Raw genomic sequence first — 57,524 nt, forward strand, 5'->3', positions numbered from 1 at the left:
GGGTTGAGCGGCATGGATGCCGCGAGAGCCGCGATGGGCCAGGGATGGCCCTTCGCGGCGTGCCCCTGGAGCAATGATGGAACGAGGGAAGTCGAGCGCAGCGAGACCCGGATGCAAGGGGCAAGACTTTTTGCTTACTTTTGGGGCGTTTGCCAAAAGTGAGCCGCCGTAAGGGCGGAACCGTTAGAGCGGGTAACACAAAAGCGGCGTGAACACAGGTACCACTGCAGGAGGCACAACGAATGATGATCTCGAATGGCCATTATTGAAGGGTATCGCTACGCTCAATCCATCCTACGGGCGCACAGAAAAATACCGCATCAATAGCAAGGAGCTAAACATGGAGTTCTTCGATAAGTTAAACAGCCTTTCAGCAAAAATCCGTCAGCAGGCAAGTGCAATTAAAACGGAAGAAGCAACCAAAAACGCATTTGTCATGCCATTTATAAACACCGTTCTCGGCTATGACGTATTTGACCCAAGGGAAGTAACCCCAGAGTTCGTCTGTGACATTGGCACGAAGAAGGGTGAAAAAATTGACTATGCAATATTAAAAGATGGCGAAGTTCAGATACTGATCGAATGTAAGAAAATCGGCGAACCGCTTAACATCAACCATGCATCACAACTCTTCCGCTACTTTCATGTAACAAGCGCCAGAATCTCAATTCTAACTAATGGTCAAGTCTATAAATTCTTTACCGACCTTGACGCTCCAAACAAAATGGATGAAAAGCCATTCCTTGAACTGGACTTGCTGGACATAGACGAGCACGCCGTACCCGAACTTTTAAAGCTCACAAAATCAGCCTTCGATGTTGAGTCCATAGTCAACGCAGCGGGCGAACTAAAATATGTCAGTCAGATAAAAAAACAAATCGCACTTCAATTCACCAAGCCAGACGACGACTTCGTAAAATTCTTTGCATCCCGCGTTTACGAAGGGATGATCACTCAAAAAGTCCGCGAGCAATTTGCAGAGCTGACCCGCAAGGCAGTCGCACAGTTCTTGAACGACCAAATAAATGACCGCCTGAAGTCAGCCATGAGCGGAGCAATTCAACCCAGTTACGCCGCCACGATTTCATCGCCAACAGACCCAGCGAACGAACAAATTGACGACAATGCAGAAGACAAGGTTCTGACAACGCTGGAAGAACTTGAGGGCTATCATATCGTCAAAGCAATTGTGCGCTCGGTTGTTGACTCAAAACGAATTATTCAACGTGACACGCAAAGTTACTTTGGAATATTGCTAGACGACAATAATCGAAAACCGATATGCCGCTTACACTTCAACCGCACGCAGAAATATATCGGTATTTTTGACCAAGAAAAGAACGAAACACGCCATCCAATCAGTTCACTCGACGAAATCTATGATTTTGCTGACCGGCTGAAAACAACCATAAGTTTCTACTAGCAGCACGCAGAATGGGTTGAGCACAGCGATACCCATCAACTCCCAAAACAAAAAGGCCCGTCACTCGACGGGCCTTTTGTTTTCAATCACCAGCGCAGTGTTTAAGCCACCGCCGCCTCGCCACGACGCTCAAGCTTCTTCACCTGATATTCCCGCGCAGCCTGATGAAACGCCCCCAACAGCGCGTTGTAATCCGCCTTCTCCCAATAGCGATACTCGGGATGCCACTGCACCCCAACGGCAAACGCCTTGGCGCCAATCACGCTGACCGCCTCGATCTGCCCATCCCCGGCCACGGCTTCAACCTGCAAGCCCTCGCCGAGACGATCAACCCCCTGACCATGCAACGAGTTGACCTTGATCTGCCGCTCGCCGAACAGCGAATGCAACACGCCGCCCTCAGTCAGGGCCACGTTGTGAATCGGGCCGTAGGCCACGTCGTCCGGTACATCCTTCACCTCGCGGTGATCAAGACGACCTTCAACTTCATGCACTTCACGGTGCAGGGTGCCGCCAAACAGCACGTTCATTTCCTGCATGCCCCGGCAGATGCCGAGGAAGGGAATGCCACGGTCGATACAGGCGCGCAGCAGGCGCAGTACGGTTTCATCACGCGGTTTGTCGGCCAGGCCGAGGCCGGGATGGTCGTCGCCGTAGAAGCTGGGGTGCACGTTGGAGAGTGAGCCGCCGAACATGATGCCGCTGACGTTATCCAGCACGGTGTCCATGTCCAGATCGTCGCCGAAAGCCGGGATCATCAGCGGGAAGGCACCGAAGCCGGTGACCGCGTGGATGTACTTCTCACCGACCAGGTGAAACCAGCCGATATCACGGCTGGTCAGCTGCCAACGGCACAGGGGAAGGCCAATCATGGGTTTGCTCATTGCAAGGAGTCCTCTTCATTAATAATTGAAGTGGGCTGCCCTTGGGAGAGCGGGCTTGCGGATCAGGAAACCCTGAACCCGCTCACCCAAGGGGTGCCGTAACCTGCGGTCACTGCACCAACGCCGCGCCCGCGCGGCTGGTTTTTGCTTTTGTAGGAGCGGGCTTGCCCGCGATTCGGTGGTGGCCTTGATCGCGGCCAAGGCCGCTCCTACAGAATAATTGCGCCTGTGGGTGACTTGGCAATGGTCGCAAAAGCTCGCGGCTAAAGCCCCTCCTACAGGTCGCAGTTGCATCAAAAAAGGGGCTGATCCTGCGATCAGCCCCCTTGGGTGTTACTTAGCCATTACTCGGGAAAGCGAACTGCGCAGCCTCGTGGCTGGCGCGCTGCGGCCAACGCTGGGTGATGGCTTTTTTGCGGGTGTAGAAGCGCACACCGTCCGGGCCGTAGGCGTGCAGGTCGCCGAACAGCGAGCGCTTCCAGCCGCCGAAGCTGTGGTAGCTGACCGGTACGGGCAGCGGTACGTTGACGCCGACCATGCCGACTTCGATTTCGTCGCAGAACAGGCGGGCGGCTTCACCGTCGCGGGTGAAGATGCAGGTGCCGTTGCCGTACTCGTGGTCGTTGATCAGCTGCATGGCGGCTTCGAGGCTGCCGACGCGGACGATGCACAGCACTGGGCCGAAGATTTCGTCGGTGTAGATGGTCATTTCAGGCGTAACTCTGTCAAAAAGCGTGCCGCCGACGAAATAACCATTCTCATGGCCCGCCACCACCAAATCACGACCGTCGACCACCAGGCTTGCGCCCTGGGCCACGCCAGCGTCGATGTAGCCTTTGACCTTGTCACGCGCCGCGCCGGTAACCAGCGGGCCCATGTCCAGGCCGCAGGAGGTGCCAGCACCGATTTTCAGCGCTTTGATCTGCGGCACGATCTTCTCGACCAGCGCATCGGCGATCTGGTCGCCTACGCACACGGCCACCGAGATGGCCATGCAGCGCTCGCCACAGGAACCGTAGGCCGCGCCCATCAGTGCGCTGACGGCGTTGTCCAGGTCGGCATCGGGCATCAGCACGGCGTGGTTCTTCGCGCCGCCCAAGGCCTGTACGCGCTTACCGCGCTTGGTGCCTTCGCTATAGATGTACTCAGCGATAGGAGTCGAGCCGACAAAGCTCAGGGCTTTGACTTCCGGCGCTTCGATCAGCGCATCCACCGCTTCCTTGTCGCCGTGCACCACGTTGAGTACGCCTTTCGGCAGACCGGCTTCTTGCAGCAGTTGGGCGATATACAGGGTGGAGCTTGGGTCACGCTCGGACGGCTTGAGGATGAAGCAGTTGCCGCAGACGATGGCCAGCGGGTACATCCACAGCGGCACCATGGCTGGGAAGTTGAACGGGGTGATGCCGGCGACAACGCCGATTGGCTGCATGTCGCTCCAGGCGTCGATATTCGGGCCGACGTTGCGGCTGTACTCGCCCTTGAGGATTTCCGGGGCGGCGCAGGCGAATTCGACGTTTTCGATGCCGCGCTTGAGCTCACCGGCGGCGTCTTCCAGGGTTTTGCCGTGCTCTTCACTGATCAGCTTGGAGATGGTCGCTTCGTGCTGCTCCAGCAGTTGCTTGAAACGGAACATCACCTGGGCGCGTTTGGCTGGCGGGGTGTTGCGCCAGGCCGGGAAGGCGCTCTTGGCCGAGTCGATGGCCAGTTGCATGGTGGCGCGGTCGGCCAGGGCAACTTTCTTGGTCGCTGCACCGGTGGCCGGGTTGAAAACGTCAGCGCTGCGGCCGGTGCCGGCGGTCATTTCGCCGTGGATCAGGTGGGTAACGATGGTCATGGCAATTCCTTGGTAACAGATTTGTTGTTGTAGGAGCGGGCCATGCCCGCGATTCGCTGGTGGCTTGATCGCGGCCAAGGCCGCTCCTACAGGGAATAGTGTTTGGCTTAATCCAGGCTGTTCAGCACATCGCCGACGGCGTTGAACACGGAGTCCAGCTGCTCGGGCGTGGTGTTGAAGGTTGGCCCGAACTGCAGGGTGTCGCCGCCGAAGCGCACGTAGAAACCGGCGTTCCACAGCTTGATGCCGGCCTCGAAGGGACGGATCACCGGGTCGCCATCACGTGGGCTGATCTGGATCGCGCCGGCCAGGCCGCAGTTGCGGATGTCGATGACGTTCTTGCTGCCCTTGAGGCTATGCAGCTTGTCTTCAAAGATCGGCGCCAGGGCGGCGGACTGCTCGATCAGGTTGTCGCGCTTGAGCAGCTCCAGGGTTGCCAGGCCGGCGGCGCAGGCTACCGGGTGACCCGAGTAGGTGTAGCCGTGGCCGAACTCGACCATGTGCTCGGGGATCGCCTGGTTCATAAAGGTGTTGTAGATCTCGCAGGAGGCGATCACTGCGCCCAGCGGAATCGCGCCGTTGGTGATCTGCTTGGCGGTGTTCATCAGGTCCGGAACCACGCCGAAGAATTCGGCACCGGTCCATTTACCCATGCGGCCGTAAGCGGTGATCACTTCGTCGAAGATCAGCAGAATATTGTGCTGGGTGCAGATTTCACGCAGGCGCTGCAGGTAGCCAACTGGCGGCACGATCACGCCAGCGGAACCGGACATCGGCTCGACGATCACCGCGGCGATGTTCGAGGCGTCGTGCAGTTCGATCAGCTTCAGCAGTTCGTTGGCCAGTTCCACGCCGCCGGTTGCCGCCATGCCCTTGGTGAAGGCCAGGTGCGACTGCAGGGTGTGCGGCAGGTGGTCGGCGTCCATCATCTGGCCGAACATCTTGCGGTTACCGCCGATGCCGCCCAGGGCGGTGCCGGCGATGTTCACGCCGTGATAACCACGGGCGCGACCGATAAACTTGGTTTTGCTCGGCTGGCCTTTCAAGCGCCAGTAGGCCTTGGCCATCTTCACCGAGGTGTCGGCGCACTCGGAGCCGGAGTCGGTGTAGAACACGTGGTCGAGGCCGGCTGGGGTCAGCTCGGTGATTTTCTCTGCCAGCTGATAGGACAGCGGGTGGCCGTACTGGAAGCCCGGCGCGTAATCGAGGGTGCCCAATTGCTTGGCCACCGCGTCCTGAATTTCCTTGCGGTTATGCCCTGCACCGCAGGTCCACAGCCCGGACAGGCTGTCGAAGATGCGCCGGCCCTTGTCGTCGATAAAGTAGTTGCCGTCGGCACCGACGATCAAACGCGGGTCGCGCTTGAAGTTGCGGTTGGCGGAAAACGGCATCCAGTGCGCATCCAGCTTGAGCTGGCTGGCCAGGGACGGGGTGGCGGTCTGCGGCATGTTCATGGTGCGGCCTCGCAAGGAAGGGCGGTGTTCTTATGTGGAGAAGCAGTTGCCAGTAAAGGTGCCACGGGCATAGAGTCGTGAAAACACGACTCTTCTTATCTTTAGTTAATCACTCGCTAAACAATGAGCCCAACACAATGAGCAGCACAGCATGAGCACTCGCCGCCCCGACCCGCTGGCCCAGGTCAGTGATTTTGATATTCGCCTGCTCAAGCTGTTTCGCAGCGTGGTGGAATGCGGCGGCTTTTCCGCTGCGGAAAGTGCCTTAGGGATAGGCCGCTCGGCGATCAGCCAGCAGATGAGCGACCTGGAGCAGCGCCTCGGCCTGCGTCTGTGTCAGCGCGGCCGTGCCGGCTTTGCCCTGACCGAAGAAGGCCGCGAGGTATTCCAGAGCACCCAGCAGTTGTTGGCGGCGCTGGAGAGCTTTCGCACCGAGGTCAACGGCCTGCACCAGCACCTGCGCGGCGAGCTGAATATCGGCCTAACCGACAACCTGGTCACGGTGCCGCACATGCGCATCACCAACGCCCTGGCGCGCCTCAAGGAGCGCGGCCCGGACGTGCGCATCCATATCCGCATGACCCCGCCGAGCGAGGTCGAGCAAGGCGTGCTCGACGGCCGCTTGCATATCGGCGTGGTGCCGCAGGCCGGCGCGCTGTCCGGGCTGGAATACCAGACGCTGTACGACGAGCGCTCACTGCTCTACTGCGCGGTCGGCCACCCGCTGTTCTATGTCGATGACCAGCAGCTGGAAGATGAACGCCTGAATAGCCAGGAAGCCATCGCCCCGACCTTCCGCCTGCCGCCCGAGGTGCAGAGCCACTACCAGGCGCTGAACTGCACGGCCAGCGCCTCGGACCGCGAAGGCATGGCCTTTCTGATCCTGACCGGGCGCTATATCGGCTACCTGCCCGACCACTACGCCAGCGCCTGGGTGCAACAGGGCCGCCTGCGCGTACTGAAACCGACCAGCCGCTTCTACGACATCAGCCTGGCCTCGGTCACCCGCAAAGGCCGCCGCCCGCATCTGGTGCTGGAGAGCTTTCTGGAGACGCTGGCGGAAGGCTAATCGGCCGTTGAGGCGCGTTGACGGGATCACTGCACAAGCAGCAGCCATGTGCGATTTTTTCGCACAAAGACGGTGCACAACGCCCGGTAAATGGCGCTTAGCCAGCTTTTTCTGCCCCTTGCGCTTGTCACCCAAGCGGCGCTGGGGTATCAGTGCAGTCGTCCGAAAACCTGACCACTGCGGAACCGCCCATGACTGTTGAAGTACTTGCGCACCGAGCCGATTCAAACAACAAACCCGCCGGGCGCATTCGTCAGAAAAACGAAGAAGCGATCATCAAGGCCGCCGAAGAAGAGTTCGCTCGCCACGGCTTCAAAGGCACCAGCATGAACACCATCGCGCAGACCGTCGGGCTGCCGAAAGCCAACCTGCACTACTACTTCAGCAACAAGCTGGGGCTGTATCAGGCGGTGCTGGTGAACATCCTTGAGCTGTGGGACAACACCTTCAACAACCTGACCGTCGACGACGACCCGGCCACCGCGCTGGCCGGTTATATCCGCGCCAAGATGGAGTTCTCCCGCCGCCATCCGAAAGCCTCGCGCATCTATGCGATGGAAGTGATCAGCGGTGGCGAGCACCTCTCGCAGATGCTCAACCAGGATTACCAGGCCTGGTTCCGTGGCCGCGCCGCGGTGTTTGCAGCCTGGAGCGCCGCCGGCAAGATGGACCCGGTCGATCCGGTGCATCTGATCTTCCTGCTGTGGGGCAGCACCCAGCACTACGCCGACTTTGCCTCGCAGATCTGTCGCGTCACTGGCCGCGCGCGGCTGACCAAGCAGGACTATGAAGAAGCCGGCGACAACCTGATCCGCATCATCCTCAAGGGCTGCGGCCTGACGCCGCCAACCAAAGACGCCTGATGCCCTTTACCCTGCTCGGCCCTTGCGACTACCGCGAGGAGATTCGCAAAAGCCGCTTTATCGCCCTCGCCGCGCCGGTCGCCAGCGCGGCCGAGGCGCAGGCGTTTATCACGACGCACAGCGACGCCAGCGCCAGCCATAACTGCTGGGCCTGGAAGGTTGGCCAGCAATACCGTTTCAGCGACGATGGCGAACCCGGTGGTACGGCTGGCCGGCCGATACTCGCGGCCATCGAGAGCCAGGAGATGGATCAGGTCGCGGTACTGGTAATCCGCTTCTACGGCGGCATCCAGCTCGGCACCGGCGGCCTGGCCCGCGCCTACGGCGGCAGCGCCAACAAATGCCTGCAAGCCGCCCCGCGCATCGAGTTGGTGGCCCGCGCGCAGTACCGTTGTCATTGCCTGTTCGCCGAACTGCCGCTGCTCAAGGCACGCCTGGCGGAACTCGACTGCCTGCTGGAAAGCGAAAACTACGACGCCACGGGGGCCGAGCTGCACCTGGCCATCCCCGCGCCACGGGTCGCCGAGCTGCAGCGGTTGCTGGCGGATATCAGCCGTGGCCGTGAGGCGTTGCAGCCACAGTAGACTCACTGCACTACGCTTTTGTAGGAGCGGGCTTGCCCGCGATCAATTTCGGAGACACCACAAGAGGCAATGGAATGCCTGCAAAACCCCACGGCCATAGCCTGCGGCATGGTCGCCATTCAGAACCCGAACGCATTTACCTGCTAACCAGCACCCTGCTGCAACGCCGTCCGCTATTCGGCGACTTCAGACTGGCCCGCTTACTGATCACTGAACTGCGCGCAGCCCATGAGCGACAACAGGTTGCGTCTCTGGCCTGGGTAGTGATGCCCGATCACCTGCATTGGCTTATGCGACTGCAGACAGGCTCTCTGGATGAATTGATGCGCCGTATCAAAAGCAACAGCGCACGGCAGATCAATCAGTACCTCGGCACACAGGGCCCAATTTGGCAGCCGGGTTACCACGACCGAGCACTGCGCCAGGATGAAGACCTGCAATCGGCGGCTCGTTATATCGTCGCCAATCCATTACGCGCCGGCCTGGTAAAGCGCATTGGCGATTACCCGTTATGGGATGCGGTGTGGCTGTAAGCCTGCGTCTACCTCAGGATTTATCGCGGGCAAGCCCGCTCCTACAGGGGCGGTAGCGTGACAGTGCTGGCAAGGCGCTGCCTTGCCCGCGATGCGCCAAAACGCACCAAGCCGCAAGACTGCGCACCAAGCTGGAGCCTTCGGCAGCCATGGTGTTGCATCTGCCCAGCGGCCAGCACGGCGTAACGTGCTTTTCTGACCCGCTGGCCAGTTTTTTGCTTTAGCCAGGGCAGTTGTCATTCCTGAGCCTCTGCCCATGTCCAGTTCCCCTTCTGTTCCACGCTTGCAGCTGAGCGGTATCAGCAAGCGCTACCCCGGCTGCCTGGCCAATGACCGTATCGACCTGAGCATCGCCCCTGGGGAAATCCATGCGTTGCTCGGCGAGAACGGTGCAGGCAAAAGCACCCTGATGAAGATCATCTACGGCGTTACCCAGCCCGACAGCGGTGAGATCCGCTGGCAGGGCGAACTCCTGAAGATGCGCGACCCGGCCATGGCGCGCAGCCTTGGCGTAGGCATGGTGTTTCAGCACTTCTCGCTGTTCGAGACCCTGACAGTGGCGGAGAACATCGCCCTGGCCATGGGCGCGGCGGCCGGTACACCGAAGCAGCTGGAACCGAAGATTCGCGAAGTCTCGCAGCGTTACGGTATGGCTCTGGAACCGGGCCGACTGGTGCATAGCCTGTCCATCGGTGAACGGCAGCGGGTGGAGATCGTCCGCTGCCTGATGCAGGAGATCAAACTGCTGATCCTCGATGAACCGACCTCAGTGCTGACCCCACAGGAGGCCGACGAGCTGTTCGTCACCCTGCGCCGCCTGGCGGCCGAGGGCTGCAGCATCTTGTTTATCAGCCACAAGCTCGGCGAAGTACGCGCCTTGTGCCAGAGCGCCACGGTGCTGCGCGGCGGCAAAGTCTCGGGCCATTGCGTGCCGGCGCAATGCAGCGACCTGCAGCTGGCGCGGCTGATGGTCGGCGATGCCGAAGGCCTGGAAAGCAGTTACCCGAAAGCCAGTGGCGGCCTGTCGCGCCTACGCGTGGATGACCTCAGCTGGGACAACGCCGACCCGTTCGGCTGCACCCTCAGCCAGATCCGTCTGGAGGTGCGCAGCGGTGAGATCGTCGGTATCGCCGGGGTCGCCGGCAATGGTCAGGACGAGCTGCTCGCTCTACTTAGCGGGGAAACGCGGCTATCACGCAGCGAGCGCGAACGCATCAGCCTGGATACCCAACCGATTGCCGATCTGTACCCGGATGCGCGGCGCAAGCTGGGCCTGGCCTTTGTTCCGGCCGAGCGCCTGGGCCATGGCGCGGTGCCGGATATGAGCCTGAGTGATAACGCCATGCTCACCGCCTTCCAGCAAGGCTTGCTGAGCCGTGGGCTGATCCAGCGCAGCAAGGTGCGCGCCCTGGCCGACGAAATCATCAAACGTTTTGCGGTGAAGACACCGGACGCCGATGCCGCAGCGCGCAGCCTGTCCGGCGGCAACCTGCAGAAATTTATCCTCGGCCGCGAAATCCTGCAGAACCCAAAACTACTGGTGGCGGCGCACCCGACCTGGGGCGTGGATGTGGGCGCGGCGGCGGCGATTCATCGCGCGCTGATTGCCCTGCGCGATGCCGGCGCGGCGATCCTGGTGATTTCCGAAGACCTCGACGAGCTGTTCCAGATCAGCGACCGCATTGGCGCGCTGTGCAGCGGCAAGCTCTCGCCCCTGGCCGCCACGGTTGAAACCGAAGCCGTTGATGTCGGCCGCTGGATGGCCGGCGAATTCGCCGCGCTTCCCCCTACCACGAGCACGCCGGCAGCCCCTACTGCCCGCCTGAGCTGACGGAGTTTCCCATGCTGTTATCCCTCGAACCGCGCGGCCAGCAATCGCGCGCCATGCTCTGGTTGTCGCCGCTGCTCGCCGCCGTGCTGACCCTGTGCAGCGGCGCGCTGCTGTTTAGCCTGCTCGGCCACGATCCGCTGGACACCCTGCACACCTTGCTGATCGCGCCACTGGCCGACTGGTATGGGGTTTCCGAACTGCTGGTCAAGGCGCTGCCGATTCTGCTCTGCGCCCTCGGCCTAGCCGTGGCCTACCAGGCGCGCATCTGGAATATCGGCGCGGAAGGTCAGCTGCTGCTCGGCGCGCTGGCCGGCAGCGCCATGGCGATCCAGATTATCGACTGGGACAGTCGCTGGGCGCTGGTCTGGGTGGTGCTCGCCGGCACAGCGGCCGGGGCGGCCTGGGGCGGCCTGACCGCTTGGTTGCGCACGCAGTTCAATGCCAACGAAATCCTCACCAGCATCATGCTCAACTACATCGCGCTGAACCTGCTGCTGTTCTTCGTGCATGGCCCGCTGAAGGACCCGGCCGGCTTCAACTTCCCCGAGTCGGCGATGTTCGGCGATGCCAGCCGCCTGCCCCTGGTCAGTGAGGACGGCCGCCTGCACGGCGGCCTGTACTTCGCCCTGCTAGCCCTGGTGGCGGTGTGGGTGCTGCTGCACAAGAGCTTTCTTGGTTTTCAGATCAAGGTGCTCGGCCTCGACCGCCGCGCCGCCGGTTTTGTCGGTTTTCGTGAGAAGCGCCTGGTCTGGTTCGCCCTGCTGGTCAGCGGCGGCCTGGCCGGGCTGGCGGGTGTCGGTGAAGTGGCTGGCCCGATTGGCCAACTGGTGCCGCAGGTATCGCCGGGCTACGGCTACGCGGCGATCACCGTGGCCTTTCTCGGCCGCCTGAATCCGCTCGGCATTCTGTTCGCCAGCCTGCTGATGGCCCTGCTGTACCTGGGCGGCGAGAACGCGCAGATGACCATGAACCTGCCCCAGGCGATCACCCAGCTGTTCCAGGGAATGATGCTGTTCTTCCTGCTCGCCTGCGACGTGCTGATCCTCTATCGCCCACGGCTGAAGTGGAAATGGGCGCAGCGCGAGAAGCTCACCGAGGCGACCACCTGACAGTGGGAGGGGCTTTAGCCGCGACGATTTCAAGCGAAGAACTGTCGCGGCTAAAGCCCCTCCCACATCCAGTATCGACATCACCTTTTCACCTGCACATTTAGCACGCGCCTGAGGCTTCAAATATGGATCTCGATTTACTAAGCAATATCTTCTACGCCATGGTGCGCACCGGTACGCCGCTGCTGCTGGTGGCGCTGGGTGAACTGATCTGCGAGAAGAGCGGCGTACTCAACCTCGGCCAGGAAGGCATGATGCTGTTCGGTGCGGTGATCGGTTTTATCGTCGCTCTGAGCACCGGCAACCTGTGGCTCGGCGTGCTGCTGGCGATGAGCGCTGGCATGCTGCTGTCGATGCTGTTCGCCGCCGTGGCCCTGGGCTTTAACGCCAATCAGGTGGCCACCGGGCTGGCGCTGACCATCTTCGGCGTGGGTCTGTCGACCTTTGTCGGTGCGGCCTGGGTTGGCAAACCGCTGGCCGGTTTCGAGCCCATCGCCATTCCGCTGCTCAGTGAAATTCCGCTGATTGGGCGCATGCTGTTTGCCCAGGACATTCTGGTCTACCTGTCCTTCGCCCTGTTCGGTTTAGTCGCTTGGGTGCTGCTGAAAAGCCGCATCGGTTTGATCATCCAGGCGGTCGGCGAAAACCCTGACGCGGCCAGCGCCATGGGCCTGCCGGTGCTGCGCGTACGCACATTGGCGGTGTTGTTCGGCGGGGCCATGGCCGGGTTGGCGGGCGGCTACCTGTCGCTGGCCTATACGCCGATGTGGGCGGAAAACATGACCGCTGGGCGCGGCTGGATCGCCCTGGCGCTGGTGGTATTCGCCAGCTGGCGGGTACTGCGCGTGCTGCTCGGGGCCTACCTGTTCGGCCTGGCCAGCATCATCCACCTAGTAGCCCAGGGCATCGGCCTGTCGATCCCCTCCAACCTGCTGGCGATGCTGCCCTATGTGGCGACCATCCTGGTGCTGGTACTGCTCTCGCGCGATGCGATCAAGACTCGCCTGTTTGCACCGGTATCCCTGGGCAAGCCCTGGCAGCCGGGGCACTAAGCCTTTCCACGCACCAGCACGCAGCACCGCAAAGGCTTTACGCACCAGCACAGCACCACAACAGAACCCCGCCACGGCGGGGTTCTGCGTTCTAGCGCGGCGCAGCGTGCTAATTGTCCAGTTGGTCAGTTTTTTGCAATCCAACCGGCAGCTGTTTAACCGGCCATCGCCAACACCCACTGGAGTTCCACCGACCATGCAGAAGAAGAATACAAAACCCCTGCTGCGCGCCCTTGTTGCCGCCCTTGGCTTTAGCGCCACCCTGAGCGCTGCCGCCGCCGATCCACTGAAGGTCGGCTTCGTCTATATCGGCCCGATTGGCGACCATGGCTGGACCTACCAGCATGAACAGGGCCGTCAAGCGGTGATCAAGCAGCTCGGCGACAAGGTCGAGACCAGCTATGTGGAAAACGTGCCGGAAGGTGCGGACGCCGAGCGGGTGATCCGCAACATGGCCAAGGGCGGCTATGACCTGGTATTCACCACCTCGTTTGGCTATATGAACCCGACACTGAAAGTGGCCAAGCAATTCCCCAAGCTGACCTTCGAGCACGCCACCGGCTACAAGCAGGACAAGAACCTCGGCACCTACCTGTCGCGCTCCTATGAGGGCCGCTATGTCGGTGGTTTCCTCGCGGCGAAGATGACCAAGACCAAGAAGATCGGTTACGTCGCCTCCTTCCCGATTCCGGAAGTGATCCGCGATATCAACGCTATCCAACTGGCCCTGGACAAGTACAACCCCGGCACCGAGATCAAGGTGGTGTGGGTTAACTCCTGGTTCGATCCAGGCAAGGAATCCGATGCGGCCAACGCGCTGATCGACCAGGGCGTCGACGTGGTGTTCCAGCACACCGACAGCCCGGCACCGATCCAGACCGCCGAGCGTCGCGGCGTCTACTCCGTGGGCTACGCCTCGGACATGGCGCACTTCGGGCCGAAGGCCGTGCTCACCTCGATCGTCAACGACTGGGGCCCGCACTACGTCAAGTCGACCCAGGCGGTGATCGACGGCAAGTGGGCGCCGCAGGATTTCTGGGGCGGCCTGGCTGAAGACACCATCAAGCTGCCGATCAGCGATCTGGTGCCAGCGGACGTGAAAACCGAAGCCGAGCAGATCATCGCCGATATCAAAAGCGGCGCGTTCCACCCGTTCACCGGGCCGATCCTGGATCAGAGCGGCGTAGAGAAAATCCCGGCCGGCGTCGCCGCGACCAACGCCGAACTGGCCTCGATGAACTACTACGTGAAGAACGTAAAGGCTGAATTGCCGAAGTAATCGGCTGACAACCGTCTGTGGGAGGGGCTTTAGCCGCGACAACCGAACGGCTCGCGGCTAAAGCCCCTCCCACAATGATTGCTGCCCTGGGTACGAGAAGACTCGCAGCACGCCCCCACCCGGAGCCTCTATGCACGCACTACCGATTATCGATATCGCCCCGCTTTACTCAGCCGATCCCTCCGCCTGGCCCGCCGTGGCCGAGCAGATTGACCGCGCCTGCCGCGACTGGGGGTTTTTCTATATCACCGGCCACCCGATCAGCCCGGCGCGGATCGCCGAACTGCTGAGCGCGGCCAAGACCTTCTTCGCCCTGCCGGTGCCAGAAAAACTCAGGATCGATATCACCCAGACCGCCCATCACCGTGGCTACGGCGCAATTGCCACCGAGCAGCTGGACCCGAGCAAGCCGAGCGATCTCAAGGAAACCTTCGACATGGGTTTCCACATGCACCTCAATCACCCCGAGGTCTTAGACGGCAAGCCGCTGCGCGGGGCCAATCGCCACCCTGACCTGCCGGGTTGGGAAACCTTGATGGAACAGCACTACGCCGATATGCAGGCACTGGCGCAAACCCTGCTGCGCGCCATGACCCTGGCCCTGGATATCGACCGCGACTTTTTCGACACACGTTTCCATGAGCCGATCAGCGTGCTGCGGATGATCCACTACCCGCCGCGCCACGCCGCCAGTAACGCCGAACAGCAAGGTGCCGGGGCGCATACCGATTACGGCTGCATCACCCTGCTCTATCAGGACGACGCCGGCGGCCTGCAGGTACGCAGCCGTGACGGCCAATGGATCGACGCGCCGCCACTTGCCGGCAGCTTTGTGGTGAATATCGGCGACATGCTGGCGCGCTGGAGCAACGACCGTTACACCTCAACGCCGCACCGGGTGATCAGCCCGCTGGGGGTGGATCGCTACTCCATGCCGTTCTTCGCCGAACCGCACCCGGACACCGAAATCAGCTGCCTGCCCAATTGCTCGGACGCCGCCAATCCGCCCAAATATCCGTCCGTGACCAGCGCCGACTACCTGCTGTCACGCTTTGCCGACACCTATGCTTACCGGCGTGAAGAGCAGGCTGGCGCATAACACCGTCAGGCGTAGGGTGGATGACGATTTTTTCATCCACCACCTGCGGGCTGATTCGGCGAAATCCTGTCCTTACGGTTAAACTTTGTCGCGACCACGCCTGATAACGAGATCTGACCATGTACGACTGGCTCAATGCCCTGCCCAAGGCCGAACTGCACCTGCACCTGGAAGGCTCGCTGGAGCCCGAGCTGCTATTTGCCCTGGCCGAGCGCAACAAGATCGCCCTGCCCTGGAACGACGTCGAAGCGCTGCGCAGCGCCTACGCGTTCAACAACCTGCAGGAGTTTCTCGACCTGTATTACGCCGGTGCCGATGTGCTGCGTACTGAGCAGGACTTCTACGACCTGACCTGGGCTTACCTGCTCAAGTGCAAGGCGCAGAACGTGATCCACACCGAACCGTTCTTCGACCCGCAGACCCACACCGACCGCGGCATTCCCTTCGAGGTGGTGCTGCGCGGTATCAAACAAGCGCTGGTCGATGGCGAGAAGCAGTTGGGCATCAGCCACGGTTTGATCCTGAGCTTTCTGCGGCATCTGTCCGAAGAAGAAGCCTTCAAAACCTTTGAGCAAGCCATGCCGTTCCGCGATGCCTTTATCGCCGTCGGCCTGGACAGCTCGGAAATGGGCCACCCGCCGCGCAAGTTCCAGCGGGTGTTCGACAAGGCGCGCAGCGAAGGCCTGCTGACCGTCGCCCACGCCGGTGAGGAAGGCCCGCCTGAGTACATCTGGGAAGCCCTGGACCTGCTGAAGATCGATCGCATCGACCACGGCGTGCGCGCCATCGAAGACGAGCGGCTGATGCAGCGCATCATCGACGAGCAGATCCCGCTGACGGTCTGCCCGCTATCGAATACCAAGCTCTGCGTGTTCGACGACATGCGCCAGCACAACATCCTGCAGATGCTCGAACGCGGGGTGAAAGTGACGGTGAACTCGGACGATCCAGCCTACTTTGGCGGCTACGTCACCGAGAACTTTGCGGCCCTGTACGACAGCCTGGGCATGACCCAGGAACAGGCCCAACGCCTGGCGCAGAACAGCCTGGATGCACGGCTGGTTTGAGAACCTGCTGTGTGGGAGGGGCTTTAGCCGCGAGCTTTTGACTCGTCGCGGCTAAAGCCCCTCCCACAATTAATGCTGTCAGTGGTGCGCCGCTTTCTGCTCTGGCGCATCCTTCTGCACCGCGATCTCTACCTCGACCGTACCGGCCTTCTCGAAGGTCAGGGTCAGCGGAAAACGCTCGCCGTCCTTGGCCTGCTGTTTCAGGTTGAACAGCATCACGTGGTAGCCCATCGGCTCGAACCTGGCCTCGCCACCGGCGGGTATGGCCACGCTCTGCACCTGCTGCATCTTCATCAGGCCATCGGCATGGATATGCTCGTGCAGCTCGGCCTTGCCGGCGACCGGCGTGGTAACGCTGAGCAGGCGATCAGCCGCACTGCCCTTGTTGTGCACGATGAAATAGGCAGCAGCCGTCGGCGCTACCGGCGGCATTTCCCGCGACCAGGGATGCTCGATATGGATGTCGCCCACCTGATATTCATGCGCCATGGCAAACAGGCTCGGGCTCAACAATGCGGCGAGCAACAGGGTCTTCTTCAACAGCATGGTATTCCTCCACTAACGGACTGACTGTCTGTGACGTGCGCTGTAGCTTGGATCAATGAGACGGCGCAGGCCAGACCCGCGCCGGGTGTTTATACGGGTATCTATCAGCCGCTGACCGGCTTGCGCAGGCTGCCCAGGCGCGACAGCAGCAGCCAGTCCAGCGCCCCGATCAGCAACAAGGAGGCCCCCACCAGCGGGAACGCCACACCGAGCAACAGCATAATGCCGATGGCGCTTTTCCAGCGCGGCAGGTCATGGCGCAGCGGTGGCACGCCCAGGCTGCCTTGCGGACGCCGCGTCCACCACATGATCAGGCCGCTGACCGCGCTGAGCAGCACCAGCAGACACACCGCGAGCATTACGAGTTGGTTGGCCAGGCCGAACAGCTTGCCCTCATGCAGCATGACCCCGGTTTCCACGGTTTTCGCCACCACGCCGTAATCCTTCCAGCGCACGTCGGCAAGCACTGCACCGCTGTACTGATCGATATGCAGGGTGGCGTCGTTACGCGGGTCGGCGGCGAACAGGGCGATGCTGTACACCCCGGTTTCACCTTTCGGCAGGGTGATGCTGTAACCCGGCTGTACGCCACGCTCGGCAGCGGTGTCGACCACGTACTGCAGCAAGTTGGCCGGGGCGGCAGGTGTCTCGGCAGTGGCATGGCCGTTATGCGCAGCATGTGGATCGGAGGCCGGCAGCGGCGTGGTTTCCACCGCCCAGGCAACGGTCTGCTGGCTGTTGGTGTTGAGGCTGCCAGCGAGCTTGCCGGACTGCGGTACGTCGTCCCACATCGCAGCCGGGAAGTGGTTCCAGGCCCCGGCAAATTGCGCGCCCCAGAAGCCGGTCCAGGTCATGCCGGTGAGCAGCATAAATAGCAGCAGCAACGAGCCCCAGAACCCGGTGACCGCGTGCAGGTCACGCCATAGCAAACGCCCACGGGCACTCAGCCTTGGCCACAGCACGCCCGCACCGGAACGCCCGCGCGGCCACCACAGGTACAAGCCGGAGATCACCAGCACGATGCCCCAGCCGGCGGCCAGCTCGATCAGACGGTCGCCGACGGTGCCGATCATCAGGTCGCCATGCAGCTGGCGGGCGATGGCCTGCAGGTTGTACTGCGCATCCTGGCTGCCGAGAATCCTGGCGCTGTAGGGGTCAACAAATACATTGAGGCCCTGGCCATCAGCCTCCAGCACAAACTGCGCGCTACGCTCGGCGTTCAGCGGCGGCAAATACTGACTGATGCTCGCCTCTGGATACGCCTGACGCACCAGTGCCAGTTGCTGATCCGCCGAGATCGCCTGCTCGGCAGGCGTGACCTGCAGCAGCTCGGCATACATCAGCTGGTCAAGTTGTGGCTTGAACAGGTAGATGATGCCGGTGAGCGAGAGCAGGATCAGAAACGGGATGACGAAGAGCCCAGCATAGAAATGCCAGCGCCAGGCCAGGTTGTAGAACGAGATATTCGGCGTAGTCGGCTTCTGCATATTCAGCTCCAGGCATGCCCACAAAGAGTGATGGATCGGCAGCGGCTCATCGGCGCTGCCCTCGGCGCAGCAGGCTCAGCCCCACCAGCGCCAACAACACATGGGCCAGCGCAACGAGGCCAAGCAGCAGGTGCTTGTAGCCATTGCCCAAGCCTGCGAGAAACTCCCACTTATGCAGATAGGCGAAGGTCCAGCCTTCAGTCCGGTCGGCATCCTGCACGCGGCTGGCCAGGGCACCGTCCAGCGGGTCGATAAACAGCGCGGTGTTATGGGCATCTGCATAGCTGGCCTTGAACACCGGCAGGCGTTTGAAGACGAAGCCGTATTCATGGTCGAAGTTATGTTGCAACGTCAGCTGCTGCGCCGCCCCCAGATTCATGCTCTTGGCGTAGTGATCCAGGCGCTGCTGGGCATAGCGACGCGGCGTGTCATTGCCCAGTTCACGGCCATGAGCATCGAGATAATGCAGGCTGGGCATGCTGGAAAACTGCTGCCCCTGGGCGCGCCAGATCGGCTTATCGTCGAGTTCAAGCAGGCTGAGCATGTACAACTCCTCACCGCTAAGCAGCCAGTCGGCAGCCGGCGTGCTGTCCAGCTCGGCCACCGCAAAACTCGCCACGAATGGCTCCGGCCAAGGCTGCGCGCCCTGCTTGTGCAGCAGGTGCCAGGCACCGCTGCTGGCAAAGCTCAGGGTCGCCAATGCCAGCCCCAACCCCCACCAACCATGCAGCCTCCGGTTGAAGCTGCGAGCACGACGACGGGCAACGAACAGGCTGAGACCAAACAGCGTCGCCGAGACAATCGAGGCCAGCAGCACCAGCATCAACACCGGCCGCAGCGGCCCGGCGGCATCCAGCCAGCGGAAGCTGTGCAGGGTCTGGAAGAAGCCGCTGAACCAGGCCTTGCGCTCATCGACCAAAGTGCCAAGACGGTCGTGGAACAGGTCGACATACAGGCGCAACTGGTTATCACGCTGGGTATCGACCCTCGCCACCGGCAGCAGACGGTTGATAAAGGCGTATTCGCCGTTGAACCGCTCGATGCTGCCGGCGTAGGCCAACGGCTCGTTATGGCCCAGGTAATGCCGCGCCAGGCTTTCGGCATGAGCACCCGCCACATCACTGGCCTGACCACTGCGCGCATGCCAGTAACGCGGCTCCAGCTCGCCTGCCAGACGCGCCTGGTAATAGGGCTCGCCGGCCAGCACCAGCAGGCGCAAGCCCTGCACCTGCGCGATACCGGCCGCACCCAACACCTGCGCGGGACTGCGCAGGTTATCCAGCGGCAACACCTGCTGCGGCGTGGCCATGGTCTGCGGACGCGGCTGCAGGTAGCCCATCAGCGGGTGCAACATGCCGCTGCCCGCCCAACTGAAGATGCCCAGGCAGGCCAGCAGCGCCAGGCGCTTGTGCCACGGCATCAGCCGCAGCAGACGCTGACGCCAGGTCAGGCGTGGCAGCTCATGCGCTTGCAGCGCCGCGGTCAAAGCTTCCACTCCAGGCCGACATACAGGCTGCGACCGTCACCCGGCATAAACAGCGCGGCATCCTGGCCACGGGCATTGGCGACTACACCGGTGGTGGCGATATAGGTCTTGTCGGAGAGATTGCGCCCCTCGACGAAGAAGCCCAGCCCCTCGCTCGGCCGGTAGCCGCCCTTGAGGCCCCAAATCGCGTAGCTTTCGGCATACAACGACTCGGCATGGTCGGCGGCGTAATGCACCGGTACCCACTCCAGCGTCGGCCCGGCGTACCAGCCCTCGCGCTGCCACAGCAGCTCGCCCTTGAGGAACTGGCTCGGCACGCCGGCGATGCGGTTATCGCCGTACACCGGGTCATTGTCGAAGCGGAAGTCGTTGAGCAGGTACTGGCCGCGCAGCACCAGCTCACCGAGCTGCCAGGCCCCGCCGAACTCGATGCCCTGATGAATCGTGCGGTCGGCGTTGGTGGTGATCACCTGAGTCGGGGCCAGCGGGTTGACGTAGCCGAGCAGCTCGTCACGGATCTCGCTGCGGTACAGCGCCAGATCGAGGTCGAGGTCGCCCTGGTTGAAGCGCATGCCGGCCTCCAGCGTGGTGGCCTTCTGTGCATCGTTCTCGGTGACGATGGCCCCGCCGGTCAGCTCACTGAAGGTCGGCGGCTCGTAGCTTTGGCTGAGGTTACTGAACAGCTGCACGCCCTCGGCCAGGTCATGGCGCACGCCGATCCGGCCGATCCGCGCGCTGTAGTGCTTATTGAACGAGGCGTCCTGGTAACCGGTCGGGTTGCCGACAAAGTTGAAGCTGCTTTTCAGCTTGTCATCGATATCGCGCTCACTGTGCAGCCAGGCCAGGCCGCCAATCAGCGCCCAGTGCTCGGCCAGCGGCACTTCCAGTTCGCCGAAGGCGTTGAGGCTGCTCGCGGTCTGCACCTGGCGATCGACCTGGTTGCCACGTTTGCCGCGCACATTGACGTAGTTTTCAGCCTGGTTGCGCCCTTGCAGCACCTCGACGCCGCCGTTCCAGCGCCAGCCCTCGCTGTTCTGCCACTTATGAGTCAGGCGCGCGCCAAGGTCTTCGCTGTCGACTTCCAGCACCTGGAAGATCGGGTGCCACAACGACTTCTCGCTATAGAAACTCGACAGCTCCAGGCTGTGGCCGTCTTCCAGTTGCAGGGTGGTGATATTGCCGATGCGGTTGAGGGTGAAATCGCGCTTGTTATCGCCAACCACCGCGCTCAGCGCCGCCTGCTCGGGGTTATCGCGCAGCTGCGCCTTGGTCAGGCTACCAGGGATTTCCGAATCGGTTTCCACATGGCTGATATAGAAGCGCGTCGACAACCGCTCGTTGAGGCGGCCGCCAAGGTTGGCGAAGTAGCGCTGGTTCTCCTGGCGCGCGTGATCGCGGAAACCGTCCTGGGCATAGTCGGAGAAACTCAGGTAGGCATCCCAGTCGCCAAAGTCCTCCGCCACCGCGCCGAAGACGCGCTGATAGTCGAAACTGCCGGCCTCGCTGCGCAGCTGCACCTTCGGCGCGGTCTTGCCGGTGGGCGTGACGAAGTTGATCGCACCGCCCAGGTTGGCCGCGCCATAGCGCCAGGCGTTGGCCCCACGCATGACTTCAATATGGTCCAGGGCAATCGGCTCGATGCTCTGGAAGTCGCCACTGCCGTCGGCCAGGTTCAGCGGTGCGCCGTCCTGCATCAGCAGAATGCCGCGCTGGTGGAAGGTGCGCTGCAGGCCCGAGCCGCGAATCGACAAGCGCGACTCCTCGGCCCCGGAACGCGACTGGATATACACCCCGGTGGCCTGGCCCAGAGCATCCTGCGGCGTGCTGGCGCGCCCGGTCTTGTAGGTTTCTGCATCGACCACGGTCACGCCGCCGGGAATCCGCGCGAACTCGGCGCGCTTCTCGCTGATGCTCGGTGCGGTGGTGTCAGCCTGCTGCTTGGCGACGATGGTGGTGTCTTGCAGGTTGATATGTTCGGCATGGGCCGCGCTGGCCAGGCTGACGCTGAGCGCCAACAGGCTGATAACGGGTAACTGACGCATAGACTTCCCCAATCATGGCTCACCGGGTGCGGCCTGATCTCAGGCATTCAGGCACCGGCAAACTCTGGTTTTTTATCTGCTATTAAGTGGCTACAGAGGCGCGCAAAAGCGCCACGGGACTTAAGCCAGCAAAGGGGAAGCGCGGGGATTGGCCGAGGGCCAGAGATAGCGAACAGGTCGCGGGGTGAAGAAGAAGGTCAGCAGTGGCGTACGGCTGGGTGCCAGCAATCCCAACAGGCCGAAGAACGCCGCGAGGATGATCGCACTGAAGGTGGAACTCAGGGAGCAGCCGGAGCCAGTCGCAGGATTGGGTGCCACTACACCTGAACCGTCCAGATCGGCACCCGCACCGAAGTTGCCCTCGAAGGAGCAGTACTGGCTGCTCAGGCCGCTAAGCTGCAAACCAGCCATCTGCCCGTGCCCGATACTGCAGGCGAACGCACTGAACAGCACGCTGAAATACAGCATCCAGGCCAGCAGGCGACGGTCAGTACGGCTCAGCTTCATGGGGCGCGACTCTAGCATTGGTCAGCAGCGCGGTTCGCGCAGCACGGCTGCGATTGAATGCCGCAGCAGGGCTGCCGGCAATCTTAGTGGGGCCAGGGCGCTTGTGCCAGCAGTTCGCCGCAGCGTTGCTGGACGAACTCACGCAGCAGGTGCACCGGCTTACGCAACTGCGCGCGGTGGGCGCAGATCAGGTTGAGCGGCGTCGGCTCGCCGAGCCAGTCTGTCAGCAGCACCTTGAGCCGCCCGGCCTGCACATCTGCGGCCACGTCCAGCCAGGATTTATACACCAGCCCGGCCCCGGCCACGGCCCAGCGCCGCACCACATCGGCATCGTCACTGACCCGGTCACCGCTGACGCTCAGGCTCTGTTCACGGCGGCCGTCACTGAAGCGCCAGCGCTCGTGCACCCGGCCACCGAGCATATACAGCAGGCAATTGTGCTCAGCCAGTTGCTCCAGGGTTTGCGGCTCGCCGTGTTGCGCCAGGTAGGCCGGCGCGGCGCAGAGCACACGGCGATTACTGGCAGCCACCGGCAAGGCGACCAGGCTGGAATCCTCCGGCGCGCCATAGCGCAGGGCGATCTCCACCGACTCACGAAACAGGTCGGTAACGCGGTCGCCCAGCAGCAGGCGCAGGTGCAACTGCGGGTGGGCCAACTGGAATTCATCGAGCCAGGGCAGCAGGGTATTGCGGCCGAAATCCGAGGGTGCGGACAGCTGCAACTGCCCGCTGATGCCGACCTTGCTGCCGGCCAGTTGCTGGCGGCCATCGTCGAGGCTCTGCAAGGCCAGGCGCGCATGGCCGAGAAACAGCTCGCCCTCAGGCGTCAGGCGCAGGCTGCGGGTGGAACGCAGCAGCAGGCGCGTTTCCAGTTGCTGTTCCAGGCGTTTGAGCGCGGCGCTGGCCACCGCCGGGGAAATATCCAACAGGCGGGCGGCGGCGGACAGGCTGCCAGTCTCGGCGGTACGCACAAACAGCTGGAGGTCATCGAAACGCAGCATGGCGAGGTATTTTCAATAATTTATTGAAAGAGACTCTAGTTCCACGCTGTTTTTCTCGTCAATCAAATAACCGAGCATGGGCACCACTTGAACCGGAGTCCGCCATGCCCACGCCACTGACCCTGATTGCCACCATCACCGCCCTGCCCGGCCAGGAAGCCGCCGTCGAAGCCGGCCTGCGTCTGCTGGTCGCACCGAGCCAGGCCGAAGCCGGCTGCCTGCAATACAACCTGCATCGCCATCAGGACAACCCGGCGCGGTTCAGCATGATCGAACAGTGGCAGGACGCCGCCGCCCTCAGCGCGCACCAGCAGACCGCGCACTTCCTGACCTTCGGTAAAACCTGCGGGGCCTTGCTGGCCAAGGTCGAGCAACAACCCATGCAGCGCATCCTCTAGGAGCCCACGATGAAAGCCATTGCCTACTACCAATCCCTGCCGGCCGAACACCCCGACGCGTTGCAGGATATCCAGCTGCCAGAACCCACGCCCGGCCCACGCGACCTGCTGGTGCAGGTGCACGCCATCTCGGTCAACCCGGTGGACAGCAAGATCCGCCGTAACGTCAGCCCGCCAGCCGGCGAAGCCAAGGTGCTCGGCTGGGACGCCGCCGGCATCGTCAAGGCGGTGGGCAGCGAGGTCAGCCTGTTCCAACCCGGTGACCGGGTGTACTACGCCGGGGCCATCGACCGCCCCGGGGCCAACAGCGAGCTGCATGTGGTGGACGAACGCATCGTCGGGCATATGCCCAAGAGCCTGCCGTTCGCCGAAGCCGCCGCCCTGCCGCTGACCGCGATCACCGCCTGGGAGCTGCTGTTCGAGCGTTTGCAGATCAGCCAGGGCAACGCCGATCAGGGCCAGAGCCTGCTGATCGTTGGCGCGGCCGGCGGTGTCGGGTCGATTCTGACCCAGCTAGCGCGCAAGCTCACCGGTCTGACCGTGATCGGCACAGCATCCCGCCCCGAGACCCAAGCCTGGGTGCGCGAACTCGGCGCGCACCACGTAATCGACCATAGCCAACCGCTGAGCGCAGAGCTCAAGCGCATCGGCATCCCACAGGTGACCCATGTCGCCAGCCTGACCCAGACCGACCAGCACTTCGATGAACTGGTCGAAGCCCTGGCTCCGCAAGGCCGCCTGGCGCTGATCGACGACCCGGCGCAACTCGACGTGGTCAAGCTCAAGCGCAAGAGCCTGTCGCTGCACTGGGAGTTTATGTACACCCGCTCGCTGTTCCAGACCGCCGATATGCTTGAGCAGCACCGCCTGCTCGATCGGGTCGCCGGGCTGATCGACGCCGGCACCCTGAAAACCACCCTCGGCGAGCACTTCGGCGCGATCAACGCGAGCAACCTGCGCCGCGCCCACGCGCTGCTGGAAAGCGGCATGGCGCGCGGCAAGATCGTGCTCGAAGGGTTCTAAACCACGCACGCTCTCTAGCACGGTGCTTGGCCAACAACGCAAGCACCGTCGCGCGGTTCGACAGCGCGCCGTTCCTTAGCTAGAACTCTTGCAAAGCACGCAGCAACCCGCCGCGGCGATAACGCCGTGGCGCTGGCTGCGGACGTCCATTGCAAGGAGCGCCGCAGTGACCTTACTTCCCGTGGAAACCTTGCTGATCGCAGTCCTGGTGCTGCTGCTCGGGCGCTGGGTCAACCGCCTGATACCGCTGTTGTCGCACTACAACATTCCCGACCCGATCACCGGCGGCCTGCTGTTTGCTGTCGGCATGCTGATCAGCGGCAAACTCAGCAGCTTCAGCCTGGAGTTCGACTCCACCCTCAAACCGGTACTGCTGCTGGCGTTTTTCGCCGCCGTGGGCCTGTTGGCCAATCTCAGCCTGCTCAAGCAGGGCGGCAAGCGCCTGTTGATGTTCGTGCTGGTGCTGATCCCGTTCCTGTTGCTGCAGAACATCACTGGGCTACTGATCGCCTGGGGCCTGGACATGCATCCGCTGATGGGCCTGATCGGTGGCAGCATCACCCTGATCGGCGGCCACGGTACTGGCGCGGCCTATGCCGAGCGCTTTGCCGAAGTGCACAACATCCAGTCGATCATGGAACTGGCGATGACCGGGGCCACCCTCGGTCTGGTGCTCGGCGGCGTCTGCGGCGGGCCGCTGGCGCAGTGGCTGATCAAACGCCACCACCTGGCTGGCAGCGATGGCCATGCCGCCGTCAGCCACGTTAGCGACAACGCCGCCGAAGCCGCGCCCATCAGCGCAGGCAACCTGATTCCGGTACTGGCGGCGGTGCTGATCGCGGTGCTCGCCGGCAGCTGGCTGGCCGACCTGGTCAGCGGTGGGCCGGTGACCTTGCCGAGTTTTCTCTGGTGTTTGCTGCTGGGCGTACTGATCCGCAATGGCGGCCATCTGATCGGCCTGCATCTCAACGACGCGGCCATCGACATGCTCTCCAGCCTGACCCTGGCGCTGTTTCTGGCCATGACCATGATGGCGCTGAACCTGGCCAGCGTGGCCAGCCTGGCCGGCCCGCTGCTGTTGATCCTGCTGGGGCAATTGGTCGTGGTCGTGGTCTATGGTGGCCTGCTGGTGTATCGCGCCGTGGGGCGCGACTACGAAAGCGCAGTGATGTCCGCCGCCTTCTGCGGCTTCGCCATGGGCGCGACCGCCACCGCCATCGCCAATATGCAGGCGATCACCCAGAAATACGGCCCCGCGCCCCAGGCCTTTCTGGTAGTGCCCCTGGTCGGCGCGTTTCTGATCGACCTGCTCAATGCCCTGGCTCTCACCGGGTTTCTGTCACTGCCCTGGATTGGAGGTTGAGCATGCGCCTGCTGATCATGCTGCTTTGCGCTGCGTTACTCACCGCCTGCTCCCGCGTCCCGGCCCCGGACACCTTGCAGGCGGATCTGCAACAACGCCTGCAACAGGCCTTTCCGACGGCGGTGCTGAGCCTTAGCGAGCTGCAACGGCGCGGTTCGGCCAACGACGCCCACGCCCCGGACGGGGAGAAACGCCTGGTGATCTACTTCGACGCCACCCTCAAGGTCGAACAGGATCAGGACTTCGGTGCCTGGGACTCGCCCGGCGTGGCCAGCCTGGTCACTGCTCTGGGGGCTGGACCACGTGGCCTGTCCGGGATCGAGAGCGGCGGCAATCGCGCCGGCGACCTGCTCAAGGTGCATGGCAGCCTGATCTACCGCGAACAGGACGGCACCTGGCAGGCCGTGGTGCCACAGGGTTTCACCGCGCCGCGCGCGGCCCAATCGGGTGAAGGCGGCAGCACCACCCGGGAAAACCTGGTGAACGCCATCAGCACCGCGCTCAACCTCGCCCCTGGCGGCAGCGGCCCACAGGAGCGCAAAGCCATCAGCGATGAACTGGAACGCTCGCTGGCCAATATCCAGGGCCGTCTTTCCCGCCTGGAAAACGGTTACCCGCTGGCCGGCGGACCGCCAGCCGGGCAGTACGCGCGCTTCGCCCAAGCCCTCAGCGCGTTGATGAAAGACCAAGGGGTGAATGTGCATGCCCTGAACACCGAAGGCGGTCTGGACAACCTGCGCATGCTGCGCCGTGGTGAGGTGGTGATAGCCCTGTCACAAAGCGATGCCGCCTACGCTGCCGCGCACGGCAGCGGTCCCTTCCAGGATGCCGGCCCCGACCTCAAACTGCGCGCCATCGCCAGCCTCTATCCCGAACCCGTGCATGTACTGGTCAGCGCCATGAGCCCGCTGCAGGGCATGCCCGACCTGCGTGGCAAGCGCGTCAATATTGGCCAGCCGGGCTCGGCCTCGCGCCTTACCGCACTGGCAGTGCTGGCCGCCCATGGACTGCAACCGGATGATCTGGCGGCGGCCACTGAACTGGACCTGCAACAGGCCCTCGGGGCCTTGCGTAACAACCAACTGGATGCGCTGATCCAGGTCATCGGCGCGCCGGCCGACAGTATCCGCGCCGCCAGTGAAGCCTTCGACCTGCGCCTGTTGCCGCTGGAGGAAACCGCCGTCAGCCGCCTGCAACAACAGCACCCCGGGAGTTTTGCCTTCAACCTGCCCAGAGCTACCTACCCGCAGCAAGAGCAGGCCGTGCCGACGCTAGCGGTAAGCAGCATGCTGCTTACCGATGACCAGCTGACCGAGCGTGAAGTCGAGAAACTGGTGCGCCTGCTGTTCTCCCCGGACAGCCAGTGGCTGCAACACGGCAGCATTCAGGGCAGCCAGTTATCGCCCAAGACGGCCCGGCGCGACCTCGGGGTACCGCTGCATAACGGCAGCGAAAAAGCCTTGCAGCAACTGCAAACCCCTACGCCGCCGGCCCCCGCCGGTTAAACCCGACGCTAGGGCCTGCTCAGGCCCCACACGGGCGTTTGGCGGCGCACAAATACTGTGGCGTCACCATGCAGCCCTGTCGCAGCCGACTAAACTTTGCTCAGCGCCAGCGCTTGCATGGCGGCCGGTGTGGCGAACCGATAGACGTTCGATCAACTCTGCTCCATGGGCGGTAAGGATGCGACCCGATATTCAAGGCCCGTTGCGACTGGCCGGCGTGTATATCCTCTTCAGCGGCGTATGGATTCTCGGCAGCGACTACCTGCTCCGCGCCGTGGTTCACGACAGCGCGCTGACCACTGATCTGCAAACGGGCAAAGGCCTGCTGTTCATTCTGCTCAGCAGCTGGCTGATCTTCTTTGTCAGTTACCGTGACCGCCAGGCCCAGCGCCGCCTGCTCGAAGAGCTGACGCACAACAGCCAGCTACTGCAACAGACGCAACGCAACGCGGCGCTCGGCAGCTGGGAATACCGCAATGGTTTTCACTGGAGCCCGGAAGCCCTGGCCTTGCTCGGCCACGACGACAGCAGCCCGCAGGGCGATCTGGAGCAGCTGCTCAGCTGGCTGCACCCCGCCGAACGCCCTGCCGCACAACGCGCGCTGCAGGCGCTGCTGCATGACCACACAGCACTGACGGTCAGCGCCCGCTTGCTGCAACCGCAGCAACAGCAGCCGACCTGGCTGATGCTGCGCGGCGAAGTCGGCGAGCACGGCCGCATTCTCGGCACCGTGCAGAACATCAGCGCGCAGAAGCGTGATGAAAGCGCTCTGCGCGAGAGTGAGCAACGCTTTCGCCAGTTGTTCGAGCAAACCCCGCGGATTGCCGTGCAAGGCTACGACCGCGAACGCCGGGTGATCTACTGGAACCAGGCCAGCACCCAGCTCTACGGCTACGAGATGCACGAGGTGATGGGCCGCCGCCTGGAAGAGTTGATCGTGCCGTCGCAAGCGCGTAGCAAGGTGGCCAGCGCAATCAACCTGTGGCAGCTCGGTGGCCCGCCGATTGCGGCGGCCGAACTGCAACTGCAACGCAAGGACGGCAGCCTGGTGTGGGTCTATTCCAGCCACCTGATGCTGCGCAACAGCCTCGACCAGCTGGAGCTGTACTGCGTCGATATCGACTTGAGCGAGCAGAAGCAGATACACAGCGAACTGCATATCAGTGAGACCCGCTACCGCGCCCTGGTCGAACACCTCAGCGACGCCATCTTTATCACCGACGCAGCAGGCCGCCTGAACTTTCTCAACCCGGCCTGGACGCAGATCAGCGGTTACTCGCCCCATGAAAGCCTGGGCAGTCCCCTGCAACGTTTTATGCCTGAGCTGGGCCAGCACCCGCAGAGCCAGCATCTGCAAGAGCTCAGCTGCGGCAAGCTGGATAACCTGCGCATCGAGTGCCAGCTGCTGACCCGCGACGGGCAGACCCGCCGGGTCGAACTGCAACTTAACCAGAGCCTGCCAGAGCAGGGCCTGCACGGCAGCCTGCGGGACATCCATGAGCGCCACCAGACCCTGCAACTGCAACAGGCGCGCAACGCAGTGCTCGATGAGCTGCTCGGCCTGCACCCCCTGCGCAGCATCCTCACGGGCATCAGTCGCCGCCTGGAAAGCCTGCAGCCGCAAATGCTGGTGTCGATCATGCTGCTCGACGAACAACAGCGCCTGCATGTCGGTGCCGCGCCCAACTTGTCGACAGCTTACTGCCAGGCCATCGAAGGCCTGCACGCAGCGCTGGAAGTGGGTTCCTGCGGGCATGCCGCCTGCAGTGGCGAGCTGGTGATCGCCGAAGACGTCAGCACGCACCCCTACTGGCATGCGTACAAGGCCCAGGCGCTGGCAGCCGGCTTGCACGCCTGCTGGTCGCTGCCGTTCAAGGATGACAATGGCCAGGTGCTGGGCACCTTCGGCATTTACTACGCCAAACCGACGCGCCCCAGCCCCAGCGACATCGCCCTGGTCACCGAATTCACCCGCCTGGCCGGGCTGGCCGTACAGTTCAGCGCCGCCACCATCAGCTGAGCGAAGCGGCTGAATGGACCAACGGCACGCCATCAGTCATTCAATTGTTACAGGTCAATGAAAGTTCATATTGAACGACTAGACTCGCCTTTCTTGCAGAGTTGCAGAGGGAGGCCCGTCAATGAACGTCATGATCCAGCCTGTCAACAACGCCAATGGTTCTAGCTGGCAAGTGCGCTTTGCCAACCATAGCGTGACCTTTCGCAGCGAGGCCGAGGCCCGCCAGTTTGTCAGCACCCTGCAAGCGCGCCTGCAGGCACCGCACGTACTGCCCGAGCTGCCGCTCAGGCAGCGCGCCGCCAGCTAGCGCTGGATCGAGCCGACGCGCGCCAGCGCGCGCTCGGCCTGGCGGGTAAACAGCGAAAAACTCACCGTCAGCACACCACAGCTGAAGATCACCACGGCAATCGGCCAGGCGCTGCCGTCATGCAGCACCCCGACCAGGCCTGCCGCGCTGGCGGCAATGGCGAATTGCAGGCTGCCGAGCAACGCCGAGGCACTGCCGGCATGGCTACCCTGCCCGGCCATGGCACTCGCCGTGGCATTGGGCAACAGAATGCCGAGACAGGCGATGCAGCCAAACAGCGGCAGCATCAGCGGCCACAGGGTCAGCGGCTTGGCCAGCGCCACCAGCAGCAGCGCCAGGCCACACGCCAGGTAGAACCACACGGCACGGCGCAACCAGTAACTCGGGCCATGCCGCGCCACCAGCCAGGCATTCAGCTGCGCCACCAGAATAAAGCCCAGGGCGTTGCTGCCGAACAACCAGCCGTAGTGCGCGGCCGGCACCCCGTACAACTCGATAAACACGAATGGCGAACCGGCGATGTAGGCAAACATGCCGGCCACGGCAAAGCCGCCGGTCAGGGCGTGGCCGAGAAACGGCCAGTCGCCGAACAGCCGGCGGTACTCGCCGATGGCCCCGCGCAAAGGTGCAACCGGCGCGTCCTTGGCCAGGGTTTCCGGCAGCCACTGGGCCACCGCCAGCATGCACAGCAGGCTGAACAGGGTCAGGCAGATAAAGATCGACGGCCAGCCCAGGGTGCTAAGCAGCAGACCACCCGCCAATGGCGCGAGGATCGGGGCCAGGCCCATCACCAGCATCAGCTGGGAAAACACCTTGGCCGAATTGATCGGGTCGCACATGTCACGTACCACGGCGCGCGACACCACCATCCCGGCGCAGCCACCCAAAGCCTGCACGAAGCGCGCGACAATCAGCCACTCCAGGCTCGGTGCCAGGGCACAGGCCAACGAGGCCAGGCTGAACAGCATCAGGCCAACCAGCAACGGCATGCGCCGGCCGAAACGGTCCGCCAGCGGCCCGTATACCAGTTGGCCAATCGCCAAGCCGACGAAATAGGCCGCCAGCGACTGCTGCACATGCTCCACGTCAGTGCCAAAGGCACGCGCCAGCGCCGGAAAGCTTGGCAGGTAGAAATCGATGGCCAGCGGGCCAAAGGCGCTCAGCGCGCCGAGAATCAACAAAATACGTAACGGCATGGGTATCCAGACGGATGGTTAAATTGGTCAGCAATAATGACAACACCCCGCCGGCCAAAGACCGTGGGGTGTCGTCACCACCCGGAACCGGTCCGGGACTTTCAGTTCTCGCCAAAGCGCAGCAGCTGGCTGCTGCGCTCGGTGTTAAGCCTCTGGAGCTTTATCGACCTTCTTGCGCCCGCCACTCAGTTTGGCCGCGGCCGACTCCACCAGCATGTAGAACATCGGGATAACGAAAATCGCCAGGAAGGTCGCCGCCAGCATCCCGCCGATCACCCCGGTACCGATCGAGTGACGGCTGGCAGAGCCGGCACCGCTGCTGATCGCCAAGGGGATCACGCCGAGAATAAAGGCCAGCGAGGTCATCACGATCGGGCGGAAACGCAGGCGTGCAGCCTCCAGCGCCGACTCGAAGATGCCCATGCCCTGGTGCCTGCACATGACGGCGAACTCGACGATAAGGATGGCGTTCTTCGCCGCCAGACCGATCAGGGTGACCAGGCCGACCTGGAAGTACAGGTCGTTCTCGATGCCGCGCAGCCACACCGCGAGAATCGCGCCGAACACCGCAAACGGCACCGCGGTAACCACCGCCAACGGCAGGGTCCAGCGCTCGTACTGCGCGGCGAGAATCAGGAACACCATGATCAGGCCAAAGATAAAGGCGCTGCTGCCCGAACCCTGGGTCGCCAGTTCCTGATAGGCCGAGCCGGTCCAGCCGATGCTGTATTCATTGCCCAGCACTTCATTGGCCACGTCCTGAACGGCACTCAACGCCTGCCCCGAGCTGTAACCCGGTGCCGGGCCGCCGAGAATCTTCGCCGCCGGGTAGACGTTGAAGCGTGCGTAAGTGTCCGGGCCGAGAATCCGCTCGACCTTGACCAGGCTGGCCAACGACACCAGCTCACCACTGGCGGCGCGCACATAGATCTGCGACAGATCTTCGGGCTTGCGGCGGAAATCCGCTTCGGCCTGCAGGCTGACCTGGAAGGTACGGCCATACAGGCTGAAGTCGTTGACGTAGTAGCTGCCGAAGGTCGACTGCATGGCGGTGAAGACATCATTCACCGGCACGCCCAGGGCCCGCGCCTTGGTGCGATCGAGGTCAATAAAATACTGCGGCACGTTGGCGCTGAAGGTGCTCTGCACCCCAGCCAGCTCAGGGCGCTTGGCCGCTGCGGCGAGGAAGGCCTGCACCTTGACCGCCAGTTGCGCGGTGGTACCACCGCTGCGGTCCTGGATATAGCCTTCGAAGCCACCCGTGGTGCTCATGCCGGTAATCGCCGGCGGGTTGAAGCTCATCACCATGCCGTCCTTCTGCGCCGCGCCCATGCCCATGAATTCACGGGTCAGGTTGCGCGCATCCAGCTCGGGCGTGGTGCGCTCGCTCCAGTCTTTCAGCGGCACGAAGGACACCCCGGAACTGCTACGGGTGCCGGAGGAGAGAATGTCGTAACCGGCAAAGGTCACTACGTCTTTTACCGCCGGGTGCGCCATCAGCTGCTGGGTCACGTCACCGGTAAGCTTCTCGGTACGGGTTAGCGACGCGGCCGGCGGCAGGAAGTAGGCATTAATCACATAGCCCTGGTCTTCACTGGGCACCAGCGAGCTGGGCACCCGGTTGAACAGCACCACCATCAGCGCAATCATCGCGCCGAACAGCAGCAGGCCGACCGCCGAACGTTTGAGGAAGAAGCGCACGCCGGCGGTGTAACCGTGGGTCAGCTTGTCGAAGACCCGGTTGAAGGCGCGGAATGGCGCGGCCGGTTGGTGATGCCCAGGCTTGAGCAGCAAGGCACACAGTGCCGGGCTCAGGGTCAGGGCGACGATGCCGGAAATCACCACCGACACGGCAATGGTGATGGCGAACTGTTTATACATCTCCCCGGCCAGGCCGCCGAGGAAGCCCACCGGCACGAATACCGCGCAGAGCACCAGAACGATGGCGACGATCGGCCCGGTCACTTCTTCCATGGCCTTGATGGTTGCTTCACGCGGGCCGATCTTGTCTTCGGCCATCACCCGCTCGACGTTCTCGATCACCACAATCGCGTCATCCACCACGATACCGATGGCCAGCACCATGCCGAACAGGGTCAGCAGGTTGATCGAGAAACCGAGCATATACATGCCGGCAAATGTGCCGACCAGCGAGACCGGAATCGCCAGCACCGGAATCAGCGTGGCGCGCCAGTTCTGCAGGAAGATAAACACCACCAGCACCACCAGCACCAAGGCCTCGAAGAAGGTGTGAATCACCTCCTCGATCGACACCCTGACGAAGGTGGTGGTGTCGTATGGCACCTTGTAGGTCATGCCGCTGGGGAAGTTCTTCGACAGCCGTTCCAGGGTCTTGCTGACCGCGTCGGCGGTGTCCAGGGCATTCGCACCCGGCTGCAGGTACACACCGAAGGCGGCGTTCTGCTGACCGTTGAGCGAGGTCATCAGCGAGTAATCCTGAGCCCCCAGTTCGATCCGCGCGACATCCTTGAGCAGCAGGCTGGCGCCGGTGTCATCGGTACGCAGAATGACGTTTTCGAATTCTTTCGGGTCGGTGAAGCGGCCCTGGGTGGTCACCGTGTAGGTGAAGTCCTGCTCTTGCTCAAGCGGCTGCTGACCGAAGCTGCCGGCGGCGAATTGCGAGTTTTGCTCACGAATCGAATTGACCACATCGGTCGGCGTCAGGTTGTACTGCGCCAGCTTGTCCGGGCGCAGCCAGATGCGCATGGAATAGTCTTTCGAGCCGAACTGGCTGACGTCACCCACACCCGGCAGACGTTTGAGCTCATCGATCACGTTGATCAGCGCGTAGTTGCTGATAAACACCGGGTCCTTCGAACCGTCCGGCGAATACAGGGTGACCACCTGAAGAATGTCCGAGGACTTCTTCTGCACCTTGACGCCCTGGCGACGCACTTCTTCCGGCAGCTTGGCCAGCGCAGCCTGCACCCGGTTGTTGACGTCGATGGTGGCCTGATCGGGGTCGCGACCCACCTCGAAATACACCGACAGGCTCATGGCGTTTCCGCCGGAGTTGGACTGCTGGTAGATCATCCCCTCAACGCCGTTGATCGACTGTTCCAGCGGCGCGGCCACGGTTTCAGCGATCACCTGGGCACTGGCCCCACCATAGGTGGCGGTGACCGAGACTTGCGGCGGGAGAATCTGCGGGTATTGGGCGATAGGCAAGCTGCGCATGGCCATCAGGCCCGCCAGCACGATAACGATGGAGATGACCGCGGAAAATACCGGGCGGTCGATAAAGAAGCGTGAGATCACCGGGCGACGCTCCTTAGGATTGGCTGGCGGCTGGGGCGGCCACTTTTACCGGGGTATCAGGGCGTACCTTAGGCAACCCCTCGACAATCACTCGGTCACCGGCACTGATGCCGGACACGATGACCCAACGGCCTTTGGCGGTGTGCCCGGTGGTGACCTGACGCATACGCGCCACACCACCGTCATCCACCACATACACAAAGGTGCCGCCTGGGCCCTGGGCAATCGCCCGCTCCGGCAGGGTCATGGCGTTGGGCATGCTCAGGCCCTTGACGTGCACGCGCACGAACTGGCCGGGCAGCAGCGTCTGATCAGGGTTAGGCACCACGGCGCGAGCGCTGACGGTACCGGTGCCGCGATCAACCAGGCTGTCGGTAAAGTCGACCTTGCCTTCCAGTGGGTAGACGCTGCCGTCACCGAGTTTGATCTGCACACTCATCTTGCCATCTTCCGGGCGTACCAGACTGCCGTTCTGCAGACCGCTGCGGACACTCTCGACGTCGGAGTCGGGGGCCGCGAAGTTGACGTAGATCGGATCAAGCTGGGTGATGTTGCTCAGCAGGCTGGCATTCGGATCGCCGGCCACCATCAGGCTGCCTTCGGAAACGGTTTCCTTGCTGGTAATCCCGGAAATCGGCGCTTTCACCGTGGTGTAGTCAAGGTCGATCTGCTTGGACTGCACTTCGGCCTGGGCGGCCTGGATATTCGCCTTGCTCTGCTCGAAGTTGGACACTGCGTTGTCCAGTTCGCTCTCGCTGGCGAAGCCCTTCTTCTGCAACTCGCGGATACGCTTGAGGTCACGCTCGGTCTGCCGATAGCGCGCCTGCTCCTGCGCCAGCGCACCTTTGGCACGGCTCAGGGCGGCCTGATAGGTGCGCGGGTCGATGCGGAACATCACCTGACCCTGCTTGACCTGGCTACCTTCGAGGTAGGTGCGTTCCTGCAGGATGCCACTGACCTGGGCACGCACCTGCACCTCACGAAAGCCTGCGGTACGCGCCGAATATTCGAACTCAAGCGGCAACGCCTCAACCTTGACGGTTTCGACCACCACTTCAGGGGGCGGCGGAGCGTCGGCGGCCTGCAGCGGAGAAGCCAGCACAGCCAGTAGCAAGGAACCGGCTGCAGCCGGGAAATGACGGGAAAAAAACATGAGTGTCTCCGTGACAACGCAGGGCGCAACATTTGAGACTGGCAATGCTAGTTACATACACTACTGTCTGTAAATAGAATATAAGCCCTAACTTCATTACACTTTGTGCGCTAGAGCCCTGAGCCTAGCCAGAAAACAGTACTCCGCCATGCGCCGAACCAAAGAGCAAGCCGAAAAAACCCGCTGCGCGATCCTTGAGGCCGCCGAAACGCTGTTCCTGGAAAAAGGCGTGGCGCACACCAGCCTGGAGCATATCGCCCGGCATGCCGGGGTGACGCGTGGCGCGGTGTATTGGCACTTTGCCAACAAGGCCGACCTGTTCAACGCCATGCTTAATCAGGTGCGTCTGCCGCCAGAACAGCTGGCCGAACGTATGCGCGGCTGCCCCAAGCACGACCCGCTGCAGAGCCTGCGCGAACTGTGTATCGAGGCCATCGAGAACCTCGCTCGTGAGCCGCAGAAGAAGCGCATCTTCACCATCCTGCTGCGCCGCTGTGAATTCACCGAAGAACTGCGCGAGGCCGAAGAGCGCCAAGAGGCCTTTATCAACCTGTTTATCCAACTCTGCGAACAGCAGTTCAACACGCCGTCAGTCCGCCTGCGCCTGCATGCCGGCCTGACGCCGCGCCTGGCCGCGCGCACCGTGCATGCGCTGCTGATCGGCCTGTTCTACGACTGGTCGCGCGACCCCAACCTGTTCGACCCGCTGAGCGACACGGCACCGATGGTCGATGCCTGCTTTCGTGGGCTGATCCGCGACTGGCCAAACGCCGTAGTCGCTACGCCAGGCTAACGCCATAGCCCTGCTCGACGATCGCCACCATCAGCTGATCGACCGGCACACTGCTGCTCACGCGCACTTCGCCACCGGGAAACTTCACTTTCACATCAGCCGCCGGGTCACAGGCCAACAGCGCCTCGGTGATGGTCTTGACGCAACCCTGGCAGGTCATGCCATCGACCCGGAATGCGTGAACCTGAGAAACCTGCATAAACAACCTCCTGAATAAATAAGCCGCCATGGTAAACGGATAGCTGCAGTGTTGGGCCTGTCATAAGGGCAAGGTCAAGTGATAAAAGCCCTTGACCCTGCCAGCATGGCAAGGTTGATCCTGTGCTGGAACTCAATGGAGGACCGCCCATGTCCAGCCTTATTACTTTCGACCTGCCGATCAGCGGCATGACCTGCGCCAGTTGCGCCGGCCGGGTCGAGCGCGCTCTGGCCAAGGTGGCCGATGTCGCCAGTGTCAGCATCAACCTGGCCAGCGAACAGGCACGGGTCGAAGCACCTGCCGACAGCCTGGAACAACTGGTCAATGCCGTCAGCGCGGCCGGCTATCAGGTGCCCAGCGAACGCCTGGAGCTGAGCCTCGAGGGCATGACCTGCGCCAGCTGCGCGGGGCGTATCGAACGGGCTCTGGCGCAACAACCGGGCGTGCTCTCGGTCAGCGTCAACCTGGCCAGCGAGCGCGCGCAGTTGCAGATCGTCGGTGACCTCGATACGCAATCCTTGCTGCGCGCCGTCAGCCAGGCCGGTTACCGCGCCAGTTTGCTGAACGATGCAACCCCGGCCCAGCCGGCAGCCGAGCAGCACCTGCAACGGGAACGCTGGGCGCTGTTGTTGGCCATGGTGCTGACCGTACCGCTGGTCATCCCGATGCTCGTCGAACCCTTCGGCCTGCACTGGATGCTGCCGGCCTGGGCACAGCTCGCCCTGGCCACGCCGGTGCAATTTATCTTCGGCGCGCGCTTCTACCGCGCGGCCTGGAGCGCCCTGCGCGCCCGTGCGGGGAATATGGATCAGCTGGTGGCCATCGGCACCAGCGCCGCCTATGGCCTGAGCCTGTATCAATGGGCGGTAAGCCCGGCTGGCGGCATGCCGCATCTGTATTTCGAAGCCTCGGCGGTGATCATCACGCTGATCCTGCTCGGCAAATACCTGGAAAGCCGCGCCAAACGTCAGACCAGCAGCGCCATCCGCGCCCTGCAGGCGCTGCGCCCGGAACGCGCCCTGCGCCTGCGTGAGGGCGTCGAGCAATGGGTGGCGCTGGGTGAGCTGCAACTGGGCGACGCCATCGTGGTCAAGCCCGGCGAACGCTTCCCAGTCGATGGCCTGGTTCGCGAAGGCCAGAGCCATGCCGACGAAGCGCTGATCAGCGGCGAAAGCCTGCCGCAGCCCAAGCAGCCTGGCGACAACGTCACTGCCGGAGCAATCAACGGCGAAGGCCGCTTGCTGGTGGAAACCACCGCCCTCGGTGCGGAAACCGTGTTGTCACGCATCATTCGCCTGGTCGAAGATGCCCAGACGGCCAAGGCGCCGATCCAGAAGCTGGTGGACAAGGTCAGCCAAGTCTTCGTGCCCAGCGTGCTGCTGATCGCCCTGGCCACCCTGCTCGGCTGGCTGCTGCTTGGCGCAGGCATCGAAACCGCGCTGCTGAATGCCGTGGCGGTGCTGGTGATCGCCTGCCCCTGCGCCCTCGGCCTGGCTACGCCCACCGCGATCATGGCCGGCACCGGCGTGGCGGCGCGCTACGGCATCCTGATCAAGGACGCCGAAGCCCTGGAAGTTGCCCATTCGGTAACCCTGGTGGCCTTCGACAAGACCGGCACCCTGACCTCGGGCGCGCCGCGCATAGCCCACCTGCGTTCGGTCGATGGCGACACAACCCAGCTGCTGCAACTGGCCGGTGCCCTGCAGCGCGGCAGCGAACATCCGCTGGCCAAGGCGGTGCTGGACCCGTGCACAGAGCAGCACCTGACACTCGCCGAAGTCAGCAACAGCAAGGCACTGGCCGGGCGTGGTATCGCTGGGCAGATCGGCGAGCGGCAACTGGCCCTGGGCAACAAGCGCCTGCTGGAAGAACACTTCCTACACCACGCCGAACTAGCCGCCGACGCCCTGGCCTGGGAGGCCGAAGGCCGTACCCTGTCCTGGCTGCTGGAGTTGGCACCGCAACCGCAGGTGCTCGGTCTGTTCGCCTTTGGCGACACACTTAAACCCGGCACCGTTGATGCCATCGCCACGCTGACCGCCCAAGGCATTGCCAGCCACCTGATCAGCGGCGACAACCCCGGCAGCGTCAAGGCCGTGGCCGAGCCCCTTGGCATCACGGCCGCGCACGCCGAAGTGCTGCCGGCGGACAAGGCGGCGATCATCAGCGAGCTGAAGAAAAACGCGGTGGTGGCCATGGTCGGCGACGGCATCAACGATGCGCCAGCGCTGGCGGCCGCCGATGTCGGCATCGCCATGGGCAGCGGCACCGATGTGGCCATGCACGCCGCCGGCATCACCCTGATGCGCGGCGACCCACGCCTGGTGGCCGACGCCCTGGATATCAGCCGACGCACCTACGACAAGATCCGCCAGAACCTGTTCTGGGCCCTCGCCTATAACCTGGTCGGCATTCCGCTGGCGGCCGCCGGCCTGCTCAACCCGATGCTCGCGGGCGCGGCCATGGCGCTTTCCAGCGTCAGCGTGGTGAGCAATGCGCTGCTGCTGAAAACCTGGAAACCCAAGGACCACGAATAAGCCGCAGGGCAGGAGAAAAACCATGAATATCGGCCAAGCCGCCAAGAAAACCGGCCTTAGCGCCAAGATGATTCGCTACTACGAAAGCATCGACCTGCTGCCTGAAGCCGGCCGCACCGACAGCGGCTACCGCCAGTACAGCGCGCAGGACCTGCATCGCCTGGCGTTTATCAAGCGCTCGCGCGATCTCGGCTTTTCCCTGGCAGAAGTCAGCCAGCTGCTGGCTCTGTGGCAGGACCGGCAACGCGCCAGTGCCGACGTCAAAGCCCTGGCCGCAACGCATATCGCCGAGCTGGAACGCAAGATCAGCGAGCTCAGCGGTCTGCGCGACACCCTCAAGGACTTGATGGACAACTGCCAGGGCAACGACCGCCCGGACTGCCCGATCCTCAAGGATCTGGAGTCCGGCTGCTGTCATTGATAAACGCCGCGAGCATCTGGAAAACGCGGAAACCGTAGGGTGGATGACGCTCTTTTCATCCACCAGGGCGACGAATTTGGTGGATGGGTGAAGCGTCATCCACCCTACAGCGCCTGCTGCAACGCCCGGCAATCCACAGCGAAATGATCGGCCAACTCCGGCCAGGGGTTTTCCGCCAGGTTGACCAGCACGCTGCGCGCGCCAGCGGCGCGAGCGCACTCCAGGTCAAAGCGGTAATCACCGACCATCACCAGCTCGCTCGGCGCTACTTGCCAGGCCTGGGCGAAATGCAGCAAACCGCCAGGGTCGGGCTTGGGCGGCGCTTCGTCACGGCCGATCACGTCCGGTACGGCAAAGCAGTCGTCCAGACCGATGGCGCGCAGGGTCAGCAGCGCCAGTTCATGAGCATTGCGGGTGAGGATGCCGAGACGACAGCCACGCCCGTGCAACTCGCGCACCAATTCAATCGCCCCAGGGGCCGGCTCGGCGGTCAGCGCCAGTTCGCGCTCATGCTCCAGCAACCAGGCATGCTTGGCCGCCGCCACCGCCTCGGGCAACGCAGCCAGATGGCCGAGAATGTCGTGTTCTAGCGGAATATCCAGCGCCCGCTTGATCGCCTCGAAGTCGTGCACCGCCAGGGTCAAGGTGCCGTCCATATCGAACACCCAGTGCTTCGCACTGCGAAGACTCACGTCCAATCCTCACGGCTCATTTCCAATCCTCACGGATTCGGGTCAGGCCTTCCTGCGCCACCGAGGCCACCAACTGGCCCTGGCGGTTGAAGATACTGCCGCGCGAGAAGCCCCGGGCATTGCCGGCCCAGGGGCTGTCCATGCTGTACAGCAGCCAGTCGTCCATGCGCAGGTTGCCGTGGAACCACAGCGAGTGGTCGAGGCTGGCGACCTGCATAAACTTCTGCCAGACGGAAACCCCGTGCGGCAGCATCGAGGTAGTCAGCAGGTTGAAATCACTGGCGTAGGCCAGCAGCAGCTTGTGCAGTTGTGGTTCATCCGGCAGCTCGCCAGCGGCGCGAAACCACACATGCTTGGCCGGTTCGCTGGGTTTCGGCGCGAAGGGGTTGCCCACCGTGACCGGGCGAATCTCGATCGGTTTGTCACTGATCGCGCGCTCACGCATACGCTCGGGAATCATTGCCTCGACCATGCGCGCCAGCTCGGTTTCCGATTTCAGCTCCTCCGGGCCGGGTACTTGCGGCATCGGATTCTGGTGGTGGAAGCCCTCTTCATCGAACTGGAACGAGGCGCTACAGGTAAAGATCGGCTTGCCCTTCTGGATCGCCGTCACCCGCCGCGTGCTGAAACTGCCGCCATCACGCACCCGGTCGACCTGATAGACCACCGGCAGCGTGGCATCGCCGGGGCGCAGGAAGTAACCGTGCATGGAGTGCACATGGCGCGCCGCCTCCACCGTCTGGCTGGCCGCCGACACACACTGGCCGAGCACCTGGCCGCCAAACAGCTGGCGAAAGCCGAGGTCCTGGCTGACCCCGCGAAACAGGTTTTCCTCGATGGTTTCCAGGGTCAGCAGGGCGACCAACTCGTTCAACACCTGACTCATGCATGCTCTCCTGTTAACGCATCTGGCTGGGGGCGAGATGGTAAAGACTTTGCCAAGGCTTGTCGGCCCGACTGAAAGATGGATGTGGACAATAATGGCAGCATTATGGCCAATCGGCAGTCGGGCCGAGCCCACGCAAGCCGCTGGCCAGACGCCATGGAATCAGCCAGCACAGCGCCGTCAGGGTTGGCCAGGCGCACGAGCCGGGATAAAAACGGCACACCGCGCTGTCACAGAGCGCATCACCGCACTTACAGGACAACGCCTCCATGCCCACCAAGACCATCGGCCGCCCCGCCCTGCTGGCTGCCCTCGCATTCGCCGCAGGCACCTGCGGTGCCGCAGAAAGCACGGCGCAAACCTTGCAAACACGAGTCGACAGTACGATTCGCCCATTGATGGCGGAGTACGGAATTGCCGGCATGGCCGTGGCGATCAGCCACAACGGCCAGGCCCAGTATTTCAACTATGGCGTCGCGCGCCTGGACGACCAGCAGGCGGTAACCAGCGAGACCCTGTTCGAAATCGGCTCGGTCAGCAAAACCTTCACCGCCACCCTCGCCGCCCTGGCCCAGGCAAGGGGCAAACTGAGCCTCGCAGACAGTGCCGGCCAGTATTGGCCCGAGCTGCGCGGCAGCGCGCTGGAACACACCAGCCTGCTCGACCTCGGCACCTACACCGGCGGCGGGCTGCCGCTGCAGTTCCCCGACAGCGTGAGCGACCCGGCCAGCATGCTCGCCTATTACCGCCAGTGGCAGCCCGACTACAGCGCCGGCAGCCACAGGCGCTATTCCAACCCCAGCATCGGTCTGCTCGGCCTACTCGCCGCCAAGAGTCTGGGCCAACCATTCCCCACAGTGATGGAAGGCACGCTGTTCCCCGCCCTCGGCCTGCCGCACAGCTATATCCAGGTACCGGCCGCGCAGATGCCGCGCTATGCCTACGGCTACAGCAAGGACAATCAGCCGCTGAGGGTCACCCCGGGGATGCTCGATGCCGAAGCCTACGGGGTGAAAACCAACGCCAGGGACATGCTGCGCTTTATCCAGGCCAACCTGAATCCGAGCGGCCTCAGCCCCGAGCTGCAGCGCGCCATCGCCACCACACAGACCGGCTTTTACCGCGTCGGCGAGATGACCCAGGGCCTTGGCTGGGAACGCTACCCCTACCCGCTCAGCCTGCAGCGCCTGCAGGCCGGCAACACGCCGGCCATGGCCCTGGAAGCGCAACCCGCAACCCGCCTCGCGCCTGCCGAATTCAAGCCGGGCGACAGCCTGTTCAATAAAACCGGCTCGACCGGCGGTTTCGGGGCCTACGCGGTGTTTATCCCCAGCCAGCAGCTGGGCCTGGTCATACTGGCCAACAAAAACTACCCCAACGCCGCCAGAATCGAGGCCGCCTACGCCATACTCTCGGCGCTGGACCCGCATTTAGCCGACACGCGACAACCGCCGCAGAACTGACAGGAATACCGTCATGGATGATTCTTTTGCCCTGAACAAAGCCAACTGGAACGAGCGCGCCGCCTTGCACGCGGCCTCACCCGACTACCAAACCCAGCTGTTTATTGCCTCGCCCGCGCATTTATCCGAGGTGGTGCGTTTTGACCTGCCCCGCCTCGGCGCTATCAGCGGCCTGCGCGCGGTGCACCTGCAGTGCCACATCGGCACCGACACCCTGTCGCTGGCCCGCCAGGGCGCGCAGATGACTGGCCTGGATTTTTCCTCCGCCTCACTGCACCAGGCCCGCCAGCTGGCGAACGCCTGCGGCACCCGCATCGAATTCGTCGAAGCCTCGGTATACGACGCCGCCAAGGTGCTCGCAACACAGTCGTTCGATCTGGTTTATACGGGCATTGGCGCGCTGAACTGGTTGCCGCATATCGATGACTGGGCGCGCAATGTCGCCGCCCTGCTCAAACCCGGCGGACGGCTGTTTCTGCGCGAGATGCATCCCGTACTGATGACGCTCGACCAGGACTGCCAGGATGCCCTGCAGATGGTCCACTCCTACTTTGAACACAGCGAGCCGCAGGTCTGGAATGACGAGTACAGCTATGTGGCAAGCGACAGCAAGCTGACCGCCACCACCACCCACGAATGGAACCACGGCCTGGGCGAAATCATCACGGCGCTGCTGCGCCACGGCATGCGCCTGACTGCACTGGAAGAACACACCAGCCTGCCCTGGGAAGCCCTGCCGGGCCAGATGAGCCTCGGTGAAGATGGCGAATGGCGGCTGAACAACCAGCCAGAAAGACTGCCGCTGAGCTATACGCTGCAGGCGGTAAAGGTCGAGTAAAACCGTAGGATGGCGTTGAGCGCAGCGATACCCATCGAAGGTATCGCTGCAACCCCATGAGTGGTGATGGGTATCGCGATGCTCAAATCGGTTAGCCCGCCAACACCTTATCCAGCGCCTGCTCCAGCGTCGCGACGGTGCGCTCGATATTGTTGAGCTTTTCCAGGCCGAACAGGCCGATGCGGAAGGTCTGGAAATCCGCCGGTTCATCGCATTGCAGCGGTACCCCGGCGGCGATCTGCAGGCCTTGCACAGCGAACTTCTTGCCGGTTTTGATCTCGCCATCGTCGGTGTAGCAGACCACCACGCCAGGGGCTTCGAAGCCCGGCGCAGCTACGCTCTTGAAGCCCTTGGCAGCCAGTAACGCACGCACCCGCTGGCCCAGCTCCTGCTGCTGCCCGCGCACCTTGGCGAAGCCGTAGTGCTCGGTCTCCACCATCACATCGCGGAAACGCGCCAATGCGTCGCTGGGCATGGTGGCGTGATAGGCGTGACCGCCCTGCTCGTAGGCCTGCATGATCTGCAGCCATTTTTTCAGGTCGCAGGCAAAGCTGCTGCTTTGAGTGGCTTCGACGCGGGCCTGGGCGGCTTCGCTGAGCATGACCAGAGCGCAGCACGGTGAGGCGCTCCAGCCTTTTTGCGGGGCGCTGATCAGCACGTCGACGCCACAGGCCTGCATATCCACCCAGAGCGTGCCGGAGGCGATGCAGTCGAGCACAAACAGGCCGCCGACCGCATGCACTGCGTCGGCTACGGCGCGCAGGTAAGCATCCGGCAGGATCATCCCCGAGGAGGTTTCCACATGCGGGGCAAAGACCACCTGCGGCTTTTCGGCGGCGATGATCGCCAGCACATCGGCCAGCCGCGGCGGCGCGAACGCCGCCTGGCTGCCCTCGGCTACGGGGCGGGCCTTGAGCACTATCGACTCAGAGGGGATCTGGCCCATCTCGAAAATCTGCGTCCAGCGGTAGCTGAACCAGCCGTTGCGCAGCACCAGGCACTTCTGCCCAGTGGCCAGCTGACGCGCCACCGCTTCCATGCCGTAGGTGCCGCTACCCGGCACGATGGCCACAGCATGAGCGTTGTAGACCTGCTTCAGGGTGCTGGAGATATCCTTCATCACACCCTGGAACGACTGCGACATATGGTTGAGAGAACGGTCGGTGTAGACCACCGAGTATTCGATCAGGCCATCGGGGTCGATGCTGGGATAGAGGTCTGACATATGCGGCTCCAGGGGCAAACAAGGCTGATCCGTGACCCTGCCCGAAGCCTTGGCAAATAACAAGGTCGCGGCGGCCTCGGTTAGAATGCACGCCCGTTTAGCGCACCCAGATCTCATCATGACCACAGCCACCCAACAGCCAGCCCCTCGCGTTGCCATTATCGGCGGCGGCCCCGCCGGGTTGATGGCGGCCGAGGTACTGGCCCAGGGCGGCGTGCAGGTCGAGCTATATGACGGCATGCCCTCGGTGGGGCGCAAGTTCCTCCTGGCCGGGGTCGGCGGTATGAATATCACCCATTCAGAGGCCAAACCGGCCTTTGTTGCGCGCTATGGCCAGCGCCAAACGGAAGTGGCCGAACTGCTGCAGCATTTCGATGCCGACGCCCTGCGCACCTGGATTCACAACCTGGGCATCGACACCTTTGTCGGCACTTCGGGGCGGGTATTCCCCAGCGACATGAAGGCCGCACCGCTGCTGCGCGCCTGGCTGAAACGTCTGCGCGAACTGGGCGTGCAGATCCACACCCGCCATCGCTGGCTGGGTTGGGCTGACGACGGAGCGCTGCGGATTGCCTCGCCCGCCAGTGAACACTTGATCAATGCCGACGCCACCCTGCTGGCCCTGGGCGGTGGTAGCTGGGCGCGGCTGGGCTCGGACGGTGCTTGGGTCGAACTACTGCAAAGCCGCGGCGTACAGATCGCGCCCTTGCAGGCGAGCAACTGCGGTTTCGATGTCAGCGCCTGGAGCGCATTTCTGCGTGAAAAATTCGCCGGCGCGCCGCTAAAAAACGTCAGCCTTAACCTGCCCGGTGCAGCGCCACGGCTGGGCGAGTTTGTGCTGACGGCCAGCGGTATCGAAGGCAGCCTGGTCTACGCCCTGTCGGCGGATATTCGCGAAACGATCAACCAGCATGGCAGCGCTACCGTCTACCTCGACCTGCTGCCGCAGACGCCTCAGAGCAAGCTGCAGACGGCCCTGAGCAAGCCGCGCGGCTCGCAGTCGATGGCCAAACACCTGCATCGCCAGGCGGGGCTCGACGGCGTCAAAGCCGCCCTGTTGCGCGAACTGGCCAGCGCTGCTGCCTTCAATGATCCCGCGTTGCTGGCTAATGCGATCAAGTCCCTGCCGATAACACTGATTCGCCCGCGGCCACTGGATGAAGCCATCAGCACGGCCGGCGGGGTGCCCTTCGAGCAGCTGGATGACAACCTGATGCTCAAGGCGCTGCCTGGCACCTTCTGCGCCGGGGAAATGCTCGACTGGGAAGCACCCACCGGCGGCTACCTGCTGACCGCTTGCTTTGCCAGCGGCCGCCGCGCCGCTCAGGGCATGCTCGAATGGCTCAAGTGCCGCGTTGAATAAGCACCCGCGCAATCTCAAGCGACTATGCTTGAGAGAAACCGCCCCAGAGCGGTGCTCTTCCACGCGCACAGGTGCTCTCCAGCCGTGATTCCTCTAGTGGTCTGTGACGACTCGAACATGGCGCGCAAGCAGTTGATCCGCGCCCTGCCGCCTGAATGGCCGGTGACCATCAGCCAGGCCAGCAACGGCCAGGAAGCGCTGGCTGCGCTGCGCCAGGGGCTGGGTCAGGTGATGCTGCTGGACCTGACCATGCCGGTCATGGATGGTTATGAAACCCTCGCCGCGCTGCGCGCCGAAGGCCTCGCCTGCAAGGTGGTGGTGGTGTCCGGCGACGTGCAGGAAGAAGCCCTGCGCCGGGTCAAGACGCTCGGCGCGCTGGCCTTTATCAAGAAGCCCGCCGACCCTGAAACGCTGCGCAGCACGCTGCTCGAACTCGGCCTGTTCGATCCCAAGGCCACGCCCGGTGCTATCGCCCAGGCGGCGGTACTCGATGAGCTGAAAGTGAATTTCCGCGATGCCCTGCGCGAAATCAGCAACGTCGCCATGGGTCGCGCCGCCGCGCTGCTGGCCAAGGTGCTCGGGGTATTTGTGCAGCTACCGCTGCCGCAGGTGAATATCTTCGAGGTCAGCGAACTGCATATGACCCTCACCGATGCCATGCGTGGTGAGCGCCTGAGCGCGGTGTGCCAGGGCTTTATCGGCGACGGTATCGCTGGCGAGGCGCTGCTGCTGTTCCACGATTCGGAAGTCGCCGATATGGCGCGCCTGCTCAACTGGCAGCCCAAGGACGACAGCGAGACCTCGGAGATGCTCCTCGACCTGGCCAGCATCATTACCGGAGCCTGCCTGGCCGGTATCGCTGAACAGATCGATGTGCGCTTCTCCCAGGGTCATCCCATGCTGCTCGGTCAGCACGCCTCGATCGAGCGCTTGATCCACCTCAATCAGCGGCGCTGGAAGAAGACTCTGGCGGTGGAGATCAGCTACAGCCTGGAGGCGCACAATATCCACTTCGACCTGCTGCTGTTGTTCACCGAAGACTCGATCAAGCGCCTGACCAACAAACTCAACTACCTGATGAGTTAAGCCATGTCCGCCCAGATAGATATCCAAGAAGTGCACTGGCTGCTCGATATCGTGCAGTGCATCGACGTCGGCGTGATCGTCCTCGACCGTCAGTACCAGGTGGAGGTGTGGAACAGCTTTATGGAAAACCACTCCGGCATGGGCCCGGATGAGGTGCATGGCAAAACGCTGTTCAGCCTGTTTGCGGAAATCAACGAGGCCTGGTTTAAGCGTAAGGCGGATACCGTGGTGCAGCTGGGCACCCGCGCGTTCAGCCTGTGGGAGCAACACCCCTACCTGATGCATTTCAAGAACTACCAGCCGATCACCGGCCAGGAAGACTTTATGTACCAGAACGTCACCCTGCTGCCGCTGGCCGGGGCCAAGGGTGAGGTCGAGCATATCTGCGTGGTGATCTACGACATGACTGCCGCCGCCACCCACAAGAAGCAGCTGGAAGCGGCGCAGGCAGTCACCCGCAGCTGAGGTTACTTAACAAACTTTCCGGGTTTGCCCGGTTTGCCGCCAAAGCTCGGCACCTTGCGCACCGCCTTGACTGCTGGGGCGGCCGGCTCATCGGCCTCCATCCAGCGCCCCAGACTGCCGCTTTTACCACTGCCAACCACTTTCGGCTTCTTGGCCTTCTTCGGCTTTTTCACTACTTGGCCGCCTGGCAAGGTCTGCGGCACCCGGTGATCGGGGATAAAGTCCGGCTCATCGACGCGTTGCAGCACTTGCTGGGTCAGGGTTTCGATGGCCGAGAGCAGCTGCACTTCGTCGGCGCAAACCAACGACACCGCCTGCCCCGTAGAGCCGGCGCGACCGGTGCGGCCGATGCGGTGCACATAGTCTTCTGCAACGATCGGCAGGTCGAAGTTGACCACCAGCGGCATATCGTCGATATCCAAACCACGGGCCGCCACATCGGTGGCCACCAGCACCTTGACCTCGCCATCCTTGAACCGCTGCAACGCCCGCTGCCGGGTAGCCTGCGGCTTGTCGCCGTGGATCGCGTCAGCGCTGATGCCGTGGCGCTGCAGCTCAGCTTCCAGCTCATCGACACCCTTGCGGGTTTTCACGAACACCAGCGCCTGGCTCCAGCGCTTGCTCTGGTAGAGGTGCAGGAACAGCTCGCCCTTGCGCTTTTTATCGACCGGAATCAGCCACTGCTTGACCGATTTGGCCGCCGCGTTGCGCGGGCTGACCTCGATGGACAGCGGATCATTGAGCATCTCGCCGGCCATGCTGCGGATGGCTTCGGAGAAGGTCGCGGAAAACAGCAGGGTCTGGCGCTTTTTCGGCAGCGCGCGGAACACATCCTCCAGCTCGCTGGCAAAGCCCAGGTCAAGCATGCGGTCGGCTTCGTCCAACACCAGGGTTTGCACCTGATTGAACTTGACCGCTTTCTGCCGGTAAAGATCGAGCAAACGACCTGGCGTTGCCACCAGTACATCCACGCCCTTGCGCAGCTTCATCATTTGCGGATTGATACTGACCCCGCCATACGCCGCAAAACTGCGCAGCGGCAGGTGCTGACCGTAGGTGATAAAGCTCTGCAACACCTGCTCGGCCAGCTCGCGAGTCGGCACCAGCACCAGCGCGCGCACCGAATTACTCGCCACCTCTGGGCCTTCCATCATCAACCGTTGCAGCACCGGCAGAGCAAAGCCTGCGGTCTTGCCGGTGCCCGTCTGCGCCGCGGCCATCAGGTCGCGGCCCTGCAGGATCGGCACAATGGCCTGCGCCTGCACGGCTGTGGGGGTTTTGTAGTCGAGGCTGTCGAGGGTGCGCAGCAGAGGCTCGATCAGGCCGAGGGAGGCAAAGGTCATAGGGTTACCGCAAAAGGCAGGAAGACAATGGCGCACAGTTTATCCTGCCAGAGCGTAGACGGCCCGGTTGTCTTCGGCGGATATACAGGCGGTGAAACCAGCAGGCTGTCCACGGACTGGGGCAGCCGCTGGTAAGCGCGGTTACGGCTTGTGCGCGCGCGACAGGAACTCGTGGGACTGCATTTCCAGCAGGCGACTGAGGGTGCGCTGGAACTCGAAGGTCAGGCGACCGCCGGTATACAGGTCCTTGAGTTCTACTTCGGCGGAGATGATCAGCTTGACGTTGCGGTCGTAGAACTCATCCACCAGGTTGATAAAGCGCCGCGCCATGTCGTCCTTGGCGGTGCTCATCTGCTCGACGTTGGACAGGATCACCGCATGGAAGATCTTGCCCAGCTCGATGTAGTCGTTCTGGCTACGCGGGCCATCGCACAGTTCGCGGAAGTCGAACCAGGCCACGTCGTCGCCTTCCTTGCGCGCCATGATCGCGCGGTTCTCGATCATCAGCGGCTTGTTCTCTTCCACCACGCAGTGCTCGGGCAGCAGGCTGCGGAAGCTTTTTTCCAGGCTGACTTCGGCCTCGGCATCCAGCGGCCAGTGGAACAGCTCGGCCTGCTCCAGGGCGCGCAAGCGGTAGTCGACGCCACTGTCGACGTTGACCACATCGGTGTGCTGCTTGACCAGGGCGATCGCCGGTAGGAAGCGTGTGCGCTGCAGGCCGTCCTTGTACAGGCCGTCCGGGACGATGTTGGAGGTCGCCACCAGGGTCACGCCGTTCTTGAACAGCTCCTCCAGCAGGCTCGCGAGGATCATCGCGTCGGTGATATCGGACACGAAGAACTCGTCGAAGCAGATCACCCGTGCCTCGTCGGCGAAACGCTTGCCGATAATGGTCAGCGGGTTCTTCTCGCCCTTGAGGGTGCGCATTTCCTCATGCACACGCTTCATAAAGCGGTGGAAGTGGGTGCGGACTTTCTGCTCGAACGGCAGCGCCTCGAAGAAAGTGTCGACCAGGTAGGTCTTGCCGCGACCGACGCCGCCCCAGAAGTACAGGCCCTTGACCGGCCCCTGACGCTTCTTGGCAAACAATCCGCCAAACAGACCCGGCTTGTTCTTGGAGTCCGCCACCAGCTCGTCGTACAGGCGCTGCAGATGACGCACCGCAGTTTCCTGGGCGGCATCATGGAAGAAATCGGGGCGTTTAAGGTCGGCCTGGTAGCGCTCTAAAGGGGTCATAAATTCGTTAGCCGGGCAAGTAAAACGGGGGCGTGACTTTAGCGCCGCCCCCGTTGATTGGCAATCGGCCAGCACGGCGGGCGGGCGGAAATCCGATTAATGCACCGCCCCAGTCTTTACTCCGCAGGTGCTAGAGCCTCACGCAGGCGCTGGATCGCCGCCTGACAGGTGCTGCTGTCGGCGAATGCCGGGCTTTGTGCCACACACTCATCGTCCAGCCAGACGCCAAAACCACCGTCCTGCTCGCGTACATCCAGGGCGTCGCCAGATTGCAGACGTTTGTTGACCATGCCCGCAGCCTTGCCATCGGCAAAGGATTTGGACAGCAGCAATTGCTCGCCGGCGGCATCCAGCAGACGGAAGCGGAAGCTGCCGTCGTCGTCACGGAAGCTGACAAAACGCGCGCTCTTGCCGGCTTTCTTCTTCTCACCGGCCGTGTTGACGGCCTGGCTACGGAAGGAGCGCAGGCCCACGGCCTCACGCAATTCACCGAGGAACGGCGTGGCGGTCTTGCGCGCCTTGGCGGCACCGGCCAGGAGGATATCTTCCAGGTCGGCGGGCTTTTCGATCAGCGCGTGATAACGCTCGCGCGCCTCGCCCAGCTCGGCCTCCAGCAGGTTGCACAGCGCCTGCTTGGCCTCGCCCCAGGCCATACCACCCTCCAGCGCAGCGCGGAAGTCCGCCTGCTGGGTCGGTGCGGCAAAGGCTTGATACAGGGTAAACAGGTGTGAGCTGTCCGGGTCTTTTGGCTCACCCGGCAGCTTGGAATCGGTGACGATTCGCGCAACAGCGTCCTTGAGCTGCTTGGCGCTGCCGAACAACGGGATGGTGTTGTCGTAGCTCTTGCTCATCTTGCGACCGTCAAGGCCTGGCAGAGTCGCCACGTCTTCCTCAATCACCGCCTCGGGCAGGGTGAACAGCTCCTTGCCATTGCCGAACAGGTGGTTAAAACGCTGAGCGATGTCGCGAGCCATTTCCACGTGCTGGATCTGGTCGCGACCGACCGGCACCTTGTGTGCGTTGAACATCAGGATGTCCGCGGCCATCAGCACCGGGTAGCTGAACAGACCCATAGTGATACCGGCATCCGGGTCTTCACCCTGCTCGACGTTCTTGTCCACCGAGGCCTTGTAGGCATGGGCGCGGTTGAGCAGGCCCTTGCCGGCGACGCAGGTAAGCAGCCAGCACAGCTCGGGAATTTCGGGGATATCCGACTGGCGGTAAAAGATCGCCCGGTTCACATCCAGACCACAGGCCAGCCAGGTGGCGGCGATTTCCAGGCGCGAACGCTGGATACGCAGCGGTTCGTCGCACTTGATCAGCGCGTGGTAGTCGGCGAGGAAGTAGAACGAATCCGCATCGGCCGCGCGGCTGGCAACGATGGCCGGACGGATGGCACCTGCGTAGTTGCCCAGGTGCGGCGTGCCGGTGGTGGTGATGCCGGTAAGGATACGAGTGGTCATGGCGTTCGCTTATTAAGGCTGCAATCGATTCAAAGACGCGGCAGTAGAAGATCCTTGAGATCAGTCAGCTTGCCGTGAAAAAAGTGGCCGCATTCTGCCACTTTCAGCAGCTCATGGGCACGCCCCAGGCCGGCCGACCAGGCATAAACCGCCTGCGGGTCGATCACCTCATCGGCCTCGGGCTGGATCAGGGTCAACGGGCAGTGCTGGGCGGGCGGATTTTCCGCGTTCAGGCGCTGCACCGCCGGGGCCAGCATAAACAAGTGCGTCAGCTCTATGCCCTGGCTTTCCAGGCGACCGCCAAGGCTGGCGGCGACAAAGCCGCCAAAGGAGAAGCCGAACAAGGTCAACGGCAACCGCGGGTAGTTCGCGCGCAGCCAATGCGCCACGGCCTCGGCATCGTCAATCTCGCCGCTGCCCATATCATGCTCACCGGCGCTGGTACCCACGCCGCGGTAGTTGAACCGCAGCGTGGCAAGGCCGGCATCGCGGGCGGTGCGCTGTACGGTGGAGACGACTTTATTGAGCATGGTGCCGCCCTGCACCGGATTGGGATGGCAGATCAACGCCACGCCACGGGCCTCGGGGGTATCCAGCCACAGGGCTTCCAGCTGGCCGCAGGGGCCATCGATCATCATGGGGGTTTCGCGGGTGAGCAACAGGGAACTCCGTGACCTCGCAGTGGGTCGACTCGTCTAGCTGACAGCCTGCGCCGCACACATCACCGCAAACGTTTCGGCATTGCATTGCGGTATACAGCGCAGGTTCGAGCCGTTAACGTAAAGCAAAGCCGTTTAGAGAGGAAGGACTCGTGGAACAGACGCTCACCGCCTGGTTGCTACCGGCCATTACCCTGGTTGCCGGCATTGCCATTGGCTTCCTGATTGCCCGCCTGGCACCCAATGCCGCCCCTAGCCGCACCCAGCGCCAGCTGGATGAAATGCAGGAGCGCTTCGACGCTTATCAGAGCGAAGTGGTCAGCCACTTCAACACCACCGCCAGCATGGTGAAAAAGCTTACCCAGAGCTATCAGGACGTACAGGAACACCTGTCCGACGGTGCCAACCGCCTGGCCCTCGACGAGCTGACCCGCCAGCGCCTGCTTGCAGCCCTGCACGCCGACGACGCCAGCGAAAAACGCGAGCGGCTGACTCCGCCGAAAAACAACGAAATGCCCAAGGACTACGCGCCGAAAAGCGCCGATGTACCGGGCATGCTCGATGAAAGCTACGGGTTGAAGAACAAGTAACCACTAACCCGCCGCAGCGCAATCCCGAGCAACAGCACGACGAAGCCCCGCTGGATTTATTCAGCGGGGCTTTTTCTTGCCCGCGGACGAGACCTCGACCGCAGAAGCACTTTTCGGCTTCTTTATACTTGCCCCTCACCACACCCGCTGCCATCACCTACCAGCATTGCAGCCAAGCCTGAGAGAGACATGAAAACCCTGATTGCCATGATCATGTCCAGCCTACTGAGCGGACTCGCGCACGCTGAGCAAATCAGCTGCCGGGTTGTCGCCATCAGCGACGGCGACAGCTTCGATTGTGCAACGACTGCAAGCACGCAGATTCGTGTACGCATGGCCGAGATCGACGCCCCCGAGCGCAAGCAACCTTATGGGCAGCAAGCCAAGCAGGCCCTGACGAAGCTGATTTACGACAAGTCGGTCATGCTCCATGTGCACAGCATCGACCGTTTCGGCCGCACCTTGGCCCGCGTGTTTATCGGCACGCTCGACGTGAACTCCAGCATGGTTCAACAAGGCGCGGCCTGGGCCTATACCGAACAGCTCAAGGATCAAAATCTGCGCGACACCGAGACCTTTGCCCGCAACATGGACAAGGGGCTGTGGGCACAACCGGCAGAAGACATCGTGGCACCGTGGAAGTGGCGTTATGCCGGCAGAATCAACGAACACGCAAAAAAACAGACGCGCCCGCAAACCTCGTTCTCGCAGTTTTGAGTGAGCACAGAAAACCTGCTGAAGAAGTTTCTGACGTCGCACTGCGACGACCCGCAGGGTGGCCACCAGGAATGGTCGGCCACAAAAAACCCCGCACCAGGCGGGGTTTGTTAACGGGGCAGTGACTTAGATGGCCCCACGCTCACGCAGCAGCGCCAGCACCAGCTTGACGCCCTCTTCCACCGACACCGACTGCGTATCGATCAGCAGATCGGCATTCAGCGGGATGTCGTAAGGGAAGGACTCACCGGGGATATTGTCACCCGCAGCTGCGTACAGGCCTTGCGGGTCACGCTCAGCGCAGACCTGCGGTGAAGCCTGGACGTAGACGGTGAGCAGACGCTCGGCACCGATCAGCGCCTTGGCCTTCTCACGGCCTTCGGCATCCGGCGCGACGAACGCAGCCAGAGTCAGCAGACCCGCTTCGTTGAACTGACGCGCAACGTGAGCGGCGCGGCACCAGTTCTCGGTACGCCCGGTACGGTCCTGTGGCAGGCCTTTGTTCAGGTCGTGACGCAGATTCTGGCCATCCAGCACATAAACGGCACGGCCCATATCGAACAGCTTGCGCTCCACGGCGTAGGCCAAAGTGCTCTTGCCCGCACCGGACAGGCCGCTGAACAGCACGGTAGCCGGCTGTTGACCGAAGCGCGTGGCACGCTCTTCGGTGGATACATGTGCCAGCTTGCCATGATGACCACCCGCGCCCGCTTCGACAGGTTCGGCGATAATCATGCCGGCACCGACGGTGCCGTTGGTCAGGCGGTCGATGATGATAAACGAGCCGGTGGTGCGGTTATGCGCATAGCCGTCCAGCGCAATCGGTGCATCCAGGGCAATGCGCACCTGGCCGATCTCGTTGAGCTGCAGGCTGCTCGCCGCGCCCTCTTCCAGAGTATTCACATCGACCCGGTGGGTGATGCTGGCAATCGAGCCCGGCACGTAGCTGGTGGCGCGTTTGATGTCGTACTTCTTGCCCGGCAGCATCGGCTCTTCGGCCATCCACACCAGCATGGCGTCGAAGCTGTCGACCACCTGCGGGCGGTTGTCAGCATGCACCAGCATGTCGCCACGCGACACGTCGATCTCGTCTTCCAGGGTCAGGGTGATCGCCTGGCCCGGGCCGGCCTGTTCCAGCTCACCTTCGAAGGTGACAATGGACTTGACCTTGCTGCCCTTGCCCGATGGCAGCGCGATGACTTCGTCGCCCTTGCGCACGATGCCGCTGGCCAAAGTGCCGGCGAAACCGCGGAAGTTCAGGTTGGGACGGTTGACGTACTGCACCGGGAAACGCAGATCGTTGAAGTTGCGATCACCCGCCACCTCGACGGTCTCGAGGATTTCCATCAGCGACTGCCCGGTGTACCAAGGCGACTGCTCGCTCTTGTTCACCACGTTGTCGCCTTTCAGCGCCGACATCGGCACGAAGTGCATCGAGCTTGGCTTAAAGGCAATGCCTTCGACAAACGTCAGGTAATCGCTCTTGATCTGCTCAAAAACGCCTTGATCGAAGCCTTTGAGGTCCATCTTGTTGACGGCGATGACGATGTGCTTGATGCCCAACAGCGAAGCAATAAAGCTGTGGCGCTTGGTCTGGGTCTGCACGCCGTAACGGGCGTCGATCAGGATGATCGCCAGGTCGCAGTTGGACGCACCAGTGGCCATGTTGCGGGTGTACTGCTCATGGCCCGGGGTGTCGGCAATGATGAACTTGCGCTTGGTGGTGCTGAAATAGCGGTACGCCACATCGATGGTGATGCCTTGCTCGCGCTCGGCCTGCAGACCGTCGACCAGCAGTGCCAGATCGATGTCTTCACCGGTGGTACCGACTTTTTTCGAGTCTTTGGTGATGGCATCCAGATGGTCTTCATAGATCATCTTGGAGTCATGCAGCAGACGACCGATCAGGGTGCTTTTGCCGTCATCGACGTTGCCGCACGTCAGGAAGCGCAGCAGCTCTTTACGTTCGTGCTGGGCCAGGTAAGCGAGGATGTCCTCGCTGATCAATTCGGATTGGTGCGACATATTAAAAGTACCCCTGACGTTTCTTCTCTTCCATAGAGCCGGAGGAGTCATGGTCGATAACTCGGCCTTGGCGCTCAGAAGTCTTGGCCAGCAGCATTTCCTGAATAATTTCCGGCAAGGTGCTGGCGGTGGATTCCACCGCGCCAGTCAGCGGGTAGCAACCGAGGGTACGGAAGCGCACCATCTTCTTGTGAATGCTGGCTTTTTGCTCGGGGGTGAGGTGTTCGAGAATGCGCTCGTCGTCGATCATGATCAGCGCGCCGTTCATCTCGATCACTTCGCGCTCTTGGGCGAAGTACAGCGGCACAATCGGGATACCTTCCAGATAGATGTACTGCCAGATGTCCAGCTCGGTCCAGTTGGACAGCGGGAATACGCGGATCGACTCGCCCTTCTTGACGTTGCCGTTGTACACATTCCACAGCTCGGGCCGCTGATTCTTCGGGTCCCAGCGGTGCTTGCTGTCGCGGAACGAGTACACACGCTCCTTGGCGCGGGACTTCTCTTCATCGCGGCGCGCGCCACCGAAGGCGGCGTCGAAGCCGTACTGGTCCAGCGCCTGCTTGAGACCCTCGGTCTTCATCACGTCGGTGTGCTTGGCACTGCCGTAGGTGAAGGGGTTCATGTCCTGCGCCACACCATCGGGATTGGTATGGGTGATCAAGTCCAGGCCGTACTCTTTGACCATCTTCTCGCGGAAGCTGTACATCTCCTGGAACTTCCAGCGCGTATCGACGTGCATCACCGGGAACGGCAGCTTGCCGGGAAAAAACGCTTTGCGCGCGAGGTGCAACATCACGGCGGAATCTTTACCGATGGAGTACAGCATCACCGGGTTATCGAACTCGGCGGCGACCTCGCGGATGATGTGGATGCTTTCCGCCTCCAACTGCTTCAGATGCGTCAATTTATCGAGCATGGCTACTCACAGCTATCTCACGAAGAGAGCGTTATTGGACGGCCTACGGGCCGTGGACGAGGGCGGCACTTTATCACAGCACCCTCTTCTATTCAGGAGCCCGGTTAGATCGAAACGATCTAGCTTTATGCCTGCAAGAAAGGCCGCAAAAGCGGCCTAAATAGGATTAGGACAGTCGATAAACAGGTGCTCAATGGCAAAGCGTCGCGCCAGATAATCACCCAGCGCCTGCACCCCATAACGCTCGGTGGCATGGTGGCCGGCGGCGATAAAGCTGATGCCATTTTCCCGGGCGCTGTGGAAGGTCTGCTCGGAGGCCTCTCCGGTCAGGTACAGGTCGACGCCGGCAGCAATCGCCTGATCGATATAACCCTGGCCGCCGCCGGTGCACCAGCCGACCCGGCGAATCATCTCGCTGCCTTCGACCAGCAGCGGCTCACGGCCGAGTACCTGATGCACATGCCGGGCGAAATCACGCGGGCTCATGGCCTCGGCGAGCGAACCAAGCAGGCCGACCGTACGCGGATTTTCCGGCTCCAGCGGGCCTTCGACGGTGATACCCAGCTGCGCGGCCAGTTGCACGTTATTGCCGACCTCGGCATGCACATCCAGCGGCAGGTGATAGGCCAGCAAGCTGATGTCATTGGCCAGCAGGGTCTGCAGGCGGCGGCGCTTCATTCCGGTGATGCAGGGATTTTCGCCTTTCCAGAAATAGCCGTGATGCACCAGCAGCACATCGGCTTCGGCCTCGACAGCGGCATCGACCAGCGCCTGGCTGGCGGTCACGCCGCTGACGATGCGCCGCACCTGCGGCCGGCCTTCGACCTGCAGGCCATTGGGGCAGTAATCGCTGATGCGCGCCGCGTTCAGGTAGCGGTCGGCTTCTTCCACCAGGGTCGCCAGGGCAATGGCCATAGGGTTTCCTTCTCAACAGTTGCGAGGCGCTGCTTTATTCGCAGTCACCTCTCTATAATGGCGCACCTTAAGGGGCGCACCCGCCCCTCGCAACCCTCAGGATTGGATCGATGTTCAAGGCCCTGCGTTTCCTCGGTTGGCCCCTGCTGGTCGGCGTGCTGTCGGCACTGCTGATCATGCAGTATTTCCCGCAATGGGTCGGCTTGCCGGGACAGGACGTGAATGTGCGCCAGGCACCGTTCTACAGCCGCATGCAGGAAGGGCCGGTGTCCTATGCCGAGGCGGTCACCACCGC

At 62.6% G+C, this 57,524-nt stretch carries 51 protein-coding genes (1 of these 51 running past the window's edge); 28 read left to right on the top strand and 23 right to left on the bottom strand.

Annotated features, from left to right (window positions below):
• The first annotated feature begins 340 nt into the window (after positions 1–340).
• On the top strand, positions 341–1,423 hold the full coding sequence (locus tag WBK23_RS17720; RefSeq protein ID WP_424485252.1) for a type I restriction endonuclease: 1,083 nt from the start codon (positions 341–343) through the stop codon (positions 1,421–1,423).
• Between the two features lie 101 nt (positions 1,424–1,524).
• On the opposite strand, the gene WBK23_RS17725 is transcribed toward WBK23_RS17720, so the two are convergent.
• From WBK23_RS17725 to WBK23_RS17735, 3 genes are all read right to left on the bottom strand, one after another.
• Entirely contained in the window at positions 1,525–2,295 is a 771-nt protein-coding gene (locus WBK23_RS17725) for a gamma-glutamyl-gamma-aminobutyrate hydrolase family protein (protein ID WP_424485253.1), read from the bottom strand.
• Positions 2,296–2,644: 349 nt separating this feature from the next.
• Positions 2,645–4,141, bottom strand: a complete 1,497-nt coding sequence (locus WBK23_RS17730; RefSeq protein WP_424485254.1) for a CoA-acylating methylmalonate-semialdehyde dehydrogenase — start codon at positions 4,139–4,141, stop codon at positions 2,645–2,647.
• Positions 4,142–4,248: 107 nt separating this feature from the next.
• Positions 4,249–5,595 carry an aspartate aminotransferase family protein gene (locus WBK23_RS17735; RefSeq protein ID WP_424485255.1) on the bottom strand — a complete coding sequence of 449 codons (1,347 nt, stop codon included), beginning with the start codon at positions 5,593–5,595 and terminating at the stop codon, positions 4,249–4,251.
• A gap of 151 nt (positions 5,596–5,746) precedes the next feature.
• Between WBK23_RS17735 and WBK23_RS17740 the strand changes: the two genes are divergently transcribed.
• From WBK23_RS17740 to WBK23_RS17785, 10 genes are all read left to right on the top strand, one after another.
• The gene (locus WBK23_RS17740) at positions 5,747–6,664 is read left to right on the top strand and encodes a LysR family transcriptional regulator (protein ID WP_424485256.1); all 918 of its coding nucleotides are present in this window, start codon (positions 5,747–5,749) and stop codon (positions 6,662–6,664) included.
• Between the two features lie 191 nt (positions 6,665–6,855).
• Positions 6,856–7,527, top strand: a complete 672-nt coding sequence (locus tag WBK23_RS17745; protein ID WP_424485257.1) for a TetR/AcrR family transcriptional regulator — start codon at positions 6,856–6,858, stop codon at positions 7,525–7,527.
• Positions 7,527–8,111 carry an IMPACT family protein gene (locus WBK23_RS17750; protein WP_424485258.1) on the top strand — a complete coding sequence of 195 codons (585 nt, stop codon included), beginning with the start codon at positions 7,527–7,529 and terminating at the stop codon, positions 8,109–8,111. The genes WBK23_RS17745 and WBK23_RS17750 overlap by 1 nt, the downstream gene beginning before the upstream one ends.
• 74 nt (positions 8,112–8,185) lie before the next feature.
• Positions 8,186–8,644 (top strand): REP-associated tyrosine transposase, encoded by a 459-nt coding sequence (locus WBK23_RS17755; RefSeq protein WP_424485335.1) that lies wholly within the window; start codon positions 8,186–8,188, stop codon positions 8,642–8,644.
• Positions 8,645–8,900: 256 nt separating this feature from the next.
• Positions 8,901–10,475: an ABC transporter ATP-binding protein gene (locus tag WBK23_RS17760; RefSeq protein WP_424485259.1), complete on the top strand. Its 1,575-nt coding sequence runs from the start codon at positions 8,901–8,903 to the stop codon at positions 10,473–10,475.
• Between the two features lie 11 nt (positions 10,476–10,486).
• Positions 10,487–11,584 carry an ABC transporter permease gene (locus WBK23_RS17765; protein ID WP_424485260.1) on the top strand — a complete coding sequence of 366 codons (1,098 nt, stop codon included), beginning with the start codon at positions 10,487–10,489 and terminating at the stop codon, positions 11,582–11,584.
• Positions 11,585–11,709: 125 nt separating this feature from the next.
• Positions 11,710–12,636, top strand: a complete 927-nt coding sequence (locus WBK23_RS17770) for an ABC transporter permease (protein WP_160016037.1) — start codon at positions 11,710–11,712, stop codon at positions 12,634–12,636.
• A gap of 196 nt (positions 12,637–12,832) precedes the next feature.
• A complete protein-coding gene (locus tag WBK23_RS17775) occupies positions 12,833–13,915 on the top strand; it encodes a BMP family ABC transporter substrate-binding protein (protein WP_424485261.1) in 1,083 nt (360 codons plus the stop codon).
• 130 nt (positions 13,916–14,045) lie between these two features.
• On the top strand, positions 14,046–15,014 hold the full coding sequence (locus WBK23_RS17780) for a 2-oxoglutarate and iron-dependent oxygenase domain-containing protein (protein ID WP_424485262.1): 969 nt from the start codon (positions 14,046–14,048) through the stop codon (positions 15,012–15,014).
• A gap of 119 nt (positions 15,015–15,133) precedes the next feature.
• Positions 15,134–16,081: an adenosine deaminase gene (locus WBK23_RS17785; protein WP_424485263.1), complete on the top strand. Its 948-nt coding sequence runs from the start codon at positions 15,134–15,136 to the stop codon at positions 16,079–16,081.
• 78 nt (positions 16,082–16,159) lie between these two features.
• Here WBK23_RS17785 and WBK23_RS17790 read toward each other — a convergent pair whose 3' ends face one another.
• The 6 genes from WBK23_RS17790 to WBK23_RS17815 form a co-directional block, all read right to left on the bottom strand.
• A complete protein-coding gene (locus WBK23_RS17790; RefSeq protein WP_424485264.1) occupies positions 16,160–16,627 on the bottom strand; it encodes a copper chaperone PCu(A)C in 468 nt (155 codons plus the stop codon).
• A gap of 104 nt (positions 16,628–16,731) precedes the next feature.
• Positions 16,732–18,114, bottom strand: a complete 1,383-nt coding sequence (locus WBK23_RS17795; protein ID WP_424485265.1) for a PepSY-associated TM helix domain-containing protein — start codon at positions 18,112–18,114, stop codon at positions 16,732–16,734.
• Between the two features lie 46 nt (positions 18,115–18,160).
• The gene (locus WBK23_RS17800) at positions 18,161–19,600 is read right to left on the bottom strand and encodes a hypothetical protein (protein ID WP_424485266.1); all 1,440 of its coding nucleotides are present in this window, start codon (positions 19,598–19,600) and stop codon (positions 18,161–18,163) included.
• Entirely contained in the window at positions 19,597–21,642 is a 2,046-nt protein-coding gene (locus tag WBK23_RS17805) for a TonB-dependent receptor family protein (protein ID WP_424485267.1), read from the bottom strand. Before WBK23_RS17805 ends, WBK23_RS17800 begins: the two co-directional genes overlap by 4 nt.
• 120 nt (positions 21,643–21,762) lie before the next feature.
• Positions 21,763–22,149 carry a DUF2946 domain-containing protein gene (locus WBK23_RS17810; RefSeq protein ID WP_424485268.1) on the bottom strand — a complete coding sequence of 129 codons (387 nt, stop codon included), beginning with the start codon at positions 22,147–22,149 and terminating at the stop codon, positions 21,763–21,765.
• 83 nt (positions 22,150–22,232) lie between these two features.
• Positions 22,233–23,150: a LysR family transcriptional regulator gene (locus WBK23_RS17815; RefSeq protein ID WP_424485269.1), complete on the bottom strand. Its 918-nt coding sequence runs from the start codon at positions 23,148–23,150 to the stop codon at positions 22,233–22,235.
• Positions 23,151–23,254: 104 nt separating this feature from the next.
• Between WBK23_RS17815 and WBK23_RS17820 the strand changes: the two genes are divergently transcribed.
• From WBK23_RS17820 to WBK23_RS17845, 6 genes are all read left to right on the top strand, one after another.
• Positions 23,255–23,548, top strand: a complete 294-nt coding sequence (locus tag WBK23_RS17820; RefSeq protein WP_424485270.1) for a putative quinol monooxygenase — start codon at positions 23,255–23,257, stop codon at positions 23,546–23,548.
• Positions 23,549–23,557: 9 nt separating this feature from the next.
• Entirely contained in the window at positions 23,558–24,571 is a 1,014-nt protein-coding gene (locus WBK23_RS17825; protein ID WP_424485271.1) for a zinc-binding alcohol dehydrogenase family protein, read from the top strand.
• A gap of 166 nt (positions 24,572–24,737) precedes the next feature.
• Positions 24,738–25,934 carry a sodium/glutamate symporter gene (gene gltS, locus WBK23_RS17830; protein WP_424485272.1) on the top strand — a complete coding sequence of 399 codons (1,197 nt, stop codon included), beginning with the start codon at positions 24,738–24,740 and terminating at the stop codon, positions 25,932–25,934.
• A 2-nt stretch (positions 25,935–25,936) separates the two neighbouring features.
• The gene (locus tag WBK23_RS17835; RefSeq protein WP_424485273.1) at positions 25,937–27,439 is read left to right on the top strand and encodes a TAXI family TRAP transporter solute-binding subunit; all 1,503 of its coding nucleotides are present in this window, start codon (positions 25,937–25,939) and stop codon (positions 27,437–27,439) included.
• A gap of 178 nt (positions 27,440–27,617) precedes the next feature.
• On the top strand, positions 27,618–29,459 hold the full coding sequence (locus WBK23_RS17840) for a PAS domain S-box protein (RefSeq protein ID WP_424485274.1): 1,842 nt from the start codon (positions 27,618–27,620) through the stop codon (positions 29,457–29,459).
• Between the two features lie 121 nt (positions 29,460–29,580).
• Positions 29,581–29,766 (top strand): hypothetical protein, encoded by a 186-nt coding sequence (locus WBK23_RS17845; RefSeq protein ID WP_424485275.1) that lies wholly within the window; start codon positions 29,581–29,583, stop codon positions 29,764–29,766.
• On the opposite strand, the gene WBK23_RS17850 is transcribed toward WBK23_RS17845, so the two are convergent.
• The 3 genes from WBK23_RS17850 to WBK23_RS17860 all read right to left on the bottom strand — a co-directional run bounded on the left by WBK23_RS17850 (position 29,763) and on the right by WBK23_RS17860 (position 35,394).
• A complete protein-coding gene (locus WBK23_RS17850) occupies positions 29,763–30,962 on the bottom strand; it encodes a Bcr/CflA family multidrug efflux MFS transporter (protein WP_424485276.1) in 1,200 nt (399 codons plus the stop codon). The genes WBK23_RS17845 and WBK23_RS17850 overlap by 4 nt on opposite strands.
• A gap of 144 nt (positions 30,963–31,106) precedes the next feature.
• Positions 31,107–34,241 (bottom strand): efflux RND transporter permease subunit, encoded by a 3,135-nt coding sequence (locus tag WBK23_RS17855; protein WP_424485277.1) that lies wholly within the window; start codon positions 34,239–34,241, stop codon positions 31,107–31,109.
• Between the two features lie 13 nt (positions 34,242–34,254).
• The gene (locus WBK23_RS17860; RefSeq protein WP_424485278.1) at positions 34,255–35,394 is read right to left on the bottom strand and encodes an efflux RND transporter periplasmic adaptor subunit; all 1,140 of its coding nucleotides are present in this window, start codon (positions 35,392–35,394) and stop codon (positions 34,255–34,257) included.
• A 148-nt stretch (positions 35,395–35,542) separates the two neighbouring features.
• On the opposite strand from WBK23_RS17860, the gene WBK23_RS17865 reads away from it, so the two are divergent.
• On the top strand, positions 35,543–36,187 hold the full coding sequence (locus WBK23_RS17865) for a TetR family transcriptional regulator (protein ID WP_424485279.1): 645 nt from the start codon (positions 35,543–35,545) through the stop codon (positions 36,185–36,187).
• Here WBK23_RS17865 and WBK23_RS17870 read toward each other — a convergent pair.
• Entirely contained in the window at positions 36,174–36,386 is a 213-nt protein-coding gene (locus WBK23_RS17870; RefSeq protein WP_160016058.1) for a heavy-metal-associated domain-containing protein, read from the bottom strand. The genes WBK23_RS17865 and WBK23_RS17870 overlap by 14 nt on opposite strands.
• Positions 36,387–36,535: 149 nt before the next feature.
• Between WBK23_RS17870 and WBK23_RS17875 the strand changes: the two genes are divergently transcribed.
• Together WBK23_RS17875 and cueR are read left to right on the top strand one after the other, a co-directional pair.
• Positions 36,536–38,923: a heavy metal translocating P-type ATPase gene (locus tag WBK23_RS17875; protein ID WP_424485280.1), complete on the top strand. Its 2,388-nt coding sequence runs from the start codon at positions 36,536–36,538 to the stop codon at positions 38,921–38,923.
• A gap of 22 nt (positions 38,924–38,945) precedes the next feature.
• Complete coding sequence (cueR, locus tag WBK23_RS17880; RefSeq protein WP_424485281.1) at positions 38,946–39,344, top strand: Cu(I)-responsive transcriptional regulator; 399 nt, start codon at positions 38,946–38,948, stop codon at positions 39,342–39,344.
• Positions 39,345–39,448: 104 nt separating this feature from the next.
• Here cueR and WBK23_RS17885 read toward each other — a convergent pair whose 3' ends face one another.
• Positions 39,449–40,036, bottom strand: a complete 588-nt coding sequence (locus WBK23_RS17885) for an HAD family hydrolase (RefSeq protein WP_424485282.1) — start codon at positions 40,034–40,036, stop codon at positions 39,449–39,451.
• A 16-nt stretch (positions 40,037–40,052) separates the two neighbouring features.
• Positions 40,053–40,922: an acyl-CoA thioesterase II gene (tesB, locus tag WBK23_RS17890; protein WP_424485283.1), complete on the bottom strand. Its 870-nt coding sequence runs from the start codon at positions 40,920–40,922 to the stop codon at positions 40,053–40,055.
• A 269-nt stretch (positions 40,923–41,191) separates the two neighbouring features.
• Here tesB and ampC point away from each other — a divergent pair, with 269 nt between their 5' ends.
• Together ampC and WBK23_RS17900 are read left to right on the top strand one after the other, a co-directional pair.
• Positions 41,192–42,385 (top strand): class C beta-lactamase, encoded by a 1,194-nt coding sequence (gene ampC, locus WBK23_RS17895; RefSeq protein WP_424485284.1) that lies wholly within the window; start codon positions 41,192–41,194, stop codon positions 42,383–42,385.
• Positions 42,386–42,398: 13 nt separating this feature from the next.
• Positions 42,399–43,223, top strand: coding sequence for a class I SAM-dependent methyltransferase (locus tag WBK23_RS17900; RefSeq protein WP_424485285.1), 825 nt, complete (start codon positions 42,399–42,401; stop codon positions 43,221–43,223).
• 91 nt (positions 43,224–43,314) lie between these two features.
• Here the strand turns inward: WBK23_RS17900 and WBK23_RS17905 are convergent, their stop codons facing one another.
• Entirely contained in the window at positions 43,315–44,448 is a 1,134-nt protein-coding gene (locus tag WBK23_RS17905; RefSeq protein ID WP_424485286.1) for an aminotransferase class V-fold PLP-dependent enzyme, read from the bottom strand.
• Between the two features lie 118 nt (positions 44,449–44,566).
• On the opposite strand from WBK23_RS17905, the gene WBK23_RS17910 reads away from it, so the two are divergent.
• The 3 genes from WBK23_RS17910 (at position 44,567) to WBK23_RS17920 (ending at position 47,362) form a co-directional block, all read left to right on the top strand.
• Positions 44,567–45,811: a TIGR03862 family flavoprotein gene (locus WBK23_RS17910; RefSeq protein ID WP_424485287.1), complete on the top strand. Its 1,245-nt coding sequence runs from the start codon at positions 44,567–44,569 to the stop codon at positions 45,809–45,811.
• An 84-nt stretch (positions 45,812–45,895) separates the two neighbouring features.
• A complete protein-coding gene (locus WBK23_RS17915; RefSeq protein WP_424485288.1) occupies positions 45,896–46,897 on the top strand; it encodes a response regulator in 1,002 nt (333 codons plus the stop codon).
• A gap of 3 nt (positions 46,898–46,900) precedes the next feature.
• On the top strand, positions 46,901–47,362 hold the full coding sequence (locus tag WBK23_RS17920) for a PAS domain-containing protein (RefSeq protein ID WP_424485289.1): 462 nt from the start codon (positions 46,901–46,903) through the stop codon (positions 47,360–47,362).
• Positions 47,363–47,364: 2 nt separating this feature from the next.
• On the opposite strand, the gene WBK23_RS17925 is transcribed toward WBK23_RS17920, so the two are convergent.
• The 4 genes from WBK23_RS17925 to WBK23_RS17940 form a co-directional block, all read right to left on the bottom strand.
• Complete coding sequence (locus tag WBK23_RS17925) at positions 47,365–48,705, bottom strand: DEAD/DEAH box helicase (RefSeq protein WP_424485290.1); 1,341 nt, start codon at positions 48,703–48,705, stop codon at positions 47,365–47,367.
• Positions 48,706–48,846: 141 nt separating this feature from the next.
• A complete protein-coding gene (zapE, locus tag WBK23_RS17930; protein WP_424485291.1) occupies positions 48,847–49,941 on the bottom strand; it encodes a cell division protein ZapE in 1,095 nt (364 codons plus the stop codon).
• Positions 49,942–50,057: 116 nt separating this feature from the next.
• Positions 50,058–51,404, bottom strand: a complete 1,347-nt coding sequence (locus WBK23_RS17935) for a tryptophan--tRNA ligase (protein WP_424485292.1) — start codon at positions 51,402–51,404, stop codon at positions 50,058–50,060.
• A 29-nt stretch (positions 51,405–51,433) separates the two neighbouring features.
• Positions 51,434–52,063, bottom strand: coding sequence for an alpha/beta hydrolase (locus WBK23_RS17940; RefSeq protein ID WP_424485293.1), 630 nt, complete (start codon positions 52,061–52,063; stop codon positions 51,434–51,436).
• 152 nt (positions 52,064–52,215) lie between these two features.
• Between WBK23_RS17940 and WBK23_RS17945 the strand changes: the two genes are divergently transcribed.
• Both WBK23_RS17945 and WBK23_RS17950 read left to right on the top strand, forming a co-directional pair.
• Positions 52,216–52,653, top strand: a complete 438-nt coding sequence (locus WBK23_RS17945) for a YhcB family protein (RefSeq protein WP_424485294.1) — start codon at positions 52,216–52,218, stop codon at positions 52,651–52,653.
• Positions 52,654–52,842: 189 nt separating this feature from the next.
• Positions 52,843–53,370 carry a thermonuclease family protein gene (locus WBK23_RS17950; RefSeq protein WP_424485295.1) on the top strand — a complete coding sequence of 176 codons (528 nt, stop codon included), beginning with the start codon at positions 52,843–52,845 and terminating at the stop codon, positions 53,368–53,370.
• Between the two features lie 126 nt (positions 53,371–53,496).
• Here WBK23_RS17950 and cysN read toward each other — a convergent pair whose 3' ends face one another.
• The 3 genes from cysN to WBK23_RS17965 all read right to left on the bottom strand — a co-directional run bounded on the left by cysN (position 53,497) and on the right by WBK23_RS17965 (position 57,229).
• The gene (gene cysN, locus WBK23_RS17955; protein WP_424485296.1) at positions 53,497–55,395 is read right to left on the bottom strand and encodes a sulfate adenylyltransferase subunit CysN; all 1,899 of its coding nucleotides are present in this window, start codon (positions 55,393–55,395) and stop codon (positions 53,497–53,499) included.
• 1 nt (position 55,396) lies between these two features.
• Positions 55,397–56,314, bottom strand: coding sequence for a sulfate adenylyltransferase subunit CysD (gene cysD / locus WBK23_RS17960; protein WP_424485297.1), 918 nt, complete (start codon positions 56,312–56,314; stop codon positions 55,397–55,399).
• A 156-nt stretch (positions 56,315–56,470) separates the two neighbouring features.
• Positions 56,471–57,229, bottom strand: coding sequence for a Nif3-like dinuclear metal center hexameric protein (locus WBK23_RS17965; protein ID WP_424485298.1), 759 nt, complete (start codon positions 57,227–57,229; stop codon positions 56,471–56,473).
• 110 nt (positions 57,230–57,339) lie between these two features.
• Between WBK23_RS17965 and algW the strand changes: the two genes are divergently transcribed.
• Positions 57,340–57,524, top strand: partial view of a Do family serine endopeptidase AlgW gene (gene algW, locus WBK23_RS17970; protein ID WP_424485299.1) — the start only. 958 nt of this gene lie beyond the right edge of the window; only the first 185 of its 1,143 coding nucleotides appear in the window; its start codon is at positions 57,340–57,342; the stop codon falls past the right edge of the window.

The organism is Pseudomonas sp., assembly GCF_049653025.1.
Classification (GTDB): Bacteria; Pseudomonadota; Gammaproteobacteria; order Pseudomonadales; family Pseudomonadaceae; genus Aquipseudomonas.

Excerpts from the sequence above, each read along its gene's own strand:
- WBK23_RS17720 (WP_424485252.1), top strand. The coding sequence starts at position 341 with ATGGAGTTCTTCGATAAGTTAAACAGCCTTTCAGCAAAAATCCGTCAG.
- WBK23_RS17725 (WP_424485253.1), bottom strand. The coding sequence starts at position 2,295 with ATGATTGGCCTTCCCCTGTGCCGTTGGCAGCTGACCAGCCGTGATATC.
- WBK23_RS17730 (WP_424485254.1), bottom strand. The coding sequence starts at position 4,141 with ATGACCATCGTTACCCACCTGATCCACGGCGAAATGACCGCCGGCACC.
- WBK23_RS17735 (WP_424485255.1), bottom strand. The coding sequence starts at position 5,595 with ATGAACATGCCGCAGACCGCCACCCCGTCCCTGGCCAGCCAGCTCAAG.
- WBK23_RS17740 (WP_424485256.1), top strand. The coding sequence starts at position 5,747 with ATGAGCACTCGCCGCCCCGACCCGCTGGCCCAGGTCAGTGATTTTGAT.
- WBK23_RS17745 (WP_424485257.1), top strand. The coding sequence starts at position 6,856 with ATGACTGTTGAAGTACTTGCGCACCGAGCCGATTCAAACAACAAACCC.
- WBK23_RS17750 (WP_424485258.1), top strand. The coding sequence starts at position 7,527 with ATGCCCTTTACCCTGCTCGGCCCTTGCGACTACCGCGAGGAGATTCGC.
- WBK23_RS17755 (WP_424485335.1), top strand. The coding sequence starts at position 8,186 with ATGCCTGCAAAACCCCACGGCCATAGCCTGCGGCATGGTCGCCATTCA.
- WBK23_RS17760 (WP_424485259.1), top strand. The coding sequence starts at position 8,901 with ATGTCCAGTTCCCCTTCTGTTCCACGCTTGCAGCTGAGCGGTATCAGC.
- WBK23_RS17765 (WP_424485260.1), top strand. The coding sequence starts at position 10,487 with ATGCTGTTATCCCTCGAACCGCGCGGCCAGCAATCGCGCGCCATGCTC.
- WBK23_RS17770 (WP_160016037.1), top strand. The coding sequence starts at position 11,710 with ATGGATCTCGATTTACTAAGCAATATCTTCTACGCCATGGTGCGCACC.
- WBK23_RS17775 (WP_424485261.1), top strand. The coding sequence starts at position 12,833 with ATGCAGAAGAAGAATACAAAACCCCTGCTGCGCGCCCTTGTTGCCGCC.
- WBK23_RS17780 (WP_424485262.1), top strand. The coding sequence starts at position 14,046 with ATGCACGCACTACCGATTATCGATATCGCCCCGCTTTACTCAGCCGAT.
- WBK23_RS17785 (WP_424485263.1), top strand. The coding sequence starts at position 15,134 with ATGTACGACTGGCTCAATGCCCTGCCCAAGGCCGAACTGCACCTGCAC.
- WBK23_RS17790 (WP_424485264.1), bottom strand. The coding sequence starts at position 16,627 with ATGCTGTTGAAGAAGACCCTGTTGCTCGCCGCATTGTTGAGCCCGAGC.
- WBK23_RS17795 (WP_424485265.1), bottom strand. The coding sequence starts at position 18,114 with ATGCAGAAGCCGACTACGCCGAATATCTCGTTCTACAACCTGGCCTGG.
- WBK23_RS17805 (WP_424485267.1), bottom strand. The coding sequence starts at position 21,642 with ATGCGTCAGTTACCCGTTATCAGCCTGTTGGCGCTCAGCGTCAGCCTG.
- WBK23_RS17810 (WP_424485268.1), bottom strand. The coding sequence starts at position 22,149 with ATGAAGCTGAGCCGTACTGACCGTCGCCTGCTGGCCTGGATGCTGTAT.
- WBK23_RS17815 (WP_424485269.1), bottom strand. The coding sequence starts at position 23,150 with ATGCTGCGTTTCGATGACCTCCAGCTGTTTGTGCGTACCGCCGAGACT.
- WBK23_RS17820 (WP_424485270.1), top strand. The coding sequence starts at position 23,255 with ATGCCCACGCCACTGACCCTGATTGCCACCATCACCGCCCTGCCCGGC.
- WBK23_RS17825 (WP_424485271.1), top strand. The coding sequence starts at position 23,558 with ATGAAAGCCATTGCCTACTACCAATCCCTGCCGGCCGAACACCCCGAC.
- WBK23_RS17835 (WP_424485273.1), top strand. The coding sequence starts at position 25,937 with ATGCGCCTGCTGATCATGCTGCTTTGCGCTGCGTTACTCACCGCCTGC.
- WBK23_RS17840 (WP_424485274.1), top strand. The coding sequence starts at position 27,618 with ATGCGACCCGATATTCAAGGCCCGTTGCGACTGGCCGGCGTGTATATC.
- WBK23_RS17845 (WP_424485275.1), top strand. The coding sequence starts at position 29,581 with ATGAACGTCATGATCCAGCCTGTCAACAACGCCAATGGTTCTAGCTGG.
- WBK23_RS17850 (WP_424485276.1), bottom strand. The coding sequence starts at position 30,962 with ATGCCGTTACGTATTTTGTTGATTCTCGGCGCGCTGAGCGCCTTTGGC.
- WBK23_RS17860 (WP_424485278.1), bottom strand. The coding sequence starts at position 35,394 with ATGTTTTTTTCCCGTCATTTCCCGGCTGCAGCCGGTTCCTTGCTACTG.
- WBK23_RS17865 (WP_424485279.1), top strand. The coding sequence starts at position 35,543 with ATGCGCCGAACCAAAGAGCAAGCCGAAAAAACCCGCTGCGCGATCCTT.
- WBK23_RS17870 (WP_160016058.1), bottom strand. The coding sequence starts at position 36,386 with ATGCAGGTTTCTCAGGTTCACGCATTCCGGGTCGATGGCATGACCTGC.
- WBK23_RS17875 (WP_424485280.1), top strand. The coding sequence starts at position 36,536 with ATGTCCAGCCTTATTACTTTCGACCTGCCGATCAGCGGCATGACCTGC.
- cueR (WP_424485281.1), top strand. The coding sequence starts at position 38,946 with ATGAATATCGGCCAAGCCGCCAAGAAAACCGGCCTTAGCGCCAAGATG.
- tesB (WP_424485283.1), bottom strand. The coding sequence starts at position 40,922 with ATGAGTCAGGTGTTGAACGAGTTGGTCGCCCTGCTGACCCTGGAAACC.
- ampC (WP_424485284.1), top strand. The coding sequence starts at position 41,192 with ATGCCCACCAAGACCATCGGCCGCCCCGCCCTGCTGGCTGCCCTCGCA.
- WBK23_RS17900 (WP_424485285.1), top strand. The coding sequence starts at position 42,399 with ATGGATGATTCTTTTGCCCTGAACAAAGCCAACTGGAACGAGCGCGCC.
- WBK23_RS17905 (WP_424485286.1), bottom strand. The coding sequence starts at position 44,448 with ATGTCAGACCTCTATCCCAGCATCGACCCCGATGGCCTGATCGAATAC.
- WBK23_RS17910 (WP_424485287.1), top strand. The coding sequence starts at position 44,567 with ATGACCACAGCCACCCAACAGCCAGCCCCTCGCGTTGCCATTATCGGC.
- WBK23_RS17920 (WP_424485289.1), top strand. The coding sequence starts at position 46,901 with ATGTCCGCCCAGATAGATATCCAAGAAGTGCACTGGCTGCTCGATATC.
- WBK23_RS17925 (WP_424485290.1), bottom strand. The coding sequence starts at position 48,705 with ATGACCTTTGCCTCCCTCGGCCTGATCGAGCCTCTGCTGCGCACCCTC.
- zapE (WP_424485291.1), bottom strand. The coding sequence starts at position 49,941 with ATGACCCCTTTAGAGCGCTACCAGGCCGACCTTAAACGCCCCGATTTC.
- WBK23_RS17935 (WP_424485292.1), bottom strand. The coding sequence starts at position 51,404 with ATGACCACTCGTATCCTTACCGGCATCACCACCACCGGCACGCCGCAC.
- WBK23_RS17950 (WP_424485295.1), top strand. The coding sequence starts at position 52,843 with ATGAAAACCCTGATTGCCATGATCATGTCCAGCCTACTGAGCGGACTC.
- cysN (WP_424485296.1), bottom strand. The coding sequence starts at position 55,395 with ATGTCGCACCAATCCGAATTGATCAGCGAGGACATCCTCGCTTACCTG.
- cysD (WP_424485297.1), bottom strand. The coding sequence starts at position 56,314 with ATGCTCGATAAATTGACGCATCTGAAGCAGTTGGAGGCGGAAAGCATC.
- WBK23_RS17965 (WP_424485298.1), bottom strand. The coding sequence starts at position 57,229 with ATGGCCATTGCCCTGGCGACCCTGGTGGAAGAAGCCGACCGCTACCTG.